Annotated in this window: 34 protein-coding genes and 3 riboswitches (1 of these 37 running past the window's edge); of the genes, 33 read left to right on the top strand and 1 reads right to left on the bottom strand. The window is 29.5% G+C overall.

What is annotated here, in order from left to right; genetic code table 11:
• The 21 genes from QMG30_RS13250 to QMG30_RS13150 all read left to right on the top strand — a co-directional run.
• On the top strand, nt 1-4,751 hold a 4,751-nt coding region (locus QMG30_RS13250), incomplete at its 5' end, for a PKD domain-containing protein (protein WP_281816088.1).
• A gap of 11 nt (nt 4,752-4,762) precedes the next feature.
• Nucleotides 4,763-7,288, top strand: a complete 2,526-nt coding sequence (locus QMG30_RS13245) for a hypothetical protein (protein WP_281816087.1) — start codon at nt 4,763-4,765, stop codon at nt 7,286-7,288.
• An 85-nt stretch (nt 7,289-7,373) separates the two neighbouring features.
• Nucleotides 7,374-7,461: riboswitch (cyclic di-GMP riboswitch) on the top strand.
• 32 nt (nt 7,462-7,493) lie between these two features.
• A riboswitch (cyclic di-GMP riboswitch) is annotated at nt 7,494-7,578 on the top strand.
• A 26-nt stretch (nt 7,579-7,604) separates the two neighbouring features.
• A riboswitch (cyclic di-GMP riboswitch) is annotated at nt 7,605-7,682 on the top strand.
• Nucleotides 7,683-7,855: 173 nt separating this feature from the next.
• The gene (locus QMG30_RS13240) at nt 7,856-8,482 is read left to right on the top strand and encodes a transglutaminase-like domain-containing protein (protein WP_281816085.1); all 627 of its coding nucleotides are present in this window, start codon (nt 7,856-7,858) and stop codon (nt 8,480-8,482) included.
• Nucleotides 8,483-8,878: 396 nt separating this feature from the next.
• Nucleotides 8,879-9,472 carry a site-2 protease family protein gene (locus tag QMG30_RS13235; RefSeq protein ID WP_281816082.1) on the top strand — a complete coding sequence of 198 codons (594 nt, stop codon included), beginning with the start codon at nt 8,879-8,881 and terminating at the stop codon, nt 9,470-9,472.
• 33 nt (nt 9,473-9,505) lie between these two features.
• Nucleotides 9,506-10,255: a segregation and condensation protein A gene (locus QMG30_RS13230; protein ID WP_281816081.1), complete on the top strand. Its 750-nt coding sequence runs from the start codon at nt 9,506-9,508 to the stop codon at nt 10,253-10,255.
• Between the two features lie 190 nt (nt 10,256-10,445).
• Entirely contained in the window at nt 10,446-11,021 is a 576-nt protein-coding gene (gene scpB / locus QMG30_RS13225; RefSeq protein WP_281816079.1) for an SMC-Scp complex subunit ScpB, read from the top strand.
• Between the two features lie 72 nt (nt 11,022-11,093).
• Entirely contained in the window at nt 11,094-12,254 is a 1,161-nt protein-coding gene (locus QMG30_RS13220; RefSeq protein WP_281816077.1) for a D-alanyl-D-alanine carboxypeptidase family protein, read from the top strand.
• A gap of 46 nt (nt 12,255-12,300) precedes the next feature.
• Complete coding sequence (locus QMG30_RS13215; protein ID WP_281816076.1) at nt 12,301-13,011, top strand: pseudouridine synthase; 711 nt, start codon at nt 12,301-12,303, stop codon at nt 13,009-13,011.
• 169 nt (nt 13,012-13,180) lie between these two features.
• On the top strand, nt 13,181-13,741 hold the full coding sequence (mnmM, locus tag QMG30_RS13210) for a tRNA 5-(aminomethyl)-2-thiouridylate-methyltransferase MnmM (RefSeq protein WP_281816075.1): 561 nt from the start codon (nt 13,181-13,183) through the stop codon (nt 13,739-13,741).
• A 106-nt stretch (nt 13,742-13,847) separates the two neighbouring features.
• Entirely contained in the window at nt 13,848-15,380 is a 1,533-nt protein-coding gene (locus tag QMG30_RS13205; protein WP_281816074.1) for an acyl-CoA carboxylase subunit beta, read from the top strand.
• A 16-nt stretch (nt 15,381-15,396) separates the two neighbouring features.
• A complete protein-coding gene (locus tag QMG30_RS13200; protein ID WP_281816072.1) occupies nt 15,397-15,693 on the top strand; it encodes an OadG family protein in 297 nt (98 codons plus the stop codon).
• Between the two features lie 72 nt (nt 15,694-15,765).
• Nucleotides 15,766-16,137, top strand: a complete 372-nt coding sequence (locus tag QMG30_RS13195; RefSeq protein WP_281816069.1) for a biotin/lipoyl-containing protein — start codon at nt 15,766-15,768, stop codon at nt 16,135-16,137.
• 110 nt (nt 16,138-16,247) lie between these two features.
• The gene (locus tag QMG30_RS13190) at nt 16,248-17,342 is read left to right on the top strand and encodes a sodium ion-translocating decarboxylase subunit beta (protein ID WP_281816100.1); all 1,095 of its coding nucleotides are present in this window, start codon (nt 16,248-16,250) and stop codon (nt 17,340-17,342) included.
• A gap of 81 nt (nt 17,343-17,423) precedes the next feature.
• Nucleotides 17,424-18,833 (top strand): oxaloacetate decarboxylase subunit alpha, encoded by a 1,410-nt coding sequence (locus QMG30_RS13185; protein ID WP_281816066.1) that lies wholly within the window; start codon nt 17,424-17,426, stop codon nt 18,831-18,833.
• A gap of 262 nt (nt 18,834-19,095) precedes the next feature.
• The gene (locus QMG30_RS13180; RefSeq protein ID WP_281816064.1) at nt 19,096-20,016 is read left to right on the top strand and encodes a MurR/RpiR family transcriptional regulator; all 921 of its coding nucleotides are present in this window, start codon (nt 19,096-19,098) and stop codon (nt 20,014-20,016) included.
• 27 nt (nt 20,017-20,043) lie between these two features.
• Nucleotides 20,044-21,282 (top strand): BaiN/RdsA family NAD(P)/FAD-dependent oxidoreductase, encoded by a 1,239-nt coding sequence (locus tag QMG30_RS13175; RefSeq protein ID WP_281816097.1) that lies wholly within the window; start codon nt 20,044-20,046, stop codon nt 21,280-21,282.
• 23 nt (nt 21,283-21,305) lie between these two features.
• Nucleotides 21,306-21,662, top strand: a complete 357-nt coding sequence (gene aroH, locus QMG30_RS13170; RefSeq protein ID WP_281816063.1) for a chorismate mutase — start codon at nt 21,306-21,308, stop codon at nt 21,660-21,662.
• A gap of 234 nt (nt 21,663-21,896) precedes the next feature.
• Nucleotides 21,897-22,556 carry a (d)CMP kinase gene (cmk, locus tag QMG30_RS13165; protein ID WP_281816095.1) on the top strand — a complete coding sequence of 220 codons (660 nt, stop codon included), beginning with the start codon at nt 21,897-21,899 and terminating at the stop codon, nt 22,554-22,556.
• Nucleotides 22,557-22,577: 21 nt separating this feature from the next.
• The gene (gene ispH / locus QMG30_RS13160; RefSeq protein ID WP_281816060.1) at nt 22,578-23,429 is read left to right on the top strand and encodes a 4-hydroxy-3-methylbut-2-enyl diphosphate reductase; all 852 of its coding nucleotides are present in this window, start codon (nt 22,578-22,580) and stop codon (nt 23,427-23,429) included.
• Nucleotides 23,404-24,528 carry a 30S ribosomal protein S1 gene (gene rpsA / locus QMG30_RS13155; protein ID WP_281816059.1) on the top strand — a complete coding sequence of 375 codons (1,125 nt, stop codon included), beginning with the start codon at nt 23,404-23,406 and terminating at the stop codon, nt 24,526-24,528. The genes ispH and rpsA overlap by 26 nt, the downstream gene beginning before the upstream one ends.
• Before the next feature lie 181 nt (nt 24,529-24,709).
• On the top strand, nt 24,710-25,498 hold the full coding sequence (locus QMG30_RS13150) for a CheR family methyltransferase (RefSeq protein ID WP_281816056.1): 789 nt from the start codon (nt 24,710-24,712) through the stop codon (nt 25,496-25,498).
• Here QMG30_RS13150 and QMG30_RS13145 read toward each other — a convergent pair.
• Entirely contained in the window at nt 25,493-26,581 is a 1,089-nt protein-coding gene (locus tag QMG30_RS13145; protein ID WP_281816054.1) for a ribonuclease H-like domain-containing protein, read from the bottom strand. The two genes, QMG30_RS13150 and QMG30_RS13145, sit on opposite strands and share 6 nt — an antisense overlap.
• 304 nt (nt 26,582-26,885) lie before the next feature.
• On the opposite strand from QMG30_RS13145, the gene QMG30_RS13140 reads away from it, so the two are divergent.
• The 12 genes from QMG30_RS13140 to QMG30_RS13085 all read left to right on the top strand — a co-directional run.
• Nucleotides 26,886-27,242: a hypothetical protein gene (locus tag QMG30_RS13140; protein ID WP_281816052.1), complete on the top strand. Its 357-nt coding sequence runs from the start codon at nt 26,886-26,888 to the stop codon at nt 27,240-27,242.
• A gap of 123 nt (nt 27,243-27,365) precedes the next feature.
• Nucleotides 27,366-28,772, top strand: a complete 1,407-nt coding sequence (miaB, locus tag QMG30_RS13135) for a tRNA (N6-isopentenyl adenosine(37)-C2)-methylthiotransferase MiaB (protein ID WP_330680740.1) — start codon at nt 27,366-27,368, stop codon at nt 28,770-28,772.
• Nucleotides 28,773-28,836: 64 nt separating this feature from the next.
• Nucleotides 28,837-31,512 (top strand): DNA mismatch repair protein MutS, encoded by a 2,676-nt coding sequence (gene mutS, locus QMG30_RS13130; protein ID WP_281816051.1) that lies wholly within the window; start codon nt 28,837-28,839, stop codon nt 31,510-31,512.
• 15 nt (nt 31,513-31,527) lie between these two features.
• On the top strand, nt 31,528-33,522 hold the full coding sequence (mutL, locus tag QMG30_RS13125) for a DNA mismatch repair endonuclease MutL (RefSeq protein ID WP_281816049.1): 1,995 nt from the start codon (nt 31,528-31,530) through the stop codon (nt 33,520-33,522).
• A gap of 14 nt (nt 33,523-33,536) precedes the next feature.
• Nucleotides 33,537-34,481: a tRNA (adenosine(37)-N6)-dimethylallyltransferase MiaA gene (gene miaA, locus QMG30_RS13120; RefSeq protein ID WP_281816046.1), complete on the top strand. Its 945-nt coding sequence runs from the start codon at nt 33,537-33,539 to the stop codon at nt 34,479-34,481.
• Between the two features lie 251 nt (nt 34,482-34,732).
• The gene (gene hfq / locus QMG30_RS13115; RefSeq protein WP_281816043.1) at nt 34,733-34,960 is read left to right on the top strand and encodes an RNA chaperone Hfq; all 228 of its coding nucleotides are present in this window, start codon (nt 34,733-34,735) and stop codon (nt 34,958-34,960) included.
• Between the two features lie 14 nt (nt 34,961-34,974).
• Entirely contained in the window at nt 34,975-36,264 is a 1,290-nt protein-coding gene (locus QMG30_RS13110) for a methionine gamma-lyase family protein (RefSeq protein WP_281816040.1), read from the top strand.
• A 175-nt stretch (nt 36,265-36,439) separates the two neighbouring features.
• The gene (locus tag QMG30_RS13105) at nt 36,440-37,387 is read left to right on the top strand and encodes an N-acetylmuramoyl-L-alanine amidase family protein (protein WP_281816038.1); all 948 of its coding nucleotides are present in this window, start codon (nt 36,440-36,442) and stop codon (nt 37,385-37,387) included.
• Between the two features lie 471 nt (nt 37,388-37,858).
• Nucleotides 37,859-38,842, top strand: coding sequence for an AAA family ATPase (locus tag QMG30_RS13100; RefSeq protein WP_281816037.1), 984 nt, complete (start codon nt 37,859-37,861; stop codon nt 38,840-38,842).
• 16 nt (nt 38,843-38,858) lie between these two features.
• Entirely contained in the window at nt 38,859-39,725 is an 867-nt protein-coding gene (locus QMG30_RS13095; protein WP_281816036.1) for a DUF58 domain-containing protein, read from the top strand.
• A gap of 41 nt (nt 39,726-39,766) precedes the next feature.
• Complete coding sequence (locus QMG30_RS13090; RefSeq protein WP_281816033.1) at nt 39,767-41,572, top strand: vWA domain-containing protein; 1,806 nt, start codon at nt 39,767-39,769, stop codon at nt 41,570-41,572.
• Nucleotides 41,573-41,582: 10 nt separating this feature from the next.
• Nucleotides 41,583-41,834 carry the start of a VWA domain-containing protein gene (locus QMG30_RS13085; RefSeq protein WP_281816031.1) on the top strand. It continues 2,502 nt past the right edge of the window, so only the first 252 of its 2,754 coding nucleotides appear in the window; its start codon is at nt 41,583-41,585; its stop codon lies beyond the right edge, outside the window.

Here is a 41,834-nt window from a genome sequence, read left to right as displayed (position 1 = left end):
ATTTACCTAATGATGTAGAGGATGGAGATTCCGATTTAGATGATAGTATCATTAAATCATATAGTTGTACCGTTGAAGTGGAGTACTATAGGCAGTGTCATGGAACAGCTACAAAAACAAACGAAGCTCAATTAACCAAGAAAGCCCCAATCCCCCAAGGTTATCCCATAGCAATCTTATCAGTTCCCGAAGAAGTCCTTGTAGGTGAAGAAATAATAGCAGATGGTTCAGCTTCCATAGCTCCAGAAAGATCATACATAGCCAACTACAAATGGCAAGTAGAAGCCAAAGACCTACCAAATGAAGAAGGCAAGAAAATCATAAAACTCAAATATGACGAACCCCAAACTGTAACCATAACATTGACCATAGTAGATAATAACGGAAAAACCGATAAGTCAATAAAAGACGTAATCGTTAAAAAGAAAGAAACGGTTAAGCCACCCTCAAACTGGTGTCCAGACGTATCCCTTACTGGTCCTACGTTAGTTATGCAGGGAGACTCTTTCACACTAAACATAAGTGCAGAAGATAAAGAAGATGGTATGTTAAAACCAACACTAAGTAAACCATCATGTCTAGTATTAGACAGCTCAGTACAAAACGGAAGAAATAGAGCCAAATTCACTAAAGAAGGTACATATACAGTTACAGCAAAAGCTACAGACAGTGGTGGTAAAAGTGATACTGATAGTATTGAGATAGAAGTATGTCCACCTAAACCCTTTGCAGTAATAACCGAAAAGGGAGATTACAAAATAGGACAAACAGTAGTACTGGACAGTTCAAAATCACAGCCAGTAAGTAGAACATATCCTATTGATTGGAAACTCACTAAATGGAAAATAAAGCCCCTTGGAGATCTGACTAGCAGTGATATTTTCTATAAGAAACTTAATGACAGAGAAACAGCATTTACCTCTAAAAAAACAGGGGAAGTAGAAATATCTCTTACAGTTACTAACACATTAGGCTATTCCAATACAAGAACAATAGAACGAACTATCATAGGAGATACACCTCCAAAAGCCGACTTCACTCTTGTAGAAAAAGTATACAGAGACAAAGACAATGATAGGAAAGCTATAGTGAAAGCATTTGATAAATCAACTAGTCCAGATGGAGATACAATTACTAAAAGAGCATGGTTTTATGCATTTGACAGTAACAATGACGGTGTTTTCTCCAATGAAACCTGGTACTACAATAACGGTACATCCTGGATAGATACCAAAACAACCTATGACAACATATTTTCTTTTGCTGATACTATAGAAACAGGTAACTTGACAGATGTTGCTGTAGAGACAAAAAAAGTAGGTAAATATAAATTTGTACTGAAAGTATACGAAGAACATGATAACAGACTTTTAGAATTTATTGATATGTCATATATTCTAACAGATGATACAGAAGATAAGCCAGCCAAAGAATGTATATCGGAAGTTGACAATATAGCACCTGTAACGTCAGTTAAAGTAGATATCTCCAAAGATGAAGTCTATGACATAGTAGTTGCAACAGATTATAAAGATACTGATTTGATGAATCTTAAAACACAAATTAATCTGTTAAAATCAACAGCATTTGCTAACAATAAAGACTTTAATGTACATATGATTACAGACCAGAAAAAAATAGGAGAACAAAAAGAAACCAAAGATTACAATAGCTATGCAAGAATAATTGATTTAAAGTACTATTTTGAAAAAGGTTTCTATCAATATGCCAATAAGGATGATGATAGAGATAAAGAGATAGATTATCATCATGACTTACAAGAAGAGAAAATAATCTATGAAACAACTCAAGGCTATACAAAACCAACTATAGAATTCCAAAAAGGTGATAAAGTAAACTGGACTACAAAGACATTTTCTAAAAAAAGCGAGAATCAACATAATTCATATGAGCTTGAAGGAACAGAATTTCAATTTTATAATCCAGATAATAAAGCAGGTACACTTGTAACACATAGAGAATATACAGACGGATGGCAACAAATGCTAGACGGTGATTATGAATTTATCGCATGTTGGCTATATCACAATATAGTCATAGACGATATAACAGTTAAAGTAGGTGATACTTGGGAATATACCAATTCTACTCCTCACTACTTCTACCATGACATAAATAGTATTGATTTTTCAGATGTTAAAAATATTAGATATGATAAAGACAGTAAGAAGATATTTTTATGCTTTATAAAAGGAACAGATTTCGATTATAAAGATTCTGATAAATACGATTATGAAGCAGCAGGCATAGATAATGACCTAATAAATTATCTTAAAGATAACAGGTTCGAAACTTATGTCATAGCCCCTAATGATAATATAATGGATTTTAAATTTGATGCTAAAAATTATGATTCAGATATCGATACTCAGGAATACACTTTAAGAGACTTAGCACATTGCTCCAATGTTCGTGGCAGGTCAATGATAGGAAATGAAACTTCACAGAACTGGAAGGACCATCTATTACATATAACCGAAAAAAATGCTCTTGTGCCAACAGGAACCAAAATTGATGATAATACCATAACACTTACTTTTGATGAAAATTTTGATGAAGGTGATGAACTGAAATTATCCCTTATACAACAACAATATAAATTAGCTGACCAAGCAGGCAATCAATTAGATGGGGCAAAAATAGATTATGATATCAAAGTAGAAAATGACATGAAGCAATTATCAAGCCTTTACTTCTCTTATCCTCCATACCAAGAGATAGTTAATGATAAAGTTCAAGTGAAAAAAATATTACCTGGGATCGCAATTTATGAAGATGATAAAGGAGTAACTAAATTTATTATTACGGATGAAGAAGATAATAGAATATCAGATAATATAAGAGAACTGGAAGGTACAAGTATTAAAGATGTATTAATCCTACCTCATAGTATAGTAGTGCTAAAAGCTAATGGAAGTGTAGAATCCAGTGGATATATTTGTAAAGATGGTCATTATGAATACAAACTTGATTCAAAATGGTCAAATATGAAAAAAATTATTTATAGGAGAAATGTACTGTATGGATTAAAGAAGAGTGGTGATGTTATTAGGACAGGAGTGTATGACTCATATGGTATCGGAAATATTTACTATGATAATGAATATTATAAGTCAAATATAGTAGACATGTATACTAATAGAAGCTATATACATTTTATTAAAGAAGGTGATGATATGGAAGATATAGATGAAATCATTACCAATGGTCAAAGTGAACTTATATATTTAAAAAAAGGTGATAAATATTATGTGTCAGGTAAATTAATGGATTTGGATTATCCTGTTAAACAAATAATACCTGTAGACTATTATGAAGTTCTAGTCATTAAACCAGACAATTCTTTTTATGTGATTGAAATAGATAGTAGAGAATTACAAAGAGAAAATAGATATGAAGATGAACGGGTAAGTGATATTTATAACGTTGGCAAAATTAAAAGTATTGCCATGATTCGTGAGAATAATGTATGGATACAAGGTACAGAAGATGATTTTTACCTTAGAAATAGTTATACAGACAGAACAGAATCAAGATATATAAAAATTGATGATATCGATCACATAATAAATAGTACTACTAATGATGATATAATCATTGTTATGAAAAATGGGAAAAGACATTCTTTTCTTAATAGAGACACCTATTCCAATAATTATGAAAAGACAATGAAAGAATTAGAAATTCCATCCGATGCCAAAAATTACTTTATCAATAATTTAGGAAAAGGATATATGCTACAAGATAACAATTATTACTCCAGTATTACAGATTATGAAAATAAACATTATGATTACCGTGAAGATGATTATGTATACGATACCAAAAAAAAGAATGGTAAATTTGATAAAATAATATCAGATTATAATTTTGCTATATATCTAAAAGACGGCAAAGCAGATGTAGAAGGTGGTTCACGTGTACAAGAGAATTTTGGTAGTATAGCATCATATGATGATATAAAAGATATAATAAAAATAAGGGTATACGATTATTACAGAATATTATTTATAATAAGAGAGAACTATATCTCGTATAAACGTGAGCATAAAGATGATGACTTTCCTGAAGGTCTAAAAAATTACAATGACTTTAGAAAGAAAGATATTGTCAAATATCTTGTAAACGTTGAAAAAGGTACTGATATATCAGAAGATGCCGAAGATAATATACACCTATATGGACTATCAAAAGACGGTAACCTATATAGAACAGATAAATCTCCAGGTTTAAAACTAATTGCATCAAAGGTTCAAGATATATTTAGACTAGAGGATGAAATAATTTATCTCTTTGAAGATGGTACTCTTAGTAAATATGGAGATGGCAAAAAATACGAAAAATATGAGGGTATGTTTATTACCCCACAATTCATTACTCTAAAATTAAAAGGAACAGACACAAAAGTATCAATAAGTAAAATAGGTGCACAAACAGATTATATAGGTAAACTAAGAGAAAAGGTAGACTATACAATGCCTTTAGGAAAGACACAAATACATTTAGGCGAACATGTCAATGGTGGTAAGAAGTTTATGTACAAGATATTCTCCAAAGACGAGAATTCAATAGAAGAGATATTATACAATCAACCTATTGACAGGACTTGGAAAGAAGTAAAAAACTTAGACCTTATACAAGCAGAAAAAGATTATTATATTGGTGTTGTAGAAGTTGATATCTATGATAGAGTTATTCGTTATAGTACCATGAAAGCCAAATCAGAATAGAAGGTGGACCAATGAAAAAAACAAAGATTATCTCATATTTATTAACATGGTTATGTATATTAGGGTATTTTTGTTCTAATTCAGTAACTTTGATGGCTGCTAGCTCTATTAAACCTACAATATACACACAGCAAAACAATTGTACAATAGGAAATAATGAAAAATTAAGAGTTCATGTTAATACAAGATGTTCAGTATATCTATATAGCGTAAAATATCCTGATGTGGAATCATCCTCAGACCTTAGTAGAAAGGGTAAATACATAAAAAGATGTACCTCTGGAGGTTTTTATGATATTACTTTAAAGGATGTACCTGATGGTTGCTATAGGTTATATGCAAAAACTTCATCATATGGCTATAACAACAATAATATATCATTACCTTCCAAAACCATAGTCCAAGTAGACAACACCAAACCAGAAGTAGTAGACATAAATGTAAATGACAATGAAGTGAAACTCTACTATAACGATACAATAAGTCCAAAAACCAAAGGCAATAACTTCTACTTGCAAAAAGTATTCAATGCTTCATCATCCGTATGCGTTATATCCGATGAAGATATGGTTGATTACGAACTGATATTTGATGATTACGAATCAGACAGTAAATACACCGATAGATTTGTATTCAGTAGTTTCGACAACTCAATGTTTACCAATACTAATGGAACTCCCAATATAATAGGGAAAAAAGTTACCGGTAAAAAAACTTTCCATGAAGTAGGAAAATACAAACTAGAATACCAGGCACAAGATAATCCAGTAACCAACAATAATAAAAACTTTGATGAATACAGAAAATGGAGTAATAAAAACAATGTTAATCTATTAGTACATAGAAGACCTATAGCCAACCTTACAGTTAACTATGCCCCTAGTAAAGATAAATCACGTCTATTGATAGACAACATGAACGGTAGTGGTTATGACCTAGATCACATGGATATGTCCAATAAAGGAATAACAGGGGAACGTTACGAGTGGAAAAAAGTTGGTGAAAAAGACTATCGCATGGGTAGAATACCAACGGATCTACCTGGTACAGACTCCAACGGTATCAAAATAGAATATATCATAAGATACAGAGTAAAAGACATAGAAGGGGCTTGGAGCCTACCTGTAACATTCACTATGTCAGTAGAACCTAAACTCATACTTAACGCTAAGCTAAAAACCTATAAAACAGACTTCTCACTAGACTCTATACCTGCTAGTGAATCACTAGTACTATTTGACACAACAACTAGCTATAACAAAAGAAACCTTCTGGATATGAGTATGTATTATTATGGTAGCTGCAAGACTGATAAAATAAAAAAAGACAGTACTTATTCTGCTACAAAAGATGGAATGACTTACACTTGGAGAGATACCAAATATAAGATTCCAGAAACACTAAAAGACGGAAGATACAAATTTATTGTTAATGCAACAGATTATAATAATTCAGCTGTAAAGGATACTAAAGAGTTTAATGTCAGAGTAAAAACACCTGTAGACTTAATCCCAACCATAGAAAGGCAGATTACCTATGACAAAGAAACCCTTATAGAAGCTACAACCAGTAAATATGTTAACAATGTAAGAGTTGCTTTATTCAATGGTACTGGTTATGCTTGCACTAAAGACTTAAAATTATCAAGAACATATGGAGGTAAGAAGTACTGGAAACTCAAGTATACAGAAACCAGAAAAAACATAAGTAACAATGAGTATACTGCGAAATTCACAGCAACAACCCCTAATCATAACAGTGAAACCCGGTACAAAACATTCACCTATATTAAAAATACTCCTCCAACAGTTAAAATACTATCAATTAAACCAACTTACATTTATGAAGGAGATAATGTTTCTCTGAAAATATTGATGAATGACATTGATAAGGATACACTTGAATTACATGTCAAACTTACTAGAATAATACCAATCAAAAGAACCATAGAATCAGATACTTATACTGTCAATTATTATAATTACAATCAAAAACCATTTATAACTGACTACAATAATCTAGAAATAGGTGAATACGAAGTGCTAATAACCGTTGATGACAAGAACGGAGGTACCGCCAAGACTTCATGTATATTAAAAGTTAATGACTTAACTATAAGTGGTAAGGTAAATCATACAATCAAGTGGAATGAAAACAGGATAAAATACAATCAATCCATTAGTGGTACAGATGATTCTCCAAGGAATATCGATACTTTCTGGTCAGGTGAAAGATTTATGTTAGCCGCAGATACAACACTAATTAATAGTAAGAGTTCTGTAAAAGCACAATCTGTATTCGTTGAGATTCTAGCACAATCCACACCTATTAATATATATTTAAACAATGATAGTAGCTCAAAATGGTCAGGAGAATTATGGAATAATGATATGATACATAAATGGGGTAGAAATAAACCAGAAGAGCTAATCTTCCGATTTACTGTAAAATACAGTAATGGACATAGAGAGCAGGATGATATGACCATTACAATTGATGATATAGATGAATACTGGAGATATCATAGAAAATTTTAAAAATAGTAATATTTACCATTATTAATTAATATGGTATAATATATTTGAGAGGGTAATCAATAGTCGGGCAGTATTGACCGAATTATTCTGTAAATCGTAAAGCATACGAAAGTATGTGACACAAAGCTATAGGGTCTAAGGCTTAATTTAAGCTATGACAGCCAGTTACCAGAGGAAGACTTTGATTACCTAGTAATCAGATCTTTTCTCGAAGTGGCAAATTCAGTGAAAGCTGAAGACGCAAAACTATAGGGCCTAAGTCAGAGATGATATGGTAGCCAGTTACCGAAAGAGAAGTTTCATTACTTTTCTTTCCCACGAATAATGGCAAACCTACCGTGAGGTAGGGACGCAAAACTATAGGGTCTTCGTAAGAAGATAGCCAGGTGCCGAAGGGAGAGTTACAAACTGAAAAAAATAGTATTATCTTTTATAGTTGCTTTTATCTTTGTAGCATTAACTGGAGTAACAGTATGTGCAAAAAGTGAAATTATAAAGGCCAATACTGATAACGGCACAGTAAGCATCAATTATGATGCTACTAATTATTCTGACTTAAAAGTTGTCGTGAAAAAAGGTTCGGATAGATATACCTATAACCTTAATTCATCAAATGAAGAGCTACCATTACAGATGGGCAACGGTGAGTATACTGTAGGAATATATAAAAAATCAGATGGAAATAAATATAAATTATTAACATCTAGTAAAGTACATATTGATTCAAATAAGAATGCAGTATTCTTGGCAAGTGTTCAGAATGTACATTGGACAAGCAATTCAAAGGCAGCTATTCTAGCTAAAGAACTTACTAAAAACACCAAGACTGATAGAGAGAAAGTAGAGATTATCTACGATTATATTATTGATAATGTCTCATATGATTATGAAAAAGCAAATAATGTTAGTAGTAAATATTTACCTTCAACTAGCTTAACATTATCTAGTGAAAAAGGAATATGCTACGATTATGCTTCTCTATTTGCGGTTATGTTAAGAAGCATAAACATTCCAACAAAGCTTATTCATGGAGATAGTAATTTTACTTCTGCCTATCATGCTTGGAATGAAGTTCTTGTAGAAAATGAATGGATAGTTGTAGACACTACCGTGGATGCATCATTAAAATCAGAAGGTTTGAAAGTATCTTTTGAGAAACAATCTTCAGATTATAATGTTAAAATGGTATTTTAATAATGAATAATATTTGATCCCTCTCATATTAAGTATATAAAATTTATTCAATAATTAAGTTTGTGCTTTATTGAATTCCAATAAATAAAAACAATATAATCTATTTACAATTTCAAATATGTTGAAGTTATCTTTAATAAACTTCTAAGATAGAAAACATTAGCTTGATTGAAATTCCCAATCTGAATCAATATTCTTTAAAAATACATCAATAAATAAATACATCCAAAGTACTTTTAGGTTATAGCTAGAGCAATTAAGTTTTACTTGTTAAAAAATTATAGGTAAATATAAGTAGAAATTCTTTACATAGAAAAAAGAAATTTCAAGTATTGCTTGAAATTATAACCAATTATTAGTACAATATCTTATAGAATGAAAAACGAGGTGTAATACATGGAAGTAATAGAATTTCTAATAGACATAGTTATAAGTTTTGTTTGTGCAGTCATAGTTGTGTGTGTTCATGAATATCCTAGGATTATTTGCTATAAATATTTGGTTCACCCATTATACAAAAAAGAAACAAAGGTTTCATTTAATCCTATAAAATATATGGATCCTTTTGGGATAATATCATTTGTTTTTCTAGGAGTAGGATGGCAGAAACCTTTTAGTTTTAATACTGGAAGACTAAGAGATAAAAAGAAAGGTCTTATATCAATAACATTAATTGGGTTATTATGTAATTTATTAATGATGACAATAATGATACCCATTTATTTTGCAGTAAGAGGGCAAAATGGTTATTTAGATGGTTTTATAAGTTCTTTAATGGTCTATAATTTAGCAATCGTTATTGTTAATGTATTACCTGTACCGCCTTTTGATATGGTGAAGATAATTCAGGCATTAAATCCACAAACATACTTTAAATTTGTTCAATACGAGAAAGTGATTCAAGCATTATTTATATTAGTACTTGCAGCTGGAGTTTTAAGCAGTATTACAGAAACAGTTATAAATAGTATACTTAATGCAATTATTTAGTATGATTACAATAATTAAGAGAGGATTTTTTGATTGAGTATTCCTGTTAAATTAGAAGTATTTGAAGGGCCTTTAGATCTATTATTACATCTTATAGATAAACATAAATTAAATATCTATGATATACCGATAGTAATTGTTACAGATCAGTTTCTTGATTATATAAAAAAGCTTGAAGAAAAAAATATGGAAATCATGAGTGAATTTATTGAAATGGCGGCAACTTTGATTAATATAAAATCAAAAATGTTATTACCAGTAGAAAAAAAAGAAGACGAAGTAGAAACGGATCCTAGAGAAGAATTAGTGAATAAATTGATTGAATATAAGAAATTCAAATATATTAGAGATAAATTGAAAGTTAGACAGATGGATGCAAAAAAGGTGATATTCAAAGAACCCACTATTCCAGCTGAAATAATTAATTATGAAGAGAAAATAGAAGCTAGTCAAATACTATCTAATATAGATTTGTCAATGATTTATAACATATTTCAGTCTGTAATGAAAAAACAACATAACAAAATAGACCCTATAAGAAGTGATTTTGGTGAAATTGTTAAAGAAGAGTATACCGTAAACGACAAGATAGAATATATAATAGATTTATCGAAACAATATCAAACGATAAGTTTTAGAGATGTTCTTGAGAGCCAAGTTTCTCGAATAGAGATAATTGTAACTTTTCTTGCAGTTTTGGAATTAATAAAAATGGGCAGAATATCTATTATGCAGAAAGAAATATTTGATGATATTATAATTAAATACAAAGAATCATGTTAGTTTGAAAATTTCTATATTCCTGAATACCTAAATAAATAGATTTTAGGGTTTGGGATATATTTATGTAACTATATTTGACATACAAAGTGGGGCTGTTAAATTAAATGATAGTACCTAAAATAGACTTCCCATATTAAAGTAATTTTAATTGGAATGTTGACTTAAGAAAGTTTAGATAGAGGGGAAGAGAATGCAGTTGAGCAAAATAGAGGCAATTATTGAATCCATATTATTTACTATGGGAGAAGCTGTAGAACTTGATAAAATTGCTGAAGTCATTGAACAAGACAAAAGAACAACTAAAAAAATAATGAATAACCTTATAGATAAATATGATAGTCCAGATAGAGGAATTACAATCATCAAGATTGATAATGCATATCAGATGTGTAGTAAAACACAATATTATGACTATATCAGAAAGATCAATAACAAAGCAAAGAATTATGTATTGACAGATGTACTTCTTGAAACATTATCCATAATTGCATATAAACAACCTATTACTAAAGCTGAAGTGGAGAAAATAAGAGGTGTAAGTTCAGCTCATTGTATAAATAAACTTATAGAATATAATTTGGTATGTGAAAAAGGTAGAATGGATGCACCTGGTAGACCTATAATTTTTGGAACTACGCAAGATTTTTTAAGAAATTTTGGTTTTCAGTCAATAAATGAGCTACCTTTGATAGAAGAAGAAAAACTTTCATCAATACAAACAGAAGTACAAGAAGAAGTAAAAAAAGAATTAGAATCAGATAATTAGCAATAATTAGGAATAAAATAATCATTTTTCTTATAAATTATTATAAGGAATTTTATTAGAGAGATGATTATGATGAAGAAGATAACTAGCATAGTAGCATACATATTTATAGTTATTATAATATTCTCCAGTAATATGGTTTCAGCTAAAGAATCTAATAAAGAACCTGAAAAGTTATATGCTTATTCAGCTCTATTAATGGATAAAAAAACTGGAAGGGTATTATGGGAGAAAAAAGGTTTTGAAGAGAGAGCTATGGCAAGTACAACTAAGATTATGACTTGCATAATGGCTCTTGAGTCATGTGAACTTGATGAAATAGTAGAAGTGAGTGAAAAGGCTTCAAAAGCTCCAAAAGTAAAATTGTACATAAGGCCAGGGGAACAATACTATCTAGGAGATTTATTACATGCCCTAATGCTAGTATCGTCCAATGATGTGGCAATAGCAGTAGCTGAACATGTAGCCGGTTCTACAGAAAAATTTTGTAAATTAATGACTGCTAAAGCCAAAGAAATAGGGGCAATAAATACTTGTTATATAACACCAAATGGTCTTGATGCTGAAGGGCATCATACCACAGCATATGACTTGGCGCTAGTAACAAGATATGCACTTAATAATGAGATGTTTAATAAAATTATCAATACACCTTCAAAAAGTTTTTGTGAAATCAAAGAAGGCAGAAATTTTAACATAAATAATAAAAATTCTTTTTTGAACATGTATGATGGAGCTAATGGTGTAAAAACAGGTTTTACTTCCAAAGCAGGTTATTGTTTTGTGGGCTCTGCTAAACAAGAGGATCTAGAACTGATATCAGTAGTTTTAGCTTCTGGATGGCCTAATAACAAAACTTACAAATGGAGTGATACTAAAAAAATCATGAATTATGGATTTGACAATTTTGAAACTAGAACAGTATTGACTAGTAATAAACACGTTTGTCAGATTGGTGTTGATAAAGGAATTATTAAGGATATAGATGTATTGACATCAGATAATGTAGAAATAACATTGTCAGATGATGAAACAGTTGATATATTATATAATGTTGAACCTAATCTAATAGCACCTATAGAAATTGGGCAAAATGTAGGAGAGGCAGCAATATATGTAGATGGTAAATTTTATTATAGTGTACCATTAATATCTAATACAGAAGTTGAAAAGATTACATATAAATATATATTTAATAAAGTACTAGATAAATTTTTGCTATTCTCAAATTGAACATGGTATAGTTAATAAGTTGTTTTGTATGGAAGGGATAATTTAAATGGAAGTAAGATTACAAAAGTATTTAGCCGATGCAGGTATAGCTTCTAGAAGGAAATGTGAAAATCTAATTCTAGAAGGAAAAGTTTCGGTAAATGGTAGACAAGTAAAAGAATTGGGAATTAAGGTTAATGCAGATAAAGATACAGTAAAATATAATGGAAAAATTGTTAAAAATAAAAAAAGTTTTATTTATATTATGTTAAATAAACCAACAGGTTATATAACCAGTGTTTCAGATGAAAAAGCAAGAAAAACGGTAATGGATCTTGTTGATATCAAAACTAGAATTTATCCTATTGGAAGACTAGATTATAATACAAGCGGGTTATTGTTACTTACTAATGATGGAGATTTGACTTATAGATTAACTCATCCTAAACATGAAGTGGATAAAAAATATATCGCAGTCGTAAAAGGTGTACCTTCTGAAGATAACCTTAATAAATTAAGGAAAGGTACTGATATTGGAGAATATAAAATATCAACATCTAAAATTCGTATATTAGAGAAAATTAAAGACAAAACCAAATTACAAGTTATAATTCATGAAGGTAAGAATAGACAAGTACGAAAAATGTTTGAATATATTGGATGCCCTGTTTTAAAACTAAAAAGGGTAGCAGTAGGAAAACTACAAATCGAAGACTTACCACAGGGCAGATACAGACATCTAAATAATGATGAAATTAATTATTTAAAAAATCTATAAGATATTTTATTCCCCCAAAGAAATAAGAAAAAAATCTTATTATGATCTTTGGGGTTTAACATGTGTATCAATAAATATTTTAATTATGCAAAGCTTTTTAATTATCTTACCTGCATAGAATATTGAAGTGGGAAAGTTGAGTAAATTAGTAAAAGAGAGGTGATTAATTATGTTTGAGACAAGAATAACAGATACAGTACAAGGAATAGTAAAAGATTATATTGATAAAGGCGATACAGTTATAGATGCAACAATTGGTAACGGTAATGATACTGCATTTTTAGCTGAAAATGTGGGTGACAATGGTAAGGTAATTGGATTTGATGTTCAACAGCTTGCAATAAGAACGACTAAAGAAAAATTAAATGAAAGAAATTTATTAAATAGGGTAACACTAATAGAAGACTCACATGAAAATGTCAAGAATTATGTTGATAGTCCAATTAAAGTTGCTATGTTTAATTTAGGATATCTTCCAAAAGGAGATAAAAAGATAATTACAAAACCTGAGTCTACTATAAAAGCAATAAATGATATTCTTGAATTATTAAAAAGTAATGGTGTAGTATCTATTATCTCATACTATGGGCATGAAGGTGGATTATTGGAAAAAAATAAAGTATGTGAATATCTGGGAGCGCTAAGTAATAAGAAATTTGATGTAATATCAATTGCTTATGAAAATAGAAAAATGAATGCACCTATCATCTATTTAATAAGGAAAAAATAATCTCATATTTCCTATTTATACTTGATATTTGCTACGATTTAATGTAAAATGATACTTGGTGAAGATTGCATTGTTTTACATAAACATAAAAATGGAGGGTTAATTCATGAGTATTCAAAACATGATCAATGAACTCACTAGCCGTCGAAGCGTTATTGAACAAGGTAATGAAGAAGCAGTAAAGAAATTACATGCTGATTCTAAATTGACTGCTAGAGAAAGAATTGAAGAATTACTTGACACTAATAGCTTTGTTGAAATTGGTGCGTTTGTTCAGCATCGTGCAACTGATTTTAATTTAAGTGTTAAGGATACTCCAGCTGATGGCGTTGTAACTGGTTATGGTACTATTGATGGAAAATTAGTATACGTATACAGCCAAGACGTAACAGTTCTTGGCGGAGCATTAGGTGAAATGCACGCTAAGAAAATATGTGCTGTTTATGATATGGCCATGAAAATGGGCGCTCCAATCATTGCATTACTTGATTCTACAGGTGTTAGACTACAAGAATCTACAGATGCGCTTAATGGTTTTGGACAAATTTTCTTAAAACAGACGCTAGCATCAGGAGTAATACCACAAATTACAGCTATTCTTGGTACATGTGGAGGAGGAGCAACTATTATTCCTTCTTTATCAGATTTTACCTTTATGACTAAGAAAGCTACGAATTTATTTGTAAACAGTCCAAATTCTTTGGATAGTAAATCAGAAACTCTAGAAACTATAGCAAGTGCTGATTTCCACTCTAAAGAAACAGGAATTGTTGATTTTGTATGTCAAGATGAGACAAGTTTATTATCAGAAGTAAGAAATTTTGTTAATTTATTACCTTCAAATAATTTTGAGGAATCTCCAATTTTTGATACAAATGATGATCTTAATAGAGCATCAAGTGAATTAAATGATATTGTTACTGAAGATATTTCAGCAGGAATAGATATGAAAGTAGTTATATCACAAGTTGCAGATAATAATTTATTTGTTGAGACAAAAGCAAATCATGCTGAGTCATTAATTACAGGCTTAATTAGATTGAATGGACAAACTGTTGGTGTAGTAGCTAATCAGAGTGTCGATAATGATGCTTTACTAACATCTATAGCTTGTAATAAAGGGGCTAAGTTTGTAAACTTTTGTGATTCTTTTAACATACCTGTTTTAACATTTACTGATGTTGCTGGTTATAGTGCAACAGTAGCAGAAGAGAAATCAGGTATTTCAAAAGCGGTATCCAAATTATTGTGTGCTTTTGCTGGTGCAACAGTACCAAAAGTAAATGTAGTTGTTGGCAGAGGTTTCGGAACAGCATATGTTGCTATGAATAGTAAACATATTGGAGCAGATTTCGTATATGCTTGGCCTAATAGTAAGGTAGCTATGATGAATTCTGATTCTGCTGTTAAAATTATGTATGCTGATGAACTAGATAATTCCAAAATTTCTACTAAAGAAATTAATAACAAGACTGCTGAGTATGAAGAACTACAAGCTAGTCCATATGCTGCAGCAAGTAGAGGTTATATTGATGATATTATTGAACCAGCTGCTACTAGAAAACGTGTGATTGTTGCGTTAGAAATGTTATATAGTAAGAGAGAATCAAGACCTGAAAAAAAACATGTAACTGTTTAAATGAGGTGAATTTATTATGAATAACTTATCTGAAGGTGTAATTGCACTTATAAGTGGGATGGGAATAGTATTTGCAGTACTTATTCTAATTGCCTTTGTTATATGGATGTTTAAGTTTATCAAACAACCTGAAAAAAAGGAAGTTGTAGTTCCACAGGCTGCACCTGTTCAGGCAGAACCGGAAGAAGAAACAGATGATTTAGAATTAGTTGCTGTAATTACAGCTGCAATTGCAGCTTCACTTAATACAACAACTGACAAATTACAAGTAAAATCTTTTAGAAGAATAGGTTCAAATAGATCTAGATGGTAGTTTAGAAATAACGATTTGACATTAAAACTTTTCTTAAAAATTATTTGTAAATATTCGATAGGAGGATTTATCATGAGAAATTTTCAAGTTACTGTTAATGGTAATACATACGAAGTTGCTGTAGAGGAATTAGGAAACGGACAAGTTGCAACTCCAGTAGTATCTGCACCATCAGCGGTACCTAAAAAGGCAGCACCAGCAAAGAAAGCTGCAGCATCAGCACCAGCAGGAGCAACTAAAGTAACTGCTCCAATGCAAGGCAAAATTATAGATGTAAAAGTATCTGCAGGACAACAAGTTCAAGCAGGAGATGTATTAGTGATACTCGAAGCGATGAAAATGGAAAATGAAGTTGTAGCTCCAAAAGCTGGTACAGTTGCTTCTGTAAATGTTTCAGCAGGACAAAGCGTTGAAACAGGAGATTTAATAGTATCTCTAAACTAAGAATAACATAGTAGGGAGGTAACTCAATAATGGAATTTTGGAGTAGGCTTGGAGACGCTTTGATGGGATTTATTGATGGTACTGGTATTACCTGGATTGTTAAAAATTTCATGGGAGATACTCAAGCTTGGCGTAATGTATTTATGATAATAGTTGCATTAATATTAATGTATCTAGCCATTAAAAAAGAATATGAACCATTATTATTATTACCAATATCATTTGGTATGTTGTTAGTTAACTTGCCTTTAAGTGGAGTTATGAATGAACCTGTAGGAGATCAAATAGGTGGATTATTACATTATTTGTATCAAGGTGATGAACTTGGTATATTCCCACCATTAATCTTCATGGGTGTAGGAGTTATGACAGATTTCGGTCCATTGTTAGCTAATCCTAAAAGTTTCTTATTAGGTGCAGCAGCTCAATTTGGTATATTTTTTGCATTCTTTGGTGCATTAGTTTTAGGTTTTTCACCTAATGAAGCGGCTTCAATAGGTATTATAGGTGGAGCAGATGGACCTACAGCAATATTTACTACAATTCAATTAGCTCCTGATTTATTAGGGCCGATTGCTGTTGCGGCATATTCGTATATGTCATTGGTGCCTATAATCCAACCACCAATTATGAAGGCATTAACAACTAAAGAAGAACGTGTAATAAAGATGGAACAATTAAGACCAGTATCACATTTAGAAAAAGTATTGTTTCCAATTGTTGTTACAATAGTAATTATACTTATATTACCATCAACAGCACCACTTATTGGTATGCTTATGTTTGGTAACCTTATAAAAGTTTCTGGTGTAACTGAGAAACTTGCTGAAACAGCTTCTAATGCACTTATGTATATTATTACAATATTTTTAGGTATTACTGTTGGAGCTACAGCAAGTGCAGAAAAGTTTTTAACAGTTGCTACTATAAAAATATTATTATTAGGATTAGCAGCATTTGCAATCGGTACAGCTATGGGTGTAGTTTTCGGTAAGATAATGTGTAAATTATCCGGTGGTAAAATTAACCCATTAATTGGAGCTGCTGGTGTATCGGCTGTTCCTATGGCAGCTAGAGTTGTACAAAAAGTAGGACAAAAAGAAAACCCAACCAACTTCTTATTAATGCATGCTATGGGACCAAACGTAGCAGGAGTTATAGGTTCAGCAGTTGCTGCTGGGGTATTCTTAACATTATATAAATAGTAATAAACGAATTAATAAGTTAACAAAATGACTTATGATTTCACTTATATAGAAAGTCAATGATTATAGGAGGTTTAAGATATGGCTGTGAAGAAAAAACCTGTTCAGATTACAGATACCATACTTAGAGACGCTCACCAATCACTAATAGCCACTAGAATGAAAATTGAAGATATGCTTCCTATTGTAGAAAAACTAGACAAAGTAGGATATCATTCAGTTGAATGTTGGGGTGGAGCAACATTTGATGCTTGTTTGCGTTTCCTTAAGGAAGATCCATGGGAAAGACTTAGAAAGTTAAGAAGTGGATTTAAAAATACTAAATTACAAATGTTACTTAGAGGACAAAATATTTTAGGATATAGACATTATTCAGATGATGTTGTAGAATATTTCGTTCAGAAAACTATTGCTAACGGTATAGATATTTTACGTATTTTTGATGCTTTAAATGATCCTAGAAACTTAAAAACTGCAATAGATGCAACTAAAAAAGAAGGCGGTCATGCACAGATTGCTATTTCTTATACTCTAAGTGAAGTACATACATTAGAGTATTACGCAAAACTTGCAAAACAATTAGAAGATATGGGTGCTGACTCTATTTGTATAAAAGATATGGCAGGATTATTAGTACCATACTCAGCAACAGAATTAGTTAAAACATTAAAAGAAACAGTAAAAGTTCCTATCCAATTACATGCACACTACACAAGTGGTGTTGCTTCAATGACTTATTTGAAGGCAGTAGAAGCCGGTGCAGATATCATTGATACTGCAATGTCTCCATTCTCAATGGGAACAGCTCAACCTGCTACAGAAGTTATGGTAGAAACATTTAAAGGAACACCTTATGATACAGGATTCGACCAAGATCTATTATCTGAGATAGCTGATTATTTCAGACCTCAAAGAGAAAAAGCTCTTGAAACAGGACTTATGAATCCAAAAGTATTAGGTGTTAACATTAAAACATTATTATACCAAGTACCAGGAGGTATGTTATCCAACTTAGTATCTCAACTTCAAAAACAAAATGCAGAAAACAAATTCTACGATGTTCTTGAAGAGATTCCTAGAGTTAGAGCAGACTATGGATATCCTCCACTTGTAACACCATCTAGCCAGATTGTAGGTACTCAAGCAGTACTTAATGTCCTAAGTGGTGAAAGATATAAGATGGTAACTAAAGAATCAAAAGCTTTAGTTAGAGGAGAATATGGTAGAACACCTGTACCAATTAGTGATAAGATCAAGAAAATCATTATTGGAAAAGAAAAACAGATTACTTGTCGTCCAGCTGATTTGATTAAGCCAGAACTTAAGAAAATTGAATCTGAAATGAAGAAATATAAGCAACAAGATGAAGATGTTTTATCTTATGCTTTATTCCCACAAGTAGCAGAAGATTTTTTCAAATACAGAGAAGCTCAACAAACTAAGGTAGATCCTAATATGGCTGACAAAGATAACAAGGTATATCCTGTATAGAGAAATATAATAAAGCTGGTGCCTTCTGGTACTAGTTTTATTTTTTTTCAATTATTATAACATTGATACTTTTGTATATGCATACTTTATTAATTAAAACATATTGTAAAATTATTTTTATTAATATATAATAATTAGGAAAGTAGTAAAAAGAAATAATTCATTAACTATAATTATGTAGCTCAGTTCAGAATAGAAAATACATAATAATGAGTTATGCCAAAATATATAAGGAATTAACAATTGTTAGAGAGGTATTAATATGCATAGACAAAATGATTTGATGAAAAGAATTAATAATTCTTATCCAAAACTTAGTAAAGGGCAAAAATTATTAGCTAATTATATACTAGAGCATTATGAAAAAGCAGTTTTTCTGACAGCAGCTAAGTTAGGGAAAATAGTAGGAGTAAGTGAATCGACAGTAGTAAGATTTGCTAATGAATTAGGGTATGATGGATATCCAAAGCTCCAAAGAGCTCTTGAAGAACTAGTTAAAACTAAATTAACTTCATCCCAGAGAGTTGAAGTAACATCAGATAGAATTGATAAAAATCATGTATTGAAATCAGTTTTACAATCAGATGCTGAAAAGATAAAGCATACATTAGAAGAAATCAACGAGGATATATTCAATCAATCAGTTGATATGATACTTGGTGCTAGGAAAATATATATACTTGGGGTTAGAAGTTGTGCATCTTTAGCAAGTTTTTTAGGCTTTTATTTTAATCTAATATTCGATAATACTAAACTGATTCATACAAATAGTGTTAGTGAAATGTTTGAACAGATTTATAGAATTGGTCCTGAAGATGTTGTTATAGGAATTAGTTTCCCAAGATATTCAAAACGTACAATAAAAGCAGTTGAATTCTCTAAAAGCAGGAATGCTAAAGTTATAGCTATAACTGATAGTTATTTATCTCCATTAATACAGTTTGCTGATTGCAGTTTAATAGCTAGAAGTGATATGGCATCATTTGTGGATTCATTAGTTGCTCCACTTAGTCTAGTCAATGCTTTAATAGTCGCTTTGTGTATCAGAAAACAAGATGAAGTATTAGATACTCTAGAAAATCTGGAAAAAGTATGGAGTGAGTATCAAGTATATGATAATAATGAAGATTACAATATGAATTATAATATACAATCAAAGAATAATACTGATTTATTAGAATAACTAAATTTGAAAGGACTTGAATTAAGATTGGGAAAAGTATTAATAGTAGGAGGTGGACCATCGGGCATGATGGCAGCTATAATTGCTGCAAGAAATGGTTGTGAAGTCCACCTTTTTGAGAGAAACAATAAATGCGGTAAAAAATTATATATTACTGGAAAAGGCAGATGTAATATAACTAATGCTACTGATGTGGAAGAATTACTTAATAATGTCACTACTAATAGTAAGTTTCTATACAGTGCATTTTACACATTTGATAGTTTTAGTCTGATAGATTTTTTTAACAACATCGGATTGAAGACTAAAATTGAAAGAGGTAATAGGGTTTTTCCTGTTTCTGATAAATCTTCAGATGTTATATCAGCATTGACAAGAGAAATGAAAAGATTAGGTGTTAATATACACTTGAATACAAGAGTAAAAGATATTAAAGTTGAAAATAATACTATAAAGGGAATTATTCTTGATGATGGTTCATTAATACAAGGTGACCGTATAATTATAGCTACTGGTGGATTATCATATCCTTCTACTGGTTCTACGGGGGATGGATATAAATTTGCCGCTAAAGTCAATCATATTATTAAAGATACTCATCCATCGCTAGTACCTCTAGAAACAAAAGAAGAATGGGTTAAGGAATTACAAGGATTATCTCTTAGAAATGTTAATATTTCTATAAAAGTAGGGGATAAAGTTGTTTATGATAATTTTGGAGAAATGCTATTTACTCATTTTGGAGTTACTGGACCGTTGATTTTGTCATCTAGTAGATTCATTATTCCATATAAAGACAAAGAATTGACTTTGTCAATAGATTTAAAACCCACTTTAGATATTAAGAAACTCGATACTAGAATATTAAAAGATTTCAATAAATACTCCCGTAAACAATTCAAAAATTCTCTAGATGATTTATTACCTAAGAAATTAATACCAGTAATTATTAAATTATCTGGTATACACGAAGAGAAAAAGGTAGACCAAATATCTAGAGAAGAAAGATTAAAGCTGGTAAATACCATAAAAAATCTTACATGTCATATAGTTAGGACTAGAGATTACAATGAAGCAATTATTACTTGTGGAGGAGTAGATTTAAAAGGTATTAATCCAATGACAATGGAATCAAAGAAAATAAGTGGTTTATATTTCACTGGAGAAGTACTTGATTTAGATGCAATGACCGGTGGATTTAATTTACAAATAGCCTTTTCTACAGGTTATCTTGCAGGTATGGCAATAACTGAAAAAATAATTTAATTTATCATAATAGGAGTGAATAGATGGTTTCCATAAGAGGAGCAATAACAGTTGATAGTAATACGAAAGAAAATATTATTAATGATACAAAAATATTACTAAAAGAGATATTAAATAGAAACAATATTAATAATGAAGAGATAATATCTATAATATTTACAGCTACTAAAGATTTGACAGCTGCATATCCAGCAATTGGTGCTAGAGAATTAGGTATAGTTCATGGAGCATTAATGTGTGTAAGTGAAATGTATGTTGAAAATAGTTTGGAAAAATGTTTGAGAGTTATGATTAATGTTAATCAAAATAAATTGCAAAAAGAAGTTAAGCATGTTTATCTAAAAGAGGCAGTGAAGTTGAGACCTGATTTAATAGATTAGTATTTAATGAGCACTAATCATGTATTTGCTTTCATTAAATTAAAGGTGGAAAAGTAGATTATGTATAATCAAAAATTTGAATACCACTTAAAACTATAATTTAACTACAATAAATGAATAGAAAAAGGTAATTTTATCTAATATAATAAAACTTAGTATTGACAGTTTGTTAAATACAGTTTATAGTTTATTATTGGTGACAATATTATTACGGAGGGTAATGTTGTGAATAGAATTAATATAGCAATTGATGGACCAGCTGGTGCAGGTAAAAGCACCATAGCTAAAAAGATTGCAAAAAAATTAGATATTATATATGTAGATACTGGTGCTATGTATAGAGCTTTTGGACTCTATTGTATAAGAAATAATATATCAAGTAATCAAAATAGTATTATTAACGATGTATTGAATAATATTGATATAAGTATTTGTTATATTGATGGAGAGCAACAGGTAATGCTCAATAAAGAGAATGTCAATAAATTTATTAGGGATGAAGAAGTCGGTAAGATGGCATCTGAAATCTCAGTAAATAAAAACGTACGTCTTAAATTAGTTGAGTTACAAAGGAATCTTGCTAAAAAAGAAAACATAATTATGGATGGTAGAGATATCGGAACATACGTTTTGCCTGATGCAACAGTAAAGATTTATCTCACTGCAAGTGTAGAAACGAGAGCGGAGAGACGTCATGAAGAACTGTTACAAAAAAATATGATTGTGGATATAGAATCAATAAAAGATGAAATCAATAGAAGAGATTATAGAGATATGAATAGAGATTTTGCTCCTTTAAAAAAAGCTGAAGATGCTGTAGAAGTTGATACATCTGATTTATCCATTGAAGAAGTAGTAGATAACATTCTTAATATAATAGGTAATAAAAAATAATCTTTTGGAAGTGAAATGATTATGGAAATAATTGTTGCAAAATCAGCTGGATTTTGTTTCGGCGTAGATAGAGCAGTAAAAAGTGTGTATGATAATATAAGTAATAAACCATTATATACATATGGACCAATTATTCATAACTTGCAAGTAGTTAATGAGTTGGAAGATAAAGGCGTTAAAGTCGTAAATAATATAGAAGAACTCCGTAAATTGGAAAAGGGAAAAGTTATTATCAGATCCCATGGAGTCGAAGAAAAAATATATGAGATTATAAAGGATAGCGGATTTTCTATTGTTGATGCTACATGCCCTTATGTTAAGAAAATCCACCACATTGTAAATGATTATAGCAAAAAGGGTGATACTATAATTATAATAGGAGACTCCACTCATCCAGAAGTTATTGGAATTAAAGGTTGGAGTACTAGAGAAACAATTATCATAGAAAATGTAGAAGATGCTAAGAAGCTTGACATACCTAAAGATACACATTTATGTGTTGTTGCACAAACAACATTAAATTATCTAAAATATCAAGAAATAATTGAAATAATTTTGGATAAAGGGTATCATGTAGATATAAAGAATACAATATGTAGAGCTACTAGGGATAGACAGGAAGAAGCGATAAATCTATCCAAAAAAGTAGATAAAATGTTAGTTATAGGTGGAAAGCATAGCTCTAATACAAGAAAGTTATACCAATTATGCAAGAATCAATGTGATAATACTTATCATATTGAAACTATAGAAGATTTGGAGTTGCTTGTTTTTAGTAAAAATGAGATAATAGGAATTACAGCTGGAGCTTCAACTCCAAAGAACATTATTCAGGAGGTTATTACACATGTCAGAAATACAGAACGAAATTAGTTTTGAGGAAATGTTAGAACAATCCCTAAAATCAATTCACAGGGGAGAAATAGTTGAAGGGACAGTTATAGATGTTAATGATGATGAAGTTTTTGTTAATATTGGGTACAAGTCTGATGGTATCATACCTAAGAGCGAATACTCAAACTATCCTGAGATAAAGCTGCAAGATGCTGTGAAACCAGGGGATAAGCTACAAGTAAAAGTTTTACGAGTTAATGATGGTGAAGGACAAGTTTTACTTACTTACAAAAGAATACTTGCTGAACAAGGACTTAACAAAATCGACGAATACTATAAAAATAAAGATCATTTAACTGCAAAAGTTTCACTTGTATTAGCTGGTGGATTAGTGGTTATTGTTGATGAAGTTAGAATATTCATTCCAGCTTCCCTAGTATCTGATGAATATGTTGATAATTTAAGAGATTTCTTAGGAAAAGAAATTACATTTGTTATAAGTGAATTCAATCTTAGAAAAGGTAGAATCATTGGTAATAGAAAACAGTTATTATTAGAAGATAAGCACAAGAGAATTAAGGAATCAATGGATAAATTAGAAGTTGGAATGGTTGCAACTGGAAATATTAAAAATGTAACAGATTACGGTGCATTTGTTAATATTGATGGTATCGATGGATTAATTCATATTTCTCAAATGTCTTGGGGAAGAGTTAAGAGACCAAGTGATGTTGTAAAAGTTGGAGATAAAGTAAAAGTTAGAATCATTGGTATTGATGCTGAAAAGAATAAGATTTCATTATCAATGAAATTCGATGAAGAAAACCCTTGGAATGATGCAGCTACTAAATATGCTGTAGATAATGTAGTTGAAGGTGTTGTTGCAAGAATGACAGACTTTGGTGCATTCATTGAATTAGAACCAGGTGTGGATGCATTATTACATGTATCGCAAATTGCTAAGAAACACGTTGATAAACCATCTGACGAATTAAAAATTGGTCAAAAAATTACAGCTAAAGTATTAGACTTTAATGAAGAATCTAAAAAGATCAGCTTAAGTATTAAGGCATTAGAAGATAATAAGTCTAAAGATGCAAAAGAAGAAACTGCTGAAGAAGAAACAACACAAGAATAAAAGATTTAACAAGTTTAATTTGTTATATGAATTTCTTATAGTAAAATAAAAATAGATAATTTTACTTAATAAAAAAAGCTGCAAAAAATATTCTAGAGTATTTTTTGTAGTTTTCTTTATAAAATAACAAAGGGTACAAACAAATAACTGTAATAAACTTATTAAAGGGGAAGATAAAATAGTGATTGAAAATTATGATGATTTTAAAGAAGCCATTTTCAGACTCTCTAAAATTGATTTGAGTTCCTATAAAGAAAGACAAATGAAAAGGCGTATAGATTCATTAATCAAAAAAAATGAAGCTGAAACTTATCAAGAATTTGTTGATTTACTAAAAAAAGATAGAAAAACATATGAAGAATTTATTAATTATTTGACAATTAATGTATCAGAATTTTATAGGAATCCTACTCAATGGCAAGTTCTTGAAAAAGATATTATACCTTATCTGATCAATAAATTTTCTAAAAACCTAAAAATTTGGAGTTCCGCTTGTTCTACAGGTGATGAACCCTATTCTCTAGCTATGGTTTTAAGTAAATTTATACCATTAAATCAAATTAAAATTGTTGCAACAGATATTGATAAGCAGGTTTTGGAAAAAGCAAAATTAGGACTATATAAAGATAAAAGTTTAGTTGGATTACCTGAAGAATTCAAATCAAAATTTTTTAGACAAGTGGGTAATTCATATCAGATCACGGATGATATCAAAAAGTGTATAGAATTTAGACAATTGAATTTATTAAAAGATGAATATCCTAAAAACTGTGACTTAATCGTATGCCGTAATGTTTTGATATACTTTACTGATGATGCAAAAGATAGTATTTATAAAAAATTCAATAGAGCAATGAAAAAGGATGCAGTTCTTTTTGTTGGAAGTACAGAACAGATTATTCAATCGATTGAATATAAATTTTCATCCTTAAAATCTTTTTTCTACACTAAAAATGATGAATTATTATAAATTATTTAGAACGCTAATACATAAATTTTCTATGAAAGTATTGTTTTCTAGTGTACAGTCTAATAACATAATATATCTAGTTTTGGATTTCGTAGATGTATAGAATAAATTTTCATTGATAGCGTTATAGTTATCAAGTAGAGGTATAAAAATGCCTCTTTTCTTTATATAACTTAATTCTCGTGTAGCCTTAATTTTATTATCTTTGTCAATGTATTTAGCAATATCTTTATGAATTGCTTGATCTTCAGAATAAACATAATAGTAATCTTTATAATTATCAAAAAAATATTTTAATTCATCTTTTATTAAGGATATGTTGATAACTATTCTTTCATTATTTATATGAACACTGTAATTTCCATGAGTATATTTATAATCAAAAGGTGTAGTTGTGCTTAATGAAATGTTGATAGCCAATATCATTTCTTCTATGGAAATACTATCAATCGTAAATGGTATTTTATTATTGACCAAATTGTTATATATATCTATGTAATCTAGTATTTTTAGCGATTTTGTCAAACCAATTATATCGTCTTCATTATGCTGTAATAAGTTATTTCTAATAATAATATCTTTAGAATTTGTATAAGAAATGAATTGATTTATTAATTCTCCTCCAGAAAATTTATCTTTTCTATGTATGTTAAGATATTTCTCAATAGTTTTCAATTTGCAATTTTCTATATTGAATATATGTTTGCATGGTTTTATTAATTTGTAAATATCTATATTATCTAAACAAGAAAGAGTATTAGATATTCTGTATAAATGTGCTTTTTTTGAAACGAAAGGAATGTCAAAAGTTGTTCCGTTATAATGAACTATACATTTGAAATCATTACTGAATTTAATAAATTCATAAATAACAGCATATTCATCATTTTCATTTTCTGCTAACCATTGAATTATATTAGCTTGCTCATCAACAAAGTAAACACATCCAATTAAATAAATTATATTTTTCCTATAAGAAAATCCTGTAGTCTCAATATCAAATATCAGTAGATTCTCAAGACTGTCAAATCTTTCCTTTAGTGATTTTATGTTTATATCAATATTCTTATTTATTATTATCATAGATTTCTCCTTAGAGTAATGTAATACAAAAATTATTTGAAACTATATGATGAATAATTAATTTTATTATCATATAAATGCAGACCAACTTTCAATAACAATATTATACTTTAATATAATAATTTATTCAATAATTCTATTATTTGGTAAGAATAACAATAACTAAATTGTCTAAAAACATGAAAAATTATTTATATATACGATATGTTAAAGACTATTATTATGTTATAATAGATAGAGCTTGTACACCCTTTTGATTATCTTAGCATATAATGTACTAAAGAATTAGAAGGAGGGACAAGTTGTGGAATATTCATATTTAATTTTAATTCCCCTTATAGCAGGTATGGGCGAAACTATAAGAATGACTGGAGTACCAAACAGATATATACCATTCATAAATCTAGTTATTGGACTAGCTCTTGGTATGACATTATGTTCTACTAATCTGAAATCATGTGTAATATTTGGTTTATATACTGGCTTAAGCGCATCAGGTTTAGTTAGGTCGTCAAGGGAATTCAATAATTGTTTAAATACTAGAAGCCCCTGTGATAAAAAGAAATATAATACCAAAAAGTATAAAGATATTATTAATGAAGAATCTAATAATTACAATGATGATATGAATTCAGATGATGAAAACATAGATGATAATTAACAATGGTTGAAAAAAAACTATATATTATGTAAAATACTAATATCATAAAAAATAAAATTATATATGCGATAAAAAGATAAGTGTATTGATAATCATTTAATAGACGGATAGTGGAGGAATAAAATGAATAAAAATCTAGACATATCACATGAAGAAAGTCTAAAACAAAAACGAATAATGGACAAACTCTCAGAACAAATAAAAGGTAAAGGGTTAAAATATTTTGTCTCAACTTTTGGGTGCCAAATGAATGCCCATGATTCGGAAAAACTAAAGGGAATATTAGAACAAATAGGTTATGTACCTGCAACTGAAGAAAAAGATGCTGATTTTGTTATATATAATACATGTTGTGTTAGAGAGAATGCTGAATTAAAAGTATATGGTAGACTTGGCGCATTGAAAAATAGTAAAAAACGTAATCCTAATATGTTGATTGCACTATGTGGATGTATGATGCAACAAGATACAGTTATTAAAGAAATTAAAAGAGCATATAGACATGTGGATATTCTATTTGGTACTCATAATTTATATAAATTAGCAGAATTGATTCAAACTAGGCTAGATACAGGTAAAATGGTTATAGATATATGGGAAAATTATAAAGAAATCGTTGAAGATCTTCCTAGCATCAGAAAATATAAATTTAAATCAAGTGTTAATGTCATGTTTGGATGTAACAATTTCTGTACTTATTGTATAGTACCTTACGTTAGAGGTAGGGAAAGAAGCAGAAAACCAGAAGATATAATGAATGAAATAAAAGAATTGGTTGAAGATGGAGTGAAAGAGATAACTTTATTAGGGCAAAACGTTAACTCTTATGGAAAAAGTTTGGACAATCCTATTACTTTTGCAGAGCTTATACAAGAGATAGAAAAAATAGATGGATTGGAACGTATTAGATTCATGACTTCTCATCCAAAAGATTTATCGGACGAGCTTATAGAAGTAATAGGAAATTCAAAAAAATTATGTAATCATATTCATTTGCCATTTCAATCTGGTAGTACCAAGGTGCTTAAAAAAATGAATAGAAGATATACTAAGGAGCAATATCTTGAGTTAGTTGATAAAATAAAAGCTGTTCGTAAAAATGTCGCATTAACTACGGATATAATTGTAGGTTTCCCAGGAGAGACCGAAGAAGATTTTATGGATACGATAGATGTAGTTAAAAAAGTTGAATTTGACAATGCTTTTACATTTTTATATTCCGTCAGAACTGGAACACCAGCTGCGACTATGGAAAATCAAGTTCCTGAGAATGTAGCAAAAGAACGTTTTAATAGATTGTTAGAAGTATTAGACGAAATAGTGCATAAAAAAGCATGTGATAAAGTAGGTTCTACTTATGATGTATTAGTTGAACAAGTCAATAAACAAAATAATGATCTAGTATCAGGTAGATTAGAAAGTAATCATCTTGTACACTTTAAAGGTAATGAAGATTTAATAGGTAAAATAGTACCTGTTAATATAATTGAGTCAAAAGGTTATTATTTATTAGGGGAATTAGCTGAGTAAATTAAACTATAGTTTTATATTAATCGTTACGGATAATAATTACATTACGAAAAGAGGTTACTTAATGAAGAATAAATTATCACCTATGATGCAACAATATATAGACCTAAAAGAACAATATGATGATTGTATATTATTTTTTAGATTAGGTGATTTCTATGAGATGTTTTTTGAAGATGCTAAGTTGGCGTCTAGAGAATTAGGAATTACGTTAACTGGCAGAGATTGTGGACAAGCTGATAGAGCGCCTATGTGTGGTGTTCCACATCATTCATCTGAAAACTATATCAATAAGTTAATTAAAAAAGGGTACAAGGTAGCTATATGTGAACAGGTAGAAGATCCGAAGCAAGCCAAAGGTATAGTTAAGAGAGAAGTTGTTAGAATCGTTACGCCTGGTACCAATTTAAATATGCAATCACTAGACGAAACCAAAAACAACTATTTGATGAGTATATGCAATAATAAAGATAATTATGGTATTGCACTTGTAGATATAACTACTGGAGATTTTCTGGTTACAGAAGTAAAAGAGAAAAGAAAACTTATTGATGAAATAGGAAAATTTGTACCAACAGAAATAATATGTAATAAAGACATTATTGAATCTACAGATTTCATCAGGGAGCTGAAAGACAGATTTCATTCATATATAAGTCAAGAAGAAGATTGGTATTTTGATTATAATAGATGTGTGAAAAACATAAAAGACCAATTTTTAGTAGGTGCTATAGATGGATTGGGAATTAAGGAATTCAACCAAGGGGTATGTGCAGTAGGAGCATTATTAGAATATTTGTATAAGACTCAAAAAAGTAATATATCTCATATAACTACGTTGACTCCTTATTTGACAGATTCCTATATGATGGTTGACTTATCATCAAAAAGGAACTTAGAGTTAGTAGAAACACTTAGAGAAAAAGAACGTAGAGGTTCTTTATTATGGGTGCTTGATAGAACTAAAACTGCTATGGGATCAAGGCTTTTAAGAAAATGGATTGAACAGCCTTTGTTATCAAAAAGCGATATTGAAGATAGACTTGATGGAGTTGAAGAATTAAAGAATAAACCTATAGTAAGTGAAGAATTAAAGGAATTTCTTAATCCCATATACGATTTAGAAAGATTAATGAGTAAGATAAGTCTGAAAACGGCTAATTGTAGAGATTTAATCGCTTTTAAGAATTCTCTTGAGATGTTACCTTTTATCAAAAAACTATTGAGCGAATTGAATTGCAAATACATTACCCGGATGAAAGATAATTTTGATGACCTACGCGATGTTTTTGATTTAATCAATAAGGGAATAATTGATGATCCTCCTATATCTATAAAGGACGGGGGAATAATTAAAACCGGTTATCATCAGCAAGTTGATAAGTTAAGAAAAGCTGGAACAAGAGGTAAACAGTGGATTGCTGAATTAGAAGCGAAAGAAAAAGAATTGACAGGAATTAAGAATCTGAAAATAAAGTTCAATAAAGTATTTGGATATTACATAGATGTAACAAAATCAAACCTGAATCTAGTTCCTGATAGATATGTTAGAAAACAGACCTTAACTAATTCAGAAAGATATATTACTCCAGAATTAAAAGAAATGGAAAATACTATAATGGGAGCAGAGGAAAAAGTTGTAGCTCTTGAGTATGAACTATTCGTGGAATTGAGAAATAAAGTAGCTAAAGAAGTGGATAGAATTAAGGATACAGCATACAAGGTAGCTATACTTGATGTTATATCTTCATTGGCTGATGTTGCTGACAAATATAATTATATACGTCCAGTATTAAGTAATGATGGTGATATTGACATAAAAGATGGGCGTCATCCTGTTGTTGAGAAAATGATGAATAATGAGATGTTCATCTGCAATGATACCTATCTCAATAAGGAAGATAGCAGATTCTCCATTATAACAGGTCCTAATATGGCAGGTAAATCCACATATATGAGACAAGTTGCATTAATTGTTCTGATGGCACAGATTGGTAGCTTTGTTCCAGCTAGTAAAGCACATATTGGAATAGTGGATCGTATTTTCACTAGAGTAGGAGCTTCTGATGATCTTGCGTCCGGTCAAAGTACTTTTATGGTTGAAATGACAGAAGTTGCCAATATACTAAGAAATGCAACAAGTAACAGCCTTCTTATTCTTGATGAAATAGGTAGAGGTACAAGTACATTTGATGGACTTAGTATTGCATGGTCAGTTGTTGAATATATAGTAAATAAAAAGAAAATTGGTGCGAAAACATTATTTGCTACCCATTATCATGAACTTACTGAATTAGAAGGAAAAGTTGATGGTGTACAGAATTATTGTATTTCAGTAAAAGAAAAAGGCGATGATATAATATTTTTGCGTAAAATCATAAAAGGAAGTACGGATAACAGCTATGGTGTACAAGTTGCGAAACTTGCAGGTGTTCCAAATGATGTGATAGACAGAGCTAAAATATTATTATCAGAATTAAGCAATGCAGATATTACTAAGAAGACTGAAATAGTATGTAAAGATGCTATAGAAGAAATAGCTACAATCAATGAAGATGATACTGAAATTATTACTGAGGAGAAGGCTAAGGAAGCAGATGAACCAGTTCAATTAGGATTATTTGATGTTATGAATAATAATGATGTAATAGATGAATTAAAAAGTCTTAATATAGTAGAAATGACACCACTGGATGCATTGAATAAGCTGTATGAATTACATAAAAGAGCCTTAGATTAGAAAGGAAGTGTCATTATGCCTGAAATAAAAATTCTAGATCAAAGTACTATCAATAAAATAGCTGCAGGTGAAGTTGTCGAAAGACCATCATCAGTTGTTAAGGAATTAGTTGAAAATTCTATTGATGCTAATGCAAGTGCTGTAACTGTTGAGATAAAAGAAGGAGGAATATCTTTTATTCGTATAACGGATAATGGAAAAGGAATTTCAAAAGAAGATATTCAAACAGCATTCATCAGACATTCAACCAGTAAAATAAAATCAATAGAAGATCTGGTAACAGTATCGTCACTTGGTTTTAGAGGTGAAGCATTAGCTAGTATTGCAGCAGTATCACAGGTAGAAGTGATAACTAAAACTTATGATGATATTACAGGTGTAAGATATGTAATTGAAGGCGGTAAAGAAATAAGTAAAGAAGAAATTGGTTGCCCAGAAGGAACCACCATCATTGTTAATAATATATTTTTCAATACACCAGCAAGACGTAAATTTCTTAAAAAACCTGCTACAGAAGGAGCTTATGTAAGTGAATTAATTAATAAACTGGCTCTTGGTAATATGCATATATCGTTCAAATTTATTTATAATAATACTATAAAATTACATACTTCTGGTAATAATGTTCTTAAGGATTGTATTTTCAATATTTATGGTAAAGAAATAGCTAAGAACATAGTACCTATTGAAATCAAAGAGGATGATTTTGAAATCAAAGGATACATTGGGAAACCTAGCATCAGCAGAGCAAATAGGAATTATGAAAACTACTATATTAATGGTCGTTATATAAAGAGCAAAATCATAATGAAAGCTATAGAAGAAGGATATAAAACTAAATTAACAGTTCATAGATATCCTTTCACAGCATTCTATATTAAAATAAATCCTGAACTTATTGATGTTAATGTGCATCCTACTAAAATGGAGGTTAGGTTTCATAATGAGTCTATTATGTATAGTTCATTTATAAAAGGGATAAATGAATCATTAAGGAAAATTGATTTAATACCTGAAGTGACTATAGACAATAAGAAGAAGATACAATCTGAGATAATTAACAGTAAAAAAGCTTCTATTCCTGAACCATTTGAGAAAAATAGGTTGAATCAGATAAAAAATGATATTCTTAAAGAAAAAGCCACAAATTATAAAGATACAGATAAAAATAATACTTTTATTAGAAATTCACAAATAACTAATGATAAGGTGCATCAAACTTTTTTACAAACAATAAAACCAGATAATAAAGAAGAAGAAAAAGTGAAAAAAGAGACTGCTATAAATGCAATTAGTGATAATACTGTTAAAAAAGAAATAAGTAATTTAATAAATAATCAAGACAATAATAAGGTTAATGTCAATAATAACCAAAAACAGATAGTTGAACAAGGTGTATTACTGGAGTCTGAAGAACCAACTAAAAAAACTATTAAAAGTCATAAAATAATAGGCCAATTATTTAATACTTATTGGATAGTTGAACTAGAAAATAAATTTTATATTATAGACCAACATGCAGCACATGAAAGAGTTCTCTACGAAAGATTTATGAATAAATTAAAAAATATGGAAATCATGTCACAAGGTCTTTTACAACCAATAATAATACATGTTTCTATAAGAGAGAAACAACTTGTGAAAGACTATAAAAAGTTATTTGATGAATTAGGATTTGAAATAGAAGAATTCGGTAAAGACGCTTATGCAATAAGGAGTGTACCATATATATTTAACAAATCATTAAGTGAAGAACAATTTATAGACATATTAGATAACTTGAATGAACATTATGACCCTAATAAATATGATATGATAAGAGATAATATAGCAACAATGGCATGTAAAGCAGCCGTAAAAGCTCATGACAAATTATCATTGATAGAATATGAAAAATTATTTGATGAGTTACTAAAAATTGAAAATCCGTATACATGCCCCCACGGTAGACCTACAATTATTTCAATGACTAAATATGAGTTAGAGAAGAAATTCAAAAGAATACAATAATAGGAGTGGATATATTGAAAAAACCTTTGATTGTTATAGCTGGACCTACAGCTGTTGGAAAGACTGATTTATCGGTTAAGCTGGCAAAGAATATAAATGGTGAAATTATATCTGCTGATTCTATGCAAGTCTATAAACATATGGATATTGGAACAGCAAAAGTTACCCAAGAAGAAACTTCAGGAATTAGACATCATTTAATAGATATATTGGATCCTAATGAAGAATTTAATATAAATATTTTTCAGAATCTCGCCAAAGAATCTATCAATAAGATTGTAGATATCAATAGGATACCTATTATGGTAGGTGGTACTGGATTTTATATTCAATCAGTTTTATATGATATTGATTTTGATAATACATGTAAGGATGATTCATATAGGAATCAGTTACAAGAAGAGGCTTTACGATTAGGTAATGAACATGTACACAACATGTTAAAGGAAATTGATTCTGTATCGTATAATAAGATTCATCCTAATAATCTAAAAAGAGTAATTAGAGCTCTAGAATATTATAGAGAAACGGGCAAGCCCATTTCTGTTCATAATGAAAGAGAATCACAAAAAGAATCTGATTACAACTTGGCATTTTATGTATTAAATATGGACAGAAAATTATTATACGAAAGAATAGACAAAAGAGTAGACATAATGATAGAACAAGGTTTGGTAAATGAAGTTGAAAAACTTAAAGATATGGGGTATACAAAAGATCTAGTCTCTATGAAAGGATTAGGATATAAGGAGATTTACGGTTTCCTAGATGGTGAATATGACTTAGATAGAGCTATCTATATATTAAAAAGAGATACAAGACATTTTGCAAAACGCCAAATTACCTGGTTCAAAAGAGAAAAGAATGTTAGATGGATAAATGTTGACGAATATAATTTTAATAAAGAATTAATTTTAAATAAAATGTTAAAAGATATTGAAGAATTAGGAATTATATAATACAATAGTAATGAGGTTAAAAATTATACAAAAGAAATTAAATTATATAAATTTATTATTCTTATTAGAACCAATAAGCTATGCTTTGTTAAGATTTTATAAATAGATAGAAATCTTAATATCCTACTTAGAGTAAATGTCCTATACATGTGGAGTATCTTAAGGTCAGTACAAGTAGATCTTTATATGTTTAAGGAAGTAATATTAAATTAATATATAATTTAAAATAATATACTAATGGGGGCGAGTTAATGAGTAAACCAATTAATCTACAAGATTTATTTTTAAATCAAGTAAGAAAAGACAAGACAATCGTAGTGGTATATTTAACAAATGGATTTCAACTTAAAGGATATGTAAAAGGATTTGATAATTTTATAGTAATTCTTGAAACAGAAGGTAAACAACAAATGATATATAAACATGCTATATCAACTGTTATTCCTTCAAGAGAAGTATCCTTATCTATTGAAGAATAAAGAGGTATAGATAAATGACTAATTTTTTACAAAAGATGTATCAAAAGCAAAACATCTCAGAAGAGGTTTATAACTTTTGTCAAGAAATAGAAAATGGTTTGATTGATAGATTTAAAGATGTTGATGAAATTGCAGAGTATAATCAACTAAAAGTGCTCTCAGCAATGAGAGAAAATAGAGTTAGTGATGTACATTTTGCTGCAACAACCGGATATGGTTATAATGATCTTGGGAGAGATACGTTGGAAAGTGTGTATGCTTCTGTATTTAATGCAGAAGCTGCTTTAGTGCGTCCACAATTAATATCTGGAACTCATGCACTTACAGTTGCTTTAGCAGCGAATTTAAGACCTGGCGATGAAATATTATCACCAGTAGGTAAAGTATATGATACTTTAGAAGAGGTTATAGGTATTAGAGAAACCAGAGGTTCACTAAGTGAATATGATATTACTTATAATCAAGTAGATATGATAGAGAATAAGAGCATTGATTTTGATGGGATTAGAAACGCTATTAATGATAGAACGAAACTTGTTACTATCCAAAGATCAAAAGGTTACGATACAAGACCTACGCTATCTGTTAATCAGATAGGAGAAATCATCTCATGCGTTAAAGGTGTAAGAAGTGACATAATATGTATGGTTGATAATTGTTATGGAGAATTTGTGGAAAAAATAGAACCTACAGACTTAGGGGCAGATATGATAGTAGGCTCGTTAATTAAGAATCCAGGTGGTGGACTTGCACCAATTGGCGGATATATTGTTGGTAAAGAAGAGTATATAGAAAATTGTGCAGTTAGATTGACAGCTCCTGGATTAGGAAAAGAAATAGGTGCTACCCTTGGACTTAATCAACAATTTTTTCAAGGATTATTCATGTCACCACAAATTGTAGCAGGTGCTTTAAAAGGAGCTATATTTGCTGCTAATGTTTTTCAGAAGTTAGGTTATGAGGTAATACCTGATAAAGATGAAAGTAGACATGATATCATACAAGCTATTAATCTGGGATCACCTGAAGCGATAATTGCTTTTTGTCAAGGAATTCAAGCTGCATCTCCAGTAGATAGTTATGTAACACCAGAACCATGGGATATGCCAGGATATGATTCAGAAGTGATTATGGCAGCGGGCGCATTTGTACAAGGTTCATCAATAGAGTTAAGTGCTGATGCACCTATAAAACCCCCGTATACAGTTTTTTTTCAGGGCGGTTTATCATGGCATCATGCAAAATTCGGTATTATGACAGCTTTACAAAGAATGATAGACAATAAAAGTGTTACAATAGAATGATAATGAGTAATAACTTTTCGATTATTTAAATATAGGTTATAATTGCTAATGTTGGCAATGTTTTATTATATTGAAGTAATTGAAAAGTTTTTTAGAATACATTATATGACATTGGGACGTTTCGTTTGACACTTTATGACATATTAAGTGAAAATAATTTAATAGGATGAAAGCGATGGTAAAAAAAATAGATAATAATGTTAAGATTAATAATGTTAAATTAATCATTAATGGAAATAAAACAGTTGAAGAGATTGCTGATAAACTTGAAGTAAGTACTAAAGCTGTTAGGCATTGGGAAAAAGTTTATATAGCAAATCGTAAGAAGAAAAGAAATAGAGTAATTGCAGGTATCATATTATTACTAGTCATATGTATACCAATTTTGCTTTTTACTATATTACATAAAAAAGCTAAGAAGGTTGATGAAACAGTAGTACCAGAAGTAACTAATCAAGAAAATGAAAGTGAAAATATCAATAAAGATAAAAACCCAATATATAGTGGAGTAGGAACAGTTTTTATTGATCCTGGACATGGCTTCTCTGATTGTGGAACAGCATCCCCTAAAGAATTTGGTTTGGATGTTACGGAAAGTAAGGTTGTCTTAGATGTTTCCAATAGAGTAGTTGAGATATTAAAGGCTAATGATTATAATGTAGTTACATCAAGAACAGAAAATTATAATGAAATACAAGAAGATAAAATATATAAAGTTAAGTTAGAGGAAAGAGTAAAAAAAGCTAATGAAAGTAATGCTGATGTTTTTGTATCTTTACACATTAATGCATTTGAAGAATCCAGTAGTACCAATGGATATGATATATATTATTGTGATAAAGGAGAAGAATATAATACTACAGCAGATAAATTAGCTAAAATGATATCTACTAAATTTACAGAGAAAACGGGAATTGAGAAAATTAAAATACGTGAACAGAAGACAAGGGCATATTATGTAATTAGAAAGACTACTATGACATCAGTCTTATTTGAAATGGGATATGCTACTAATTTAGAAGATGCTAAGAGATTAACTGATGCAGATTTCTTAGAAAATTTAGCTCAATCTGTGGCAGAAGGTATAATGGAATTCTTGACAGAGCTACATCCAAAAGAATAAAGTATATTTAATAAAAAAACATTATCAAATGTTAAAAATAATACTAAAAAGTGATAATCGAATATTAAGCAAGGTTGGCTAGAAAAATAGTTAACCTTGTTATTTTAATAATTAAATTTTTCTTAGTATATTGTATTAATTATTAGTTCAAAATTTTACTCTGAATTTAAAAAAGGAATAATATATTGTGATTTTTTCAGTTTTCTAATATGAAAAAGAGTATAATATATATTAATAAGTTCAATTTAGTAATAAAAAGTTAATTGTTTTTTAATCATTTTTATGTATAATTTTAATGCTAATCATGTAGAATTTAAGATGGTTAGTTATAATTTAGTTTAAAGTAATTATCTTATTGAAAAAATATTAGATGAATCTCAATATGATAATACATACATTGAAAAAAGGTTATGTTTGACTATACGCTAATATAAAGTTACAAAATAAAATTTTGGGAAAGTAGGTATGATAATGGAAATTACTGAGAGTACCATAAAAGACTGTAAACTCAAGGTAAATAAAGTTGAAAAAGAAATTGCCAAAGGAATTGTTGGACAAGAAGATGTTATAAGACAAGTTCTTCTAGGAATTTTGACAGGTGGAAATATATTACTCGAAGGAGTACCTGGTCTTGGAAAGACTCAGCTTGTTAAAACACTTGCTAAAGTTATGAATCTATCTTTTTCAAGAATACAATTTACCCCGGATTTAATGCCGGCTGATGTTGTTGGAACTAATATGTATGTAGAAGATAATCATGGTAAAGGGTATTTTGAATACCAGCAAGGTCCTGTATTTGCTAATTTGTTATTAGCTGATGAGATTAATAGGGCTACGCCTAAGACTCAATCATCCATGTTGGAAGCGATGCAGGAAATGACAGTAACTGTTGGGAAAAATACATATAAGTTACCTCAGCCGTTTATGGTACTAGCGACTCAGAATCCAATAGAAATGGAAGGAACTTATCCATTGCCTGAAGCTCAATTAGATAGATTCATGTTCAAAGTTATGGTTGAATTTCCTAATCTGGATGAACTATCTAAGATTATGGATTTAACTGTAGATGGGAATTATAGTGAACCTTCCAAAATAATATCTGGAAATGATATACTTGATATAAGAAATATCATTAACAAAGTTCCTATAGCTAAATATGTTAAAGAGTATGCTCTAAAACTAGTTGTTGCAACTCATGGTGAATTACCTAATGCATCTGAGATTACTAAAAAGTATCTCAAATATGGAGCTAGTCCACGTGCAGCACAAGCGATACTGAAATCGGCGAAAGCTAATGCTTTACTTGAAGGCAGGTATAATGTTTCTTTTGATGATATTAAGTATGTCGCTCTTATTTGTCTAAGGCATAGAATATTTTTGAACTTTGAAGCTATTAGTGATGGGATTAATGAAGACGAATTCATAAGAATGTTATTGAATGAAATAAAAGTCTAGGAAGTAGAGGTTTATTATGAATGAACAAATTTTTACATCCGATTTTATGAGTAAATTAGAAAAGTTATCAGTATGTATTAAAAATACAGCGGCATATGGATCTGCTGGAAGCAGGAAGTCAAAAGCTAAGGGGATGTCAGTTGAATTTTCAGATTATCGTAAATATGTTCCTTCAGATGATTTCAGAAGAATTGACTGGAATGCTTATGGAAAATTCAAGAAGTTATATATAAAATTGTTTATGGAAGAAAAAGAAGCTGTTTTTAACATATTTATAGATAATAGTAAGTCAATGGCTTTTTATAATAAAAATAGAGTAACTTTGCAGTTAGCTGCTGTTTTTTCCTATATAGCACTTAATAATTTAGATAAAGTATTAATAAATCCTCTTGTATCAAATGAAAGCAACATTTTTCTTGGACAAGGTAAAAATTCTTTTATGAAATATATAAATTACTTAGAAAACATAAAATTCGATGCAGAAAAATCTAATTTCGTTAAGTTGAAAAGATCACATTTTAGGGGTAGCGGTATAAGTATAATCTTATCGGATTTATTTACAAATGATGAGTTGGATGATGTAATTAAATTCTTAACTTATAATAAACAGCAAATACTGGTATTGCATATATTATCAGCAGAAGAGATTGCCCCAACTATAGATGGAAGATTTAAATTGGTTGATAGTGAAACTGGACAAGAAAAAAATCTTATCATGACTCCTAACTTACTAAAAAAATACAATGAAAAATTAGAAAAATATAGTAATGATATTAATAACGTTTGTAACAAATACGGTGCATCTTATATAAGAATCAATTCATCAGATACAGTTGAAAAGATTATTCTAGAAGATTTAATCAATACTTTTACAATGTTATAGAATTAATGTTACATGTTGAATAAAAAGGATGTGTAATCAATATGAGGTTTAGTAATCCTTATGCTTTATTGTGGTTGCTTCTTATTCCAATCGTTATACTAATGTATATTTTGAAGCAGAATTTTGAAAGAAAAGAAATTTCCAGTACTTTTTTATGGGATTTGGCTTTAAAAGATGATGAGGTAAGTACACCATGGCAGAAGTTAAAAAAGAATATATTAATGATATTGCAGATAATTGTCGTTATACTCATTACATTATCATTGGCAAATCCTTATTTTTATAAAAAACACGAGACTAATAATGCACAGATTATAGTTATAGATAATAGTGCAAGTATGAATGCCAAGTATAATAAAAATAAGACGAGATTAGATTATGCAAAAGAGGTTGCAAATAAAAAGATAAACGGATTAATAGATGGAACATCAATTACAATAATTACTGTAGGAAGCGAAGTAAATATAGATGTTTCAAATGCTGTTGACAGAGATGTTATAAAAAAATCAATTAATAATATAAAACCAACATATGGTTCTAAAAAAATTAATGATAATATGGATTTTATATATTCTATAGCAGATAGCTATGAGGATTATGAATTATCTATTGTAACAGATGAAATCATTGAAAATGGGAATACAGATAATTATTTAGTCAACTCCATTGGCTCTAATGTGAGTATAGATAGCTTAGCAACTTTTCTTACAGTAAATAATTATGAAATTCTAGCAAAAATAACTAATAGATATGAAACTCCTGTTAACGTACATCTAGATATTTTTGATGAAAATGATTCCTTATTAAAAGGTAAGGAAATACAATTGCAGGGTAATGAAAGTAAGAATATTCTATTTGATAATGTTGTGTGTGAAGGTTCATATATATATGGAGAAATAAAAGAGAAAGATTTAATAAAAGAAGATAATATAAGATTCAGTACCTTAAAAGAAAACAATACCAAAAAAATATTATTGGTATCAGAAGAAAACATTTTCATGGAAAAAGCTGTTTTAGCATCTAATAAATATGAATTATTCAAATCTAAAAATAGAGATGTCTCTAGTGAAAAATATGATTTATATATTTTCGACAGCATTATTCCTAATGAATTACCGAAAGACGGTAGTTTCATATTTATTAATATTCCAGAGATTGATGGATTATATGATACAGAGTTTAACGATAACAGTAGAATGGTAGATTTTGTTGAAAATGATATAACTAAACATGTGATTAATGAAAAATTCATTGTTTCAACATATAATAAGATAAATATTAAAGACTATATGCAATCTATAGCTGATGCTGGTGATGACAGTGTTATAGCAATGGGAAATAAAAATGGTATAAAATTCGGTATTGTTTCTTTTGATATACATAATAGTGATTTACCACTTAATGTTAGTTTCCCTATTCTTATGGATAGTTTATTAACTAATATATTAGGAAACTCTATTCAATTATTGGATGATTATAATGCTAATGAAAGCATATCCTTCGAGCCATTAAGTACCACGGAAAAAGCATTATTAATAGATCCTACTAATTATAAAGACAAAATAAATGTAGAGTATCCTATAACTTATTATGATAATACTAATAAGTTGGGTGTTTATCAATTAATACAAGAAAACAAAGATAAGGAACAAAAAATAGATTATATAACTATTAATTATGATACCGATTCAGAATCAACTATTAATAGTTATTCAAATGAGTTTGTAAATAGTGTTGATCATAAATCAATTATAAATAATAATAAGAAAACAGATTATATATTCTTATTTATCATTCTTGCTATTGTTGTAATTCTTTATGAATGGAAAAAATACATTATTGGCTAGAGGTGTAATTATGAGATTGGAATTTGGAAGGATATGGGTCTTGATACTATATCCGTTGATAGTTTTTTTGATATTAATGATATCAAAAAAATATTATAACAATAAATTAAAGAAGAATTTAATTACAGTTATAAGATGTATTGTAATGCTGTTTTTAATATTAGCTTTAGCAGATATATCTATCGTCAGAACATCAAAAGAAACGTCTACTATCTTTTTATCAGATGTGTCAGAGAGTATGTACAAGAATAAAGAAAGTATA

Origin of the sequence: Vallitalea longa, assembly GCF_027923465.1 — a bacterium.
Taxonomy (GTDB): domain Bacteria; phylum Bacillota; class Clostridia; order Lachnospirales; family Vallitaleaceae; genus Vallitalea; species Vallitalea longa.
The sequence above is the reverse complement of the archived record's forward strand: the minus strand, read 5'-3'. Positions and strand labels throughout refer to the sequence as shown.

Bases quoted from the DNA above. Each gene is read 5' to 3' on its own strand.
- QMG30_RS13245 (WP_281816087.1), top strand. From the start codon at position 4,763: ATGAAAAAAACAAAGATTATCTCATATTTATTAACATGGTTATGTATA.
- QMG30_RS13235 (WP_281816082.1), top strand. From the start codon at position 8,879: ATGGAAGTAATAGAATTTCTAATAGACATAGTTATAAGTTTTGTTTGT.
- scpB (WP_281816079.1), top strand. From the start codon at position 10,446: ATGCAGTTGAGCAAAATAGAGGCAATTATTGAATCCATATTATTTACT.
- QMG30_RS13220 (WP_281816077.1), top strand. From the start codon at position 11,094: ATGAAGAAGATAACTAGCATAGTAGCATACATATTTATAGTTATTATA.
- QMG30_RS13215 (WP_281816076.1), top strand. From the start codon at position 12,301: ATGGAAGTAAGATTACAAAAGTATTTAGCCGATGCAGGTATAGCTTCT.
- mnmM (WP_281816075.1), top strand. From the start codon at position 13,181: ATGTTTGAGACAAGAATAACAGATACAGTACAAGGAATAGTAAAAGAT.
- QMG30_RS13205 (WP_281816074.1), top strand. From the start codon at position 13,848: ATGAGTATTCAAAACATGATCAATGAACTCACTAGCCGTCGAAGCGTT.
- QMG30_RS13200 (WP_281816072.1), top strand. From the start codon at position 15,397: ATGAATAACTTATCTGAAGGTGTAATTGCACTTATAAGTGGGATGGGA.
- QMG30_RS13195 (WP_281816069.1), top strand. From the start codon at position 15,766: ATGAGAAATTTTCAAGTTACTGTTAATGGTAATACATACGAAGTTGCT.
- QMG30_RS13190 (WP_281816100.1), top strand. From the start codon at position 16,248: ATGGGAGATACTCAAGCTTGGCGTAATGTATTTATGATAATAGTTGCA.
- QMG30_RS13185 (WP_281816066.1), top strand. From the start codon at position 17,424: ATGGCTGTGAAGAAAAAACCTGTTCAGATTACAGATACCATACTTAGA.
- QMG30_RS13180 (WP_281816064.1), top strand. From the start codon at position 19,096: ATGCATAGACAAAATGATTTGATGAAAAGAATTAATAATTCTTATCCA.
- aroH (WP_281816063.1), top strand. From the start codon at position 21,306: ATGGTTTCCATAAGAGGAGCAATAACAGTTGATAGTAATACGAAAGAA.
- ispH (WP_281816060.1), top strand. From the start codon at position 22,578: ATGGAAATAATTGTTGCAAAATCAGCTGGATTTTGTTTCGGCGTAGAT.
- rpsA (WP_281816059.1), top strand. From the start codon at position 23,404: ATGTCAGAAATACAGAACGAAATTAGTTTTGAGGAAATGTTAGAACAA.
- QMG30_RS13145 (WP_281816054.1), bottom strand. From the start codon at position 26,581: ATGATAATAATAAATAAGAATATTGATATAAACATAAAATCACTAAAG.
- miaB (WP_330680740.1), top strand. From the start codon at position 27,366: ATGAATAAAAATCTAGACATATCACATGAAGAAAGTCTAAAACAAAAA.
- mutS (WP_281816051.1), top strand. From the start codon at position 28,837: ATGAAGAATAAATTATCACCTATGATGCAACAATATATAGACCTAAAA.
- mutL (WP_281816049.1), top strand. From the start codon at position 31,528: ATGCCTGAAATAAAAATTCTAGATCAAAGTACTATCAATAAAATAGCT.
- hfq (WP_281816043.1), top strand. From the start codon at position 34,733: ATGAGTAAACCAATTAATCTACAAGATTTATTTTTAAATCAAGTAAGA.
- QMG30_RS13110 (WP_281816040.1), top strand. From the start codon at position 34,975: ATGACTAATTTTTTACAAAAGATGTATCAAAAGCAAAACATCTCAGAA.
- QMG30_RS13105 (WP_281816038.1), top strand. From the start codon at position 36,440: ATGGTAAAAAAAATAGATAATAATGTTAAGATTAATAATGTTAAATTA.
- QMG30_RS13100 (WP_281816037.1), top strand. From the start codon at position 37,859: ATGGAAATTACTGAGAGTACCATAAAAGACTGTAAACTCAAGGTAAAT.
- QMG30_RS13095 (WP_281816036.1), top strand. From the start codon at position 38,859: ATGAATGAACAAATTTTTACATCCGATTTTATGAGTAAATTAGAAAAG.
- QMG30_RS13090 (WP_281816033.1), top strand. From the start codon at position 39,767: ATGAGGTTTAGTAATCCTTATGCTTTATTGTGGTTGCTTCTTATTCCA.